55 protein-coding genes are annotated in these 49,285 nt (G+C 70.0%); 30 read left to right on the top strand and 25 right to left on the bottom strand.

Annotated elements, in window-relative coordinates; genetic code table 11:
* Positions 1–176: 176 nt before the first annotated feature.
* Entirely contained in the window at positions 177–689 is a 513-nt protein-coding gene (locus tag M0R80_14100) for a hypothetical protein (protein MCK9460767.1), read from the bottom strand.
* A gap of 287 nt (positions 690–976) precedes the next feature.
* On the opposite strand from M0R80_14100, the gene M0R80_14095 reads away from it, so the two are divergent.
* Positions 977–1,330, top strand: coding sequence for a hypothetical protein (locus M0R80_14095; GenBank protein MCK9460766.1), 354 nt, complete (start codon positions 977–979; stop codon positions 1,328–1,330).
* Between the two features lie 208 nt (positions 1,331–1,538).
* Entirely contained in the window at positions 1,539–1,901 is a 363-nt protein-coding gene (locus tag M0R80_14090; protein MCK9460765.1) for a hypothetical protein, read from the top strand.
* Positions 1,902–1,917: 16 nt separating this feature from the next.
* On the opposite strand, the gene M0R80_14085 is transcribed toward M0R80_14090, so the two are convergent.
* Positions 1,918–2,994, bottom strand: coding sequence for a type IV pilus twitching motility protein PilT (locus tag M0R80_14085; GenBank protein ID MCK9460764.1), 1,077 nt, complete (start codon positions 2,992–2,994; stop codon positions 1,918–1,920).
* 10 nt (positions 2,995–3,004) lie between these two features.
* On the bottom strand, positions 3,005–4,519 hold the full coding sequence (locus M0R80_14080; protein ID MCK9460763.1) for a PilT/PilU family type 4a pilus ATPase: 1,515 nt from the start codon (positions 4,517–4,519) through the stop codon (positions 3,005–3,007).
* A gap of 153 nt (positions 4,520–4,672) precedes the next feature.
* Here M0R80_14080 and M0R80_14075 point away from each other — a divergent pair, with 153 nt between their 5' ends.
* From M0R80_14075 to M0R80_14060, 4 genes are all read left to right on the top strand, one after another.
* Positions 4,673–4,876 carry a type II toxin-antitoxin system VapB family antitoxin gene (locus M0R80_14075; GenBank protein MCK9460762.1) on the top strand — a complete coding sequence of 68 codons (204 nt, stop codon included), beginning with the start codon at positions 4,673–4,675 and terminating at the stop codon, positions 4,874–4,876.
* Entirely contained in the window at positions 4,873–5,268 is a 396-nt protein-coding gene (locus M0R80_14070; protein ID MCK9460761.1) for a PIN domain nuclease, read from the top strand. The genes M0R80_14075 and M0R80_14070 overlap by 4 nt, the downstream gene beginning before the upstream one ends.
* 81 nt (positions 5,269–5,349) lie before the next feature.
* Positions 5,350–5,991, top strand: a complete 642-nt coding sequence (locus tag M0R80_14065) for a hypothetical protein (GenBank protein MCK9460760.1) — start codon at positions 5,350–5,352, stop codon at positions 5,989–5,991.
* The gene (locus M0R80_14060) at positions 5,988–6,791 is read left to right on the top strand and encodes a hypothetical protein (GenBank protein MCK9460759.1); all 804 of its coding nucleotides are present in this window, start codon (positions 5,988–5,990) and stop codon (positions 6,789–6,791) included. The genes M0R80_14065 and M0R80_14060 overlap by 4 nt, the downstream gene beginning before the upstream one ends.
* Position 6,792: 1 nt before the next feature.
* On the opposite strand, the gene M0R80_14055 is transcribed toward M0R80_14060, so the two are convergent.
* Genes M0R80_14055 through M0R80_14035 form a run of 5 tightly spaced genes read right to left on the bottom strand, consistent with a single transcriptional unit; the run spans position 6,793 to position 10,074 of the window.
* Positions 6,793–7,731, bottom strand: coding sequence for a site-2 protease family protein (locus M0R80_14055; protein MCK9460758.1), 939 nt, complete (start codon positions 7,729–7,731; stop codon positions 6,793–6,795).
* Positions 7,724–8,179 carry a flagellar assembly protein FliH gene (locus M0R80_14050; GenBank protein ID MCK9460757.1) on the bottom strand — a complete coding sequence of 152 codons (456 nt, stop codon included), beginning with the start codon at positions 8,177–8,179 and terminating at the stop codon, positions 7,724–7,726. Before M0R80_14050 ends, M0R80_14055 begins: the two co-directional genes overlap by 8 nt.
* Positions 8,163–8,720 carry a hypothetical protein gene (locus M0R80_14045; GenBank protein MCK9460756.1) on the bottom strand — a complete coding sequence of 186 codons (558 nt, stop codon included), beginning with the start codon at positions 8,718–8,720 and terminating at the stop codon, positions 8,163–8,165. The genes M0R80_14050 and M0R80_14045 overlap by 17 nt, the downstream gene beginning before the upstream one ends.
* Positions 8,717–8,926, bottom strand: a complete 210-nt coding sequence (locus M0R80_14040) for a DUF3343 domain-containing protein (GenBank protein ID MCK9460755.1) — start codon at positions 8,924–8,926, stop codon at positions 8,717–8,719. The genes M0R80_14045 and M0R80_14040 overlap by 4 nt, the downstream gene beginning before the upstream one ends.
* On the bottom strand, positions 8,923–10,074 hold the full coding sequence (locus tag M0R80_14035; protein ID MCK9460754.1) for an aminotransferase class V-fold PLP-dependent enzyme: 1,152 nt from the start codon (positions 10,072–10,074) through the stop codon (positions 8,923–8,925). Before M0R80_14035 ends, M0R80_14040 begins: the two co-directional genes overlap by 4 nt.
* Before the next feature lie 99 nt (positions 10,075–10,173).
* Between M0R80_14035 and cysK the strand changes: the two genes are divergently transcribed.
* On the top strand, positions 10,174–11,076 hold the full coding sequence (gene cysK / locus M0R80_14030; GenBank protein MCK9460753.1) for a cysteine synthase A: 903 nt from the start codon (positions 10,174–10,176) through the stop codon (positions 11,074–11,076).
* Positions 11,077–11,140: 64 nt separating this feature from the next.
* The gene (gene rpsT / locus M0R80_14025; GenBank protein ID MCK9460752.1) at positions 11,141–11,404 is read left to right on the top strand and encodes a 30S ribosomal protein S20; all 264 of its coding nucleotides are present in this window, start codon (positions 11,141–11,143) and stop codon (positions 11,402–11,404) included.
* 6 nt (positions 11,405–11,410) lie between these two features.
* Here rpsT and holA read toward each other — a convergent pair whose 3' ends face one another.
* Entirely contained in the window at positions 11,411–12,406 is a 996-nt protein-coding gene (gene holA, locus M0R80_14020; GenBank protein ID MCK9460751.1) for a DNA polymerase III subunit delta, read from the bottom strand.
* Positions 12,407–12,459: 53 nt separating this feature from the next.
* Positions 12,460–13,101 (bottom strand): hypothetical protein, encoded by a 642-nt coding sequence (locus tag M0R80_14015; GenBank protein MCK9460750.1) that lies wholly within the window; start codon positions 13,099–13,101, stop codon positions 12,460–12,462.
* Positions 13,102–13,351: 250 nt separating this feature from the next.
* Here M0R80_14015 and M0R80_14010 point away from each other — a divergent pair, with 250 nt between their 5' ends.
* The 3 genes from M0R80_14010 (at position 13,352) to M0R80_14000 (ending at position 19,026) form a co-directional block, all read left to right on the top strand.
* Positions 13,352–15,922: an ATP-dependent Clp protease ATP-binding subunit gene (locus tag M0R80_14010; GenBank protein ID MCK9460749.1), complete on the top strand. Its 2,571-nt coding sequence runs from the start codon at positions 13,352–13,354 to the stop codon at positions 15,920–15,922.
* A 135-nt stretch (positions 15,923–16,057) separates the two neighbouring features.
* On the top strand, positions 16,058–17,242 hold the full coding sequence (locus tag M0R80_14005; protein MCK9460748.1) for an SPFH domain-containing protein: 1,185 nt from the start codon (positions 16,058–16,060) through the stop codon (positions 17,240–17,242).
* Between the two features lie 38 nt (positions 17,243–17,280).
* Positions 17,281–19,026: a GAF domain-containing protein gene (locus M0R80_14000; protein MCK9460747.1), complete on the top strand. Its 1,746-nt coding sequence runs from the start codon at positions 17,281–17,283 to the stop codon at positions 19,024–19,026.
* Between the two features lie 6 nt (positions 19,027–19,032).
* On the opposite strand, the gene M0R80_13995 is transcribed toward M0R80_14000, so the two are convergent.
* Positions 19,033–19,401, bottom strand: coding sequence for a TraR/DksA C4-type zinc finger protein (locus M0R80_13995; GenBank protein ID MCK9460746.1), 369 nt, complete (start codon positions 19,399–19,401; stop codon positions 19,033–19,035).
* Between the two features lie 125 nt (positions 19,402–19,526).
* Between M0R80_13995 and M0R80_13990 the strand changes: the two genes are divergently transcribed.
* From M0R80_13990 to M0R80_13980, 3 genes are all read left to right on the top strand, one after another.
* Entirely contained in the window at positions 19,527–20,576 is a 1,050-nt protein-coding gene (locus M0R80_13990; GenBank protein MCK9460745.1) for a hypothetical protein, read from the top strand.
* A gap of 102 nt (positions 20,577–20,678) precedes the next feature.
* Positions 20,679–21,074, top strand: coding sequence for a PilZ domain-containing protein (locus M0R80_13985; GenBank protein ID MCK9460744.1), 396 nt, complete (start codon positions 20,679–20,681; stop codon positions 21,072–21,074).
* Entirely contained in the window at positions 21,058–21,783 is a 726-nt protein-coding gene (locus M0R80_13980) for a hypothetical protein (protein ID MCK9460743.1), read from the top strand. The genes M0R80_13985 and M0R80_13980 overlap by 17 nt, the downstream gene beginning before the upstream one ends.
* A 6-nt stretch (positions 21,784–21,789) precedes the next feature.
* Here M0R80_13980 and M0R80_13975 read toward each other — a convergent pair whose 3' ends face one another.
* Positions 21,790–22,266: a phosphoribosyltransferase domain-containing protein gene (locus tag M0R80_13975; protein MCK9460742.1), complete on the bottom strand. Its 477-nt coding sequence runs from the start codon at positions 22,264–22,266 to the stop codon at positions 21,790–21,792.
* 79 nt (positions 22,267–22,345) lie between these two features.
* Between M0R80_13975 and M0R80_13970 the strand changes: the two genes are divergently transcribed.
* The 3 genes from M0R80_13970 (at position 22,346) to M0R80_13960 (ending at position 26,143) form a co-directional block, all read left to right on the top strand.
* Positions 22,346–24,685, top strand: coding sequence for a transglycosylase domain-containing protein (locus tag M0R80_13970; protein MCK9460741.1), 2,340 nt, complete (start codon positions 22,346–22,348; stop codon positions 24,683–24,685).
* A 27-nt stretch (positions 24,686–24,712) separates the two neighbouring features.
* Positions 24,713–25,081, top strand: a complete 369-nt coding sequence (locus M0R80_13965; protein MCK9460740.1) for a hypothetical protein — start codon at positions 24,713–24,715, stop codon at positions 25,079–25,081.
* Positions 25,082–25,210: 129 nt separating this feature from the next.
* Positions 25,211–26,143, top strand: coding sequence for a transposase (locus M0R80_13960; protein ID MCK9460739.1), 933 nt, complete (start codon positions 25,211–25,213; stop codon positions 26,141–26,143).
* 778 nt (positions 26,144–26,921) lie between these two features.
* Here M0R80_13960 and M0R80_13955 read toward each other — a convergent pair.
* Positions 26,922–28,289, bottom strand: coding sequence for a cyclic nucleotide-binding domain-containing protein (locus tag M0R80_13955; GenBank protein MCK9460738.1), 1,368 nt, complete (start codon positions 28,287–28,289; stop codon positions 26,922–26,924).
* Between the two features lie 201 nt (positions 28,290–28,490).
* Between M0R80_13955 and M0R80_13950 the strand changes: the two genes are divergently transcribed.
* Complete coding sequence (locus M0R80_13950; GenBank protein MCK9460737.1) at positions 28,491–30,953, top strand: tetratricopeptide repeat protein; 2,463 nt, start codon at positions 28,491–28,493, stop codon at positions 30,951–30,953.
* 254 nt (positions 30,954–31,207) lie between these two features.
* Positions 31,208–32,224, top strand: a complete 1,017-nt coding sequence (locus M0R80_13945) for a PQQ-binding-like beta-propeller repeat protein (GenBank protein ID MCK9460736.1) — start codon at positions 31,208–31,210, stop codon at positions 32,222–32,224.
* A gap of 87 nt (positions 32,225–32,311) precedes the next feature.
* On the opposite strand, the gene M0R80_13940 is transcribed toward M0R80_13945, so the two are convergent.
* The 3 genes from M0R80_13940 to M0R80_13930 form a co-directional block, all read right to left on the bottom strand.
* Positions 32,312–32,566 (bottom strand): hypothetical protein, encoded by a 255-nt coding sequence (locus M0R80_13940; GenBank protein ID MCK9460735.1) that lies wholly within the window; start codon positions 32,564–32,566, stop codon positions 32,312–32,314.
* Positions 32,567–32,643: 77 nt separating this feature from the next.
* Positions 32,644–33,771, bottom strand: coding sequence for a FecR family protein (locus tag M0R80_13935; GenBank protein MCK9460734.1), 1,128 nt, complete (start codon positions 33,769–33,771; stop codon positions 32,644–32,646).
* Entirely contained in the window at positions 33,768–34,391 is a 624-nt protein-coding gene (locus M0R80_13930; protein MCK9460733.1) for an RNA polymerase sigma factor, read from the bottom strand. The genes M0R80_13935 and M0R80_13930 overlap by 4 nt, the downstream gene beginning before the upstream one ends.
* Before the next feature lie 91 nt (positions 34,392–34,482).
* Here M0R80_13930 and M0R80_13925 point away from each other — a divergent pair, with 91 nt between their 5' ends.
* The 10 genes from M0R80_13925 to M0R80_13880 are packed head-to-tail and all read left to right on the top strand — an operon-like array spanning position 34,483 to position 41,358.
* Positions 34,483–35,385, top strand: coding sequence for an energy-coupling factor ABC transporter permease (locus M0R80_13925; GenBank protein ID MCK9460732.1), 903 nt, complete (start codon positions 34,483–34,485; stop codon positions 35,383–35,385).
* Positions 35,386–35,404: 19 nt separating this feature from the next.
* Positions 35,405–36,217 carry a cobalt ECF transporter T component CbiQ gene (cbiQ, locus tag M0R80_13920; GenBank protein ID MCK9460731.1) on the top strand — a complete coding sequence of 271 codons (813 nt, stop codon included), beginning with the start codon at positions 35,405–35,407 and terminating at the stop codon, positions 36,215–36,217.
* A complete protein-coding gene (locus M0R80_13915; GenBank protein MCK9460730.1) occupies positions 36,214–36,978 on the top strand; it encodes an energy-coupling factor ABC transporter ATP-binding protein in 765 nt (254 codons plus the stop codon). The genes cbiQ and M0R80_13915 overlap by 4 nt, the downstream gene beginning before the upstream one ends.
* Positions 36,975–37,727 carry a hypothetical protein gene (locus M0R80_13910; protein MCK9460729.1) on the top strand — a complete coding sequence of 251 codons (753 nt, stop codon included), beginning with the start codon at positions 36,975–36,977 and terminating at the stop codon, positions 37,725–37,727. The genes M0R80_13915 and M0R80_13910 overlap by 4 nt, the downstream gene beginning before the upstream one ends.
* 29 nt (positions 37,728–37,756) lie before the next feature.
* The gene (locus M0R80_13905) at positions 37,757–38,128 is read left to right on the top strand and encodes a DUF134 domain-containing protein (GenBank protein ID MCK9460728.1); all 372 of its coding nucleotides are present in this window, start codon (positions 37,757–37,759) and stop codon (positions 38,126–38,128) included.
* Positions 38,129–38,131: 3 nt separating this feature from the next.
* On the top strand, positions 38,132–38,503 hold the full coding sequence (locus M0R80_13900) for a NifB/NifX family molybdenum-iron cluster-binding protein (protein ID MCK9460727.1): 372 nt from the start codon (positions 38,132–38,134) through the stop codon (positions 38,501–38,503).
* 21 nt (positions 38,504–38,524) lie between these two features.
* Positions 38,525–38,830 carry a hypothetical protein gene (locus M0R80_13895; GenBank protein ID MCK9460726.1) on the top strand — a complete coding sequence of 102 codons (306 nt, stop codon included), beginning with the start codon at positions 38,525–38,527 and terminating at the stop codon, positions 38,828–38,830.
* On the top strand, positions 38,827–40,224 hold the full coding sequence (locus M0R80_13890; protein ID MCK9460725.1) for a sigma 54-interacting transcriptional regulator: 1,398 nt from the start codon (positions 38,827–38,829) through the stop codon (positions 40,222–40,224). The genes M0R80_13895 and M0R80_13890 overlap by 4 nt, the downstream gene beginning before the upstream one ends.
* Entirely contained in the window at positions 40,224–40,904 is a 681-nt protein-coding gene (gene prxU / locus M0R80_13885; GenBank protein ID MCK9460724.1) for a thioredoxin-dependent peroxiredoxin, read from the top strand. Before M0R80_13890 ends, prxU begins: the two co-directional genes overlap by 1 nt.
* Before the next feature lie 37 nt (positions 40,905–40,941).
* Positions 40,942–41,358: a hypothetical protein gene (locus M0R80_13880; protein ID MCK9460723.1), complete on the top strand. Its 417-nt coding sequence runs from the start codon at positions 40,942–40,944 to the stop codon at positions 41,356–41,358.
* 63 nt (positions 41,359–41,421) lie between these two features.
* Here the strand turns inward: M0R80_13880 and M0R80_13875 are convergent, their stop codons facing one another.
* The 9 genes from M0R80_13875 to M0R80_13835 form a co-directional block, all read right to left on the bottom strand.
* A complete protein-coding gene (locus M0R80_13875) occupies positions 41,422–42,120 on the bottom strand; it encodes a hypothetical protein (protein ID MCK9460722.1) in 699 nt (232 codons plus the stop codon).
* A 34-nt stretch (positions 42,121–42,154) separates the two neighbouring features.
* Entirely contained in the window at positions 42,155–43,051 is an 897-nt protein-coding gene (locus tag M0R80_13870) for a SelB C-terminal domain-containing protein (protein MCK9460721.1), read from the bottom strand.
* Between the two features lie 271 nt (positions 43,052–43,322).
* Positions 43,323–43,532: a TOBE domain-containing protein gene (locus M0R80_13865; GenBank protein MCK9460720.1), complete on the bottom strand. Its 210-nt coding sequence runs from the start codon at positions 43,530–43,532 to the stop codon at positions 43,323–43,325.
* Between the two features lie 36 nt (positions 43,533–43,568).
* Positions 43,569–43,811 carry a DUF3343 domain-containing protein gene (locus M0R80_13860; protein MCK9460719.1) on the bottom strand — a complete coding sequence of 81 codons (243 nt, stop codon included), beginning with the start codon at positions 43,809–43,811 and terminating at the stop codon, positions 43,569–43,571.
* Entirely contained in the window at positions 43,798–44,403 is a 606-nt protein-coding gene (gene yedF, locus M0R80_13855) for a sulfurtransferase-like selenium metabolism protein YedF (GenBank protein ID MCK9460718.1), read from the bottom strand. The genes M0R80_13860 and yedF overlap by 14 nt, the downstream gene beginning before the upstream one ends.
* An 18-nt stretch (positions 44,404–44,421) precedes the next feature.
* Positions 44,422–44,796, bottom strand: a complete 375-nt coding sequence (locus M0R80_13850; GenBank protein ID MCK9460717.1) for a hypothetical protein — start codon at positions 44,794–44,796, stop codon at positions 44,422–44,424.
* A 31-nt stretch (positions 44,797–44,827) separates the two neighbouring features.
* A complete protein-coding gene (locus M0R80_13845) occupies positions 44,828–46,018 on the bottom strand; it encodes an aminotransferase class V-fold PLP-dependent enzyme (GenBank protein ID MCK9460716.1) in 1,191 nt (396 codons plus the stop codon).
* 7 nt (positions 46,019–46,025) lie between these two features.
* On the bottom strand, positions 46,026–46,781 hold the full coding sequence (locus M0R80_13840) for an acyl-CoA dehydratase activase (protein ID MCK9460715.1): 756 nt from the start codon (positions 46,779–46,781) through the stop codon (positions 46,026–46,028).
* A gap of 3 nt (positions 46,782–46,784) precedes the next feature.
* Positions 46,785–48,065 carry a 2-hydroxyacyl-CoA dehydratase family protein gene (locus M0R80_13835; GenBank protein ID MCK9460714.1) on the bottom strand — a complete coding sequence of 427 codons (1,281 nt, stop codon included), beginning with the start codon at positions 48,063–48,065 and terminating at the stop codon, positions 46,785–46,787.
* A 728-nt stretch (positions 48,066–48,793) separates the two neighbouring features.
* Here M0R80_13835 and M0R80_13830 point away from each other — a divergent pair.
* Entirely contained in the window at positions 48,794–49,204 is a 411-nt protein-coding gene (locus M0R80_13830; protein MCK9460713.1) for a hypothetical protein, read from the top strand.
* Positions 49,205–49,285 lie beyond the last annotated feature (81 nt).

The raw sequence follows: 49,285 nt of genomic DNA, 5'->3' as shown, positions 1-49,285 counted from the left end.
GGAATTCATTAACAAGGTCAATTCTTGGTATGACCAGCATATTGATGAACTCCCTAACCCCGAAGGCATAGTTCTGGATTTAGAACCCTACGCTTGTAGAATGCATGACCTCGTAGACCAGACCCCATAGAACATTTACATCGCCCAGACCGATACAATTCTCGTCTGACTTTTTATTAAGAAATTGACTCAAAATTGGGGAGGATTGGCGAATTTTGGGGCAAAGCCATGTCGACCTGCACCTTCTGGCCGCGCTTGTTGACGTAGGTCATGGAGCCCTCCTTTTCGGTGTTCTCGTTCGACCCCAGGGCAATTGCGGCTTTTGCAAGCGCGGTGCCAGATGCGTCGAGCCATGCACCTGGAAAACCTACGCCTGATCGATGCGCCCCAAGCAGCAGCCACCCTGTCGATATCTTTTCCAGAATTCCGGCTTCGCTCGGACGAGTGTTTCGCTCGGAGCTGTGGCTTCTCTGCAACACTGTATCCCAAAAACCACACCCCCGGCCGCCCCCTCCGTCTCGCGGGTCGTTTGCAGGGCTCGGCGAGACGTTTCGAGAGCTCGCCGCATCGACGATCCACCCAAGCGCCATCCGATCGAAGGATGCGCGGAACGTTCGAAACGCACGCGGCTTCGTTTGAAATGTTCCGGCGATCTTTTGAAGCGATGCGCGGATCCGTGCGCTGCGCAAAATCTTCCTGCGTGTGCGATCCGCGGATCGTTTTGAAGGAAGCGGGGATCATTTTCAGAGAAGCGCGGATCTCTTCAAACGCAGCGCGGATCGTTTTGAAGGAAGCGGGGATCATTTTCAAGGAAGCGGGGATCGTTCGCACAGCTCGGATCCGCGCCGCGAGCGTCTTGGCATCGAGATTGCAAAAAGCCGGATCAACGGCCCAACGAACTCGGGCCGGCCGATCCGTCAACCGGTGGTTCGGTATCGACGCCCGCCGCGAGACGCGGGGGCAAAAGGAGTCCGTCATGGCGCTCAAGAAGACCTACTACCCCGCAAAGACGTTCGACGACGACCTCGACGGCCTTGCCCGGCTGTTCCAGTCCAAGGGCTGGGAGTTCTCGGGCGTGGACACCACGGCGCTGATCGCCGGCGCCGAGGAGCAGCGCACCGAGCGCGCCGAGCACGACGCGCTGCGCCGTGAGTACGCGGCGATGCACGAGAAGTTCGGCCTCGCGCAGCTCGCCCGCTTCACGCTGTTCGTCACCGCGCTGCGCGCCGCCCGCGCCGTGTTCCGCAACGACAAGGCGGTGACGGCCGAGCTCGAGCGTTTCCACCGCTCGTCCGTCCGGGCCAAGAAGGTCCAGGATGAAGCGGCCTGACGCGGACGACCCCGACCTTCCCTTCCCTAAACCCCCCACAGAGAACCGCCGAGACCCACCGGGGGGACGAATCCATCTCGCGGCGGGGCCGAGCACATCCGCCCTGGAAACAGCTCGAAGCCGCGGCGTCCGACGGCGGCGTTGCGGGCGGGGAGGCCGCTGAGGTAGTGTGGGCCGGGGGGCACCGGGAGAGGAAAGGCAATCACACATGGAAGACCCCATCGTTCGACCCGCGCCGGCCGGCCTCAAGCCGATCCCGGGCAGCGCGGGCGCCAAGGCGCTCGGCATCATCGCCGTTTTCCACTGCTGGTTCAGCATCGTGCCGCTGTTCGGCTGGGTGCTGTTCGTCCCGTCCCTCGTCATGGGCGCCGTCGCCCTGAGCCGGGGGAAGCGGTTGGACGCAGAGCTGCGGCGTCACCCGGGCGAGTACGCGGAGAGCTCGGCGAAGTTCCTGAAGACCGCCCGCACCACCGGGATGATCGCCGTGATCGTCTGCGCGGTGTTCTTCGCGGTAAGCCTGCTCCTGCTCGCGAGCGGCAACATGCTGGGCGAGATCGTGAACGGCTTCTAGATCGTCCGGCGGGCGGCTACTCCAGCACGAGCCCCTGCTTCGCGGCCCACGCCTCGAAGCGCGTCTTGTCGTGGCACTTGAGGTACGCCTCGCGGACGTCGACCGCGCCGCGCTGCACGAGGTCGACGAGCGCCTCGTCCATGGTCTGCATGCCGCGGCCGTGGCCCGACTCGATGTACGAGAGGATCTTGGACGCGTTGCCCTCGCGGATGATGGCGCCGAGGGCCGGGCCGCCGAGCAGGATCTCCACCGCCGCGACGCGACCGGACTTGCCGGAGAGCTTGAGGAGCGTCTGGGCCACGATCGCCCGCAGCGACTCGGCGAGCATGCCGCGGATCTGATCCTTCTGGACCGCCGGGAAGACGTCGATGATGCGGTCGAACGTCTTGGCCGCGCTGTTCGTGTGCAGCGTGCCCAGGATCAGCACGCCCATCTCCGCGGCCGTGACCGCCAGCGAGATCGTCTCGAGGTCGCGCATCTCGCCGACGAGCACCACGTCCGGATCCTGCAGGAGCGCGTCGCGCAGCGCCGCCGAGAAGCTCCGCGAGTGCAGCCCGACCTCGCGCTGGACGATGTGCGACTTGAGGTCCCGGTGGACGAACTCGATCGGATCCTCGACGGTGACGATGTGGCGCGTCGCGGCGCGGTTGATCCTGTCGATGATCGCGGCGAGCGTCGTCGACTTGCCGGAGCCGGTGGGGCCGGTGACCAGGACCAGGCCCGAGCGCAGCCTCGGGAGGTCGAGCACGACGGGCGGCATCAGGAGCTCCTCGAGGCTCTGGATCTCCTCGGGCAGGATGCGGAACACCGCCCCCGGGCCTCGCTGCTGGCGCAGGTAGTTGCAGCGGAAGCGCCCCACCCCCGGCACGCCGTAGGCGAAGTCGAGCTCGTGGCTGCCCGAGTACGCGCGCCACTGATCCTCGCGGCAGATCTCCTGCATCAGGCCCGCGAGCTTCTCCGGGTCGAGGGGCTTCTCGGCGAAGCGCTTGAGCTCGCCGTCGACCCGCATGCGGACCGGCTCGCCCGCCGAGAGGTGCAGGTCCGAGGCCCCGATCTCCGACATCTTCTTGAGCAGGACGTCGATCTGTGCCATCGCCTCGCCCCTATTGCCCCTTGAGCAGCTTGAACGCCTGCTCGCTGATCAGCTTCTGCGCGAGGAGCTCGGCCGCGTGGTCCTCGACCGACAGGTTGCCGATCGCCCGGCTGATGCGCAGCGCGTTCTTCATCTGGTGCACCTTCTGCTCGCGGATCAGGTTGCGGATCGCGGGGGTGACGAACAGGAGCTCGACGACCGGCACCCGGCCGGGGACGTCGGCCCGCGGCACGAGCTGCTGGGAGACCACGCCGCGCAAAGTCTCGGCGAGCACGGTGCGCACCTGCCCCTGCTCCTCAGCCGGGAAGAGATCGAGCACGCGGTTGATCGAGCGGATCGCGTTCTGCGTGTGCAGCGTGGCGAACACGAGGTGCCCCGTCTCGGCGGCGGTGACCGCCAGCTGCGCGGTCTCGCGATCGTGCATCTCGCCGACGACGATCACATCGGGGTCCTCGCGCAGCGCCGCCCGCAGCGCCACGGCGAAGCCGCCGGTGTGCCGCCCGACCTGGCGCTGCGTGATCAGCGAGGCGCGGTTCGCGTGCACGAACTCGATGGGATCCTCGATGGTGATGATGTGCTGGTGCCGCTCGCTGTTGATGATGTCGACGAGCGCCGCGAGGGTGGTGGTCTTGCCCGAGCCGATCGGCCCGGTCACGAGCACGAGGCCCTGGGCGTAGGTGGTGAACTTGCCCAGGACCGGCGGCAGGTTCAAGGCGACCAGCGACGGCACGCGGTCGGGGATCAGGCGGAACACCCCGTTCGTGCCGCGCATGTGGCGGAAGATGCAGGCCCGCGCGCGGGCGCCGCCGGGCAGGTCGAGGCACTTGGTCACGCTGTGGTCGTGCTCGAGGGCGCGCCGCTCCTCGGCGGTCAGGAGCGAGGTGAGCAGGCCCTCGGCCGCGGCGGCGTCGATCGGCTTGTCCTTCGACGGGACGAGGTTGCCGTGCTGGCGCAGGATCGGCGGCTTTCCCGACATGAGGTGCAGGTCGCTCGCCTGGTGCTTGAGGGTCGAGCCGAGCCAGATCAGCATCTGGCCGACGTCGCGCATCTTCTCGGCGTTCGGCGCGGCGAGCGCGGGGGGCGCCGGCGGCGCGACGGAGGCCCTGCGGTGGACGCCCGCGTTGTAGCTGCGCTGCGCCTCGAGCACGCGGTCGAGGAGCTCGCGCGAGATGAAGCACTGCTCGATCGCGATCTCGCCGAAGGGCAGCGCGTTGCCCGGCCTGGCCTGGAGCGCGAGGCACTCGTCGCGCTGCTTCGGCGTGAGGAAGCCGTTGTCGACGAGGATCTTGCCGAGCATGCCGCCGTCGGCCTTGATGGGCGTGCCCGCCTTGCCCATCGAGCCGATCAGCCGGTCCGCCGCCTCGGCCTGCCGCCTCGCGGACGGCAGCCCGAACACCGCCTCTGCCGCGCCGTCCGCACGGCCCGGATCGGGTGGCGGCGGCGGCGGCCGGTTGCCGCGGGTGATCGCCTCGAGATCGAACTCGAGATCGTCGTCGCCCGCCGGTCGCTTCGGTTTCTCGGTCATCGGGCGCGGCTCCTCCTCGAGTCGTGTGAGTGTGACACAAATAGCGCGGCGGATTAAGAGGAACGCGCTTTCCGCGAGCGACGGGGTTCGAAGCGTCTTGCCCGTATACACCTAAACGGTTAGATTAGGTGTATGAAGAACGGAGGCCCCGCCATGGAACGCACGAACATCGTCCTCGACGAGAAGCTGGTCCGCCGCGCCATGAAGGTGACCGGGGCGCGCACGAAGCGGCAGGTGGTGGACATCGCGCTGCGCAGCCTGGTCGACCAGGCGGAGGTGTACGCCGCGCTCCTCGAGCTCAGGGGGCGGCTGCCCTGGGGCGGGGACACGGACGCTTTGCGGAGCGGTCGGGCGTGATCGTCGTCGACACCTCGGCGTGGGGCGCCTTCTTCAACGGCGACGCTTCGCCTATCACGGATCGTCTCGCCGCCGCGCTCGAGACCGCCGAGCCCATCGCGATAGCCCCCGTCATCGTCACCGAGACGCTCCAGGGCTTCAAGTCCGACGCGGGATTCAAGGGCGCGCTCGCGCTGCTCTCGCGCCTGCCCATCCTCGAGCCCTCGTTCGACACCCACGTGCGGGCCGCCCAGCTGTTTCGGTCGCTCCGGCGCAAGGGCGTGACGATCCGCGGCACGATCGACTGCCTCATCGCCGCCGCCTGCATCGACTCGAACGCCGGTTTGCTCACGCTGGACGTGGATTTCGATAGGATCGCCGAGCACTCGGCGCTCGGGCTCGTCCGATTCTAGGCTGTGTCGTCCTTGTCGCCGTTGACGCCCTTGCGCCTTTGTGCTCGGCTCGATCGTCGCCGCAGCGACAGGAGGTCACCCATGACGATGAGCGATCCGTACGCGCCGCCCGCGGTGATCGACGCGCCCAGGCCCAAGTCCCGCACGTCGGTGCTCGCGATCCTGGCGTTCGTCTTCGCGTTCGTGTTCGCGCCGCTCGGGCTCCTGCTCGGGATCGCCGCGTGCGTCGTCGTCGGCGCCTCGCGCGGCCGGCTCCGCGGGATGGGCTTCGCCATCGCCGCGATCGCGACGAGCGTCGTCTTCGCCGGGATCCTGGCCGCCATCGCGATCCCGTCCTTCATCAACTACATGAAGCGCGCAAAGGTCGTCGAGGCGGAGCTCAACGTCGGGCATTGCGCCGATCTGGTGGTCGCCTACCAGGCGTTCAACGGGGCGCTCCCCGAGGGCGGCGACTGGACGCCCGCCGACCCGCCGGGACGGGAGAAGTACCCGCCGAACCCGGCGCTGTGGAGCGCGCCGCCGTGGAACGCCATCGGCTTCTCGGTGCCCGATCCGCACTACTACCGCTACAGGGTCCTGCGCGAGGGCGACACCGTGACCTGCCAGGCGGAGGGAGATCTCGACGGCGACGGCGTGCGCTCCCTCCACGAGCGGTCGATCTCCGTCGTCGACGCCTCGCCGATCGTCGAGCCCACGGTGCGCTCCACGGAACCGCTCGAATGATCCGCGGGCTCGCGGCGCTCGCCGCGTTGCTGGTGGCGTGCGGGGCCGGGAAGGCGCCGGAGTCGGCTCCGATGGGAGGCATGGGAAGCACGGGAATGATGGGAGCGGCGCCGGAGGACGCCGGCGCGGGAGCGCCCGATCCCCTGGCCAGGCCGATCGACGCGCCGCTCGCGCTGCGGTTCGCGTACAGCCTGAGCGAGGAGATCTCGTGCTCGCAGTCGTTCGAGAGCGACGGCTGGAGCGCGAAGTACGAGCTCGTCCTCGAGCCGTCGGGCGCGGCGCAGCTCCGCGTCGACGCCGGCAGGTCCCACGCGTTCGGTCCGAGCGTGGCGCGGTTCCGGCCGGGGATGGACGACGAGACGACCCGCGAGCAGAGCGGCAGCGTCCGCACGTGGCGCGGCGCCGCCGCCTGGAAGGGCGAGGGCTTCGCGATCGCGTTCGAGCCGGACACCGCCGAGTGCAAGGCGCTCGTCGGCGGCAGGGGCTGGTACGCCGTCGAGTGCGCGCCATCGACCCCGCTCTCCTTGGCGTGCCTCCGCGGCGCGGTCGCCGCGCTGCGGCACGGCGTCGAGGAGGCGTCGGCGAAGGATCCGGACGCGACTGTGGAGATCGAGGTCTTCGAGTGCGCGCCCGCGTTCGGGCTGCCCGAGACGGGCGAGCTCGACGTCGCGCTGCCCGACCGCCTGCCGTTCGCCGAGGCGCCCGGGCTCGAGCTCGAGTACTGGCGCCACGGCATCGGCAACCTCGACACGCCCAAGCTCCGCCTCGCCGCGCCGGACGCGCAGGTCGACGTCGACTGACCTAGAGGATCGGCCGCATCACGATCGGCATGAACGTCGCGACGAACACGACGAGGCACAGGACGCCGACCGCGGCGTGGCCGGGCGACAGCGCACCGCCGTCCGTGGGCGGGTGCCGAAAACGCGTGCCGCGGTTCAAGACGAGGAGGATCGTGCCGAGGAGCAGCCAGGGCGCGCCCGGCAGCGCCGCGTAAACGAGCTCTTCGCCGCGCAGGCCGAGCGACCACGCGTCCATGCCGAGGGCGATGACCACGGCCCCGCCCAGCGCGAACAGGCCGCGCAGGAACCAGCGCGAGGCCGCAGCGTGGAGATCGCCGAACAGGGCGTAGAAGACGTGCCCGCCGTCGAGCTGGCCGATCGGCAGCAGGTTGAGCATGGTGACGAGCAACCCGATCCAGCCGGCCCACGCGAGCGGCGAGTGGTCGATGTACACGTCGTAGCCCTGCGGGATCGGCCCGAGCACGACGTGCTTGGCGAGCATGTATAGGAGCGACTGCCCCTCGATGAACCCCTCGGTCGGGATCGGGCCGACCGGGCAGTCGGCGAGCCCGACGAAGAGGAGCGGCACGGCCACGGCCATGCCCGCGAGCGGCCCGGCGGCGCCGACCTCGATGAGCGCGTCCCGCGAGCGGATGCGGCCGCGCATCAGGATGATCGCGCCGAACGTCCCGAACATCGAGAGGAACGGCGGCACCGGGATGAAGTAGGGCAGCGACGCGTCGATGCGCCGCCGCCGCGCCGCGACGTAGTGGCCGGCCTCGTGGCACACGAGGATCCCCATGAGCGCCGCGGTGAACTCGAGGCCGTTGCGGGCCATCCCAAAGAGCGTCTGCGCGGGCAGGTAGACGGCGCCGGCCATGAACACGGTGACGACGGTGATGATGAAGAGCGCGACGTTCAGCACGGGGCTCCTCGCCTCGCCGCGCGCCCGCTCAGTCACGGCTCGTCCCCTCGGCCGCCGCGCGCAGCGCCTCGAGCAGGACCTCGAGGCGGTGATCGGACGACGCGCCGCGGGCCTCGACCACGCAGCCGCCCCGGCCCACCGACGGGTCGTCGGCGACCTCCATCCCCCGCGCCGCCGCTGCCGCGTCGATCCCCGTGCGCGCCCGGTCCTCGGGGTGCACGCGGATGCGGGCCGGCCGCAGGGCGCCGATCTCGGCGAGCGCCCGCTCGAACAGGGCGTCGAGCAGCGCCGGCCGGCGCTCGAGGGCGTCGCCCACGATCCGCTCGGCCATGTGCGCCGCGACCTCGGCGACGAGCCCCCGGTCGCGGGCGATCCGCTCCCCGGCCGCCGCGTCGTCGATCACCCGTTCCGCGCGGCGCGCGGCCTCGGCGCTCAGCCGGATCGGCTCCCCGACGAGCGCGTCGCGCCTAATCACGCGGCCCATCGATCCCCCCCTCCTCGAGCGCGGCCCGGACGCAGGCGCGCATCGCGCTCGGCTCGCCCGGGCGCGCGAGCGCCCCGCACAGCCGCGCGGCGCGGACGAGGGCGACGCCGTCCTCCGCGCAGAGCTTCGCCGCGAGCGATCGCGCGGAGTCGATGCTGCGGCACAGCGCGAACGCGACGGCGGCGATCCCCCGCCCGCGATCGCCGTCGGGCATGCGGAGCGCAAAGCCCGCGGGCCAGCAGGCGGCCGCGGCGCTTCCGACGCGCGCGAACGCCCCGGGATCGGCGACGAGCGCCGCCGTCCAGGGCGGCTCGGCGGTGGCGGGCGCCTCCCCCATGGCCGCGCCGATCGCCCTGGCGAGGGCGTCGTCGGGCACCACCGCCTCGAGCTCGGCGAGGATCTGGTCCGCCGCGGCGCCGAGATCGTGGGAGACGAGGTGCCACGGCTCCCGCCCGGCCCGCCGGCCGCGGGCGTGCGCGATCGCCGCGAGCCCGAAGGCTCGGCCTCCCCGCGCGAGCAGCCGCGACGTCGGATCCCTCACGGCAGATCCTCCCCGACGACGGTCACTGCGAGCGGGCCGAGGGCGGCGCGGGCCGCGGCGAGATCCGCGGCGTCCACCTCGACGCACATCCCGCACTCCGCCGACAGCTCCTTGGGCGTCGGGAGGAGCGCGCACGGGACCCCGGCGCGCGTGAGGGACGCCTCCGCCTGGATGACCCGGTGCACGCTCTCGAACAAGAGGATCATCGGTTGCGCACCGCGTCGGCGACCGCGGTGGCGATCCGCGCGACCGCCCCGTCGTCGTGGAAGCGCCCGAACGAGACGCGCACGGCGCCGCCTCCCGCCTTCGTGCCGAGCGCGGCGTGCGCGGCGGGCGCGCAGCACAGGCCGGCGCGCACGGCGATGCGGTGCCGGGCGTACAGGAACCTCGCGATCTCGGACGGCGGGGTCCCGTCGACCGTGAACGAGAAGAGGCCGCCCTGGTGCAGGGGATCCGAGGCCGCGATCACCCGGACGCCGGGGATCCTGCGCAGCGCCTCAACGGCGAGCCGGGCGGGGCGGGCGCCGGGGCCGGGGCCGTTCGCCTCGAGGAACTCGAGCGCCGCGCCGAGCCCCGCGAGCCCCGCGACGTTGGGCGTGCCGGACTCGAGCGCGTCGGGCATCGCCTCGGGCTGCTCCAGGCTGTCCGAGCGGCTACCCGTCCCGCCGGGCATGAGCGCCGGGAGCGCGAGCCCGGGGCGCACGTAGAGCGCGCCGACGCCCGTCGGGCCGAGCAGGTGCTTGTGGCCGGACAGCGCGACGAGATCGAGCCCGCCGCGCTCGGCGTCGATCGGGAGCTCGCCCGCGGACTGGGCCGCGTCGACGAGCAGCGGCACGTCGTCGAGCCGCGATCGGATCGCCGCGAGCGGCTGGACGACGCCGTTGACGTTGGACTGGTGGCTCACGACCGCGAGGCACGTGCCGCGGGGGATCGATATTTCCTCGGGCTTCACGCGGCCGTCCTCGCCGTGGGGCATCGTCACCGTGCGCAGCCCGAGGCGCGCGCCGAGCGCGGCGAGCGGTCGCATCGCCGAGTTGTGCTCGAGCGGCGAGACGAGGACGACGCCGCCCTGCCGGGCGAGCCCCTGGATCGCGAGGTTCAGGGCGTGCGTGGCGTTGAGCGTGAACACGACGCGCGACGAGTCCGAGACCCCCAACGCCCGGGCGAGCCGCTCGCGGGCGCCGAACACGAGGCGCGAGGCGTCCTGCACCTGGCCGTACGCCGCGCGGCCGTACGTGCCGCCGCAACCGTCGATGTAGCGCGTGATCGCGGGCGCCACGCCGGCGGGCTTCGGGAAAGACGTCGCGCCGTGATCGAAGTACCTTGCGACGAGCTCCGGATCGGCCGCGTGCATGCCCCGCAAGATACGGGCCCTCCGCGCGGACGTCAAACTGCGCTTTTGCGGTTTCCCCTCGCAGTCGATAGAATGCGCGGCGGAAAAGAGAGGTTCACCATGCCCACGACATCCCTGCTCGATCTCATCGGAAACACGCCCCTCATCCGCTTCGAACGCATGGGCGGCGGCCGCGTCTTCGGCAAGGCCGAGTTCCTGAACCCCGGCGGCTCGGTCAAGGATCGGCCGGCCAGGCACATGATCGAGGTCGCCGAGCGCGACGGAAAGCTCAAGCCCGGCGGGGCGATCGTCGAGGCGACCTCCGGCAACACGGGGATCGGCCTCGCCATGGTCGGCGTGCGGCGCGGCTACCGCGTGATCCTGTGCATGCCGGAGAACATGAGCGAGGAGCGCAAGAAGGTGATCTCCGCGTTCGGCGCCGAGTGCGTGCTGACGCCCGCGGCGGAGTCGCTCGACGGCGCGCTGCGCAAGGCGTACGCGCTGCGCGACGAGATCGAGGGCGCGTGGATCCCGCAGCAGTTCGAGAACCCGGCGAACCCGGAGGTGCACTACCTCGAGACCGGCCCCGAGATCTGGGAGCAGAGCGGCGGCCGGGTCGACTCGTTCGTCGCCGGGGTCGGATCCGGCGGCACGCTCGCGGGCGTGGGCAAGTTCCTCAAGGAGAAGAACCCGGACGTGCGGATCATCGCCGTGGAGCCGAAGAACGTCTCGGCGCTGCTCGGCCACGAGCCCGGGCTGCACCAGATCCAGGGGATCGGCGACGGCTTCATCCCCACGGTGCTCGACGTCAAGATCATCAACCACGTCGTCGAGGTCACGGACGACGAGGCGGTCGCGGTGACGCGGCGGCTCGCGCGCGAGGAGGGGCTCCTCGTCGGCACCTCTTCGGGCGCCAACGTCTTCGCCGCGCTGCGCGAGGCGGCGTTCCTCGGCCCGGACGCCTCGGTCGTCACCGTGCTCCCGGATCGCGCGGAGCGCTACTTCTCCACCGCGCTGCTGTAGCGCGCCTTGACATTCCCGCCCCGCAAGGGTAAGCGTTTGCGGCTATTTGAAGGGAGAACGGCAAGTGGCTAACCATCCGCAGGCGAAGAAGAGGAACCGGCAGAGGCTCAGGATCACGGCGCGCAACCGGCACGTCCGCTCGACCGTTCGCTCGTTCGTGAAGAGCGTCGCGAACGCGATCGAGGCCGCCGACAAGGACAAGGCGAAGGCGGCGCTCGGCGAGGCCGTGCGGCAGCTCGACAAGGCCGTGACGAAGGGCGTCGTGCCGCGCAAGGCCGCGTCCCGCAAGATCTCGCGCCTCACGGTCGCCGTGGCGAAGCTCCAGTAGCGCCCGTCACGCGCCGAGCGCGAGCCCTACCACCGCCTCTTCGAGAATCAGGTTCGAAGGTCTCCGGCTCGACTTGAGGTCGAGATCCGCGCGGGCGAGCCGCGCGAGCGCCGTCTCCAGCTCCGCGCCGCTGAACCGCCCGCACTGCGCCGCGAGCTTCTTCGCGACGAACGGGTGCACGCCGAGCCTCGACGCGAGCTCCGCCTCTCCGGTCCCGCGGTGCACCTCGATGCGGGCCGCGAGCAGCTGCCTATAGTGCCGGGCGAGGAGGGCGAGCAGCCTGAGCGGCTCCTCCCTGGCGGCGAGCAGCCGCTCGAGCAGCGCCACGGCCTCCGCGCGCTTCCGTCCGCCGATCGCGTCGACGAGGTCGAAGACCGACCGCTGGCGCACCGACGTGACGACCTCGGCCACGTCCTCCTCCCGCGCCGTCCCGCCCGGGCCCGCGTACAGGCCCAGCCGGACGACCGCGTCGTCGATCGCCGCCGCATCCGCCCCGATCGCCGAGGCGATCGCCGAGTCCGCGCCCGGCCCGAGCTGGACGCCGCGCGCCTTCGCGCGGCCGCGGACGAACGCCGGCAGGCTCTTCTCGGTGAGCGGCTCCGCGGCGTGGATCTCCTTGCGCTTGTTCGCGCGGGAGAACGGGTTGCGGCGCAGATCGAACTTCTCGGCGAGGAACACGACCGTCGTCTCCGGGATCGGCGCCGCGAGGTACCCCTCGAGCGCGTCCCAGTCCTCCGCCTTGAGCTTGTCCGCGTCGTCGACGACCACGAGCCTGTGGGAGGACATCATGGGCACGGCGCGCGCCTCGGCCGAGATCTCGGCGCCCGTGGTGTCCTTGGCCCGCACCCGCCGGAAGTTGAACCCCGCCATCGGCCCCTTGACGAGCGCGTCGCGCAGCTTCGTCACGAGCTGCTCGACGAGGAACCGCTCCTTGCCGTGCACGAAGTAGACCGGCGCGAATTCACCTCTGTCGACGGCGTCGAGGAGCGCGAGGACGTCCATGCGGGACACCTTATCACGGGAGAGGGCTAACGGGAGAGGGTGCGGGGGAGGGGCTAGAAAAGGTCCTCGGCGGCCTTGGAGTCTTCCTGCTTCTTCTTGGCGGCCTCTTCCTGCTCCTTCACCTTTTGTTCGAGCTCCTTCATCGACTGTTCCATCTTCTTCACTTCGGCGTCGGCGCGCAGCTGGTCGTCGATCTGCGACTGGGAGATCCCTTTTGTCGAGAAGAACCCCTTGGCGAGCTCGTCGCCCTTGTGCTGGACGACGATCATGTACTCCTTGCCCGCGTCGAAGCTCGGCCGGATCAGGTGGCACTTGCCCGAGAGGCTGCGCGTGTTCCTGTCCTGGGTGTACTGCGTGTACGAGTCGACGAAGCGACGGCTGCTCGGGCTCGAGCCGTTCTTGACGTCGTAGAACACCATCTCGACCTCGTAGTCGCCGAGCGCGCGTCGGAAGAACGCCATCGTCTCGAACGACCACGTGGTGTCCGCGTCCGCGTAGACGACGCGCATCTGGTTCGCGTGGAGGAACTGGACGAAGCCGTCCGCGGACTTGAACGTCGCGGGCGGCCGCTTCTTCAGGATGATCACCTTGCCCGCGAAGGCGTCCTCCGCCCGGCGCGCGATCACCTCGCCGGCCACGACGACGACGAAGAGCGCGACGAAAGATGCGGCGACGATCCGAGCTCGATGCGACATGGCGAATCCTCCTCGGTTGTGGCGGAGCCGGTACCGTTCCGCCCAGGATCACTTTAACCGCTCGTCCCCGGGGCCACCATACCCTATTCGAGCGCGTGTCGAATTGGACGGGCGCGGCCGCGCTCTATTCGATTTGCGGCGCACATTCTCATCGCCTTTCGGCGCCGGTCGAGCGCCCAAAATTTGCGGCGCGAAACGGTTCTGTGGCATACTCGTGCGAGATTCGTAACACACTGTAAACATTGAACAAATGACGATTTCAAACCCCGAATCGATGCAGGAGATAGCGGCCAGGGCCGCGCAGCTCGCCGACAGCGGCAAGGGCCGCCTCGACACCGGCTACCTGCTGCTCGCCGTCTTCACGGGGACCGGCACCGCGGCCAAGACCCTGTCGCTGCGCGGCCTGACGGAGACGTCGCTGCGCGCCGCGATCCGGGAGGCCGACGCCGAGCCGACGGGCGTGCTCGCCGAGGTGGAGGCCAAGGCGAAACAGTACGCAGCCACGATCCGCGAGGGCTCGCCGCCGACCGCCCTCCACCTGCTCGCGGCGCTCGCCACCGTGCGGGAGTGCGCGGCGTACGCCGTCCTCTCCCGCGCCGGGTTGAACATCGACCTCATCCGCAACCAGGCGCTGCGCAACATGACGACCGGGCTCACCCGCGAGCGCGCCGAGCACGACGACGTGCCCGGGGCGCCGAAGCGCCCGCCGACGGGGGCGAGGACCGACGCGCTGCCGCCGGCCAAGCAGCTCAAGATCCGCACGATGGAGGGAAGGTCGCCGGTCCGCGAACGGCGGGCGAGGAGGCGCGAGGCCCCGCCGCCGGAGCCGGCGGTGAGAGGCAGGAGGCCCGCGGGCGAGATCGCCCCGACGCGCGTGCCGCGGGACGTCGGCTCGCACATCGAGCAGGCCCAGCGCAGGACGCGGAACCTCCGCGAGCGCGCACCGCAGGAGGGGGCGCCGAAGCGGGAGACGCCGCAAAGGGAAGCGCCTGTGCCGACGCCAGCGCGCACGTTGGACGCAGATCGCTTCGCCGTCGATCCCAAGGAGTACCCGCTCCTCGCGGGGCTCGGCCGCAACCTGACCGCCGCCGCCGCCGAGGGTCGCCTCGACGAGATCGTCGGGCGCGAGAACGAGATGGCGCGGATCGCCGACGTGCTCAACAAGCGGCGGGCCAACTGCCCGTGCCTCGTCGGGCCCTCCGGCGTCGGCAAGACCGCGATCGTCGAGGGGCTGGCGCTCGGGCTGGCGCGCGGCGCGGCGCCCGGCCTCGAGGACCGCGTGATCATCGAGGTGCGGCCGAGCGATCTCCTGACCGGGACGACGTTGCGCGGCGCGCTCGGCGAGCGGCTCGAGGGGATCAAGGTCGAGGTGGCGCGCGCGCAGGGCCGCATCGTGCTGTTCTTCGACGAGCTGCACGCCCTGCTCGCGACGCACGACGGCGCAGAGGCGGTGGAGGATCTCAAGGCCGCGATCGGCCGCGGCGAGCTGCCGTGCATCGCCGCCACGACCGACGAGGAGTACGCGCGGCACGTGTCGTCGGATCCGGCGCTCGCGCGCCGCTTCACGGCGGTCGACGTCGGCGAGCCGAGCGAGGGCGAGGCGGTGCGCATCGTGACCGGCGTCGCGCCGGCGTACGCGGCGCACCACAAGGTGGCGTACAGCGCGGAGGCGATCGCGGGCGCGGTGCGGATGTCGGCGCGGTACCTGCCGGAGCGCGCCCTGCCCGACAAGGCGATCGGCCTCATCGATCTCGCGGGGGCGCGGGCCAAGCGGTCGGGCGCGGCCGAGGTCGCGGCGGCGGACGTCGCCTCGGTGCTCGCCGAGCAGATCGGCGTGCCGGCCGAGCGGCTCACGAGCAGCGACCGCCAGAAGCTGCTCGACCTCGAGCGCGAGCTCGGGGCGCGCATCGTCGGGCACGGGGGCGTGCTCACGGCGATCGCGGAGACGCTCAGGCGCAACGCGGCCGGCTTTCGGACCGGACGGCCGATAGGCTCGTTCCTCCTCCTCGGGCCGACCGGCGTCGGCAAGACCGAGACCGCGAAGGCGCTCGCCGAGATCCTGTTCGCCCACGAGAGCGCCATGGTGCGGCTCGACATGACCGAGTTCTCCGAGGCGCACGCGGTGGCGCGGCTCGTCGGCGCGCCGCCGGGCTACATCGGGCACGAGGAGGGCGGCCAGCTCACCGAGGCCGTCCGTCACCGCCCGTACTGCCTCGTGCTGCTCGACGAGATCGAGAAGGCGCACCGCGACGTCGTCCAGATCCTGCTGCAGGTGCTCGACGACGGCCGGCTCACGGACGGCCGCGGCCGCACGGTCGACTTCGGGAACGCGGTGATCGCCATGACGAGCAACCTCGGCGCGGATCTGCGCGAGCTCGCGGGCCCGAAGCGGCGCATGGGGTTCGCGGCGAGCGGCGGCGGCCGTGACGAACGGGCCGCCCGGGGGGTCCGCGACGCGATCCTCGAGGCGGCGCGCGCGGCGCTCCCGCCCGAGCTGTGGAACCGCATCGACGAGCCGCTCGTGTTCGAGCCGCTCGAGCGTGAGCAGGTCTTCGAGATCGCGCGGCTCATGCTCTCCCGCGTGGCGGCGCAGCTCGCCAAGGAGCACGGCGTGGAGCTGATCGTCGAGGCCGGCGCGGTCGAGGCGCTCGCGGACGCGGGCGGGTTCGACGCGGAGCTCGGCGCGCGGCCGATGCGGCGCACGATCCAACGCCTCGTCGAGGGGCCGATCGCCCGCCTCGTCCTCTCGGGCGAGATCGCCCGCGGCGGCAAGGTGGCGCTCGCGGCCGACGGCGGCGCCCTCGTCGTCAAGCCCGCCTGACCTCGGCGAACCTTTTCCCAGCCCCCGCCCGCCCGCGTTGACCGGATTTCGCGCGGGCACTATAGTTTCCTTTCCGCCTCGGGAGAGAATGCGGCGCGCCGCTCGCGCGCCCGACGAGGTCGAGAGGAGTCGAAGATGGGTCTCATCAATTTCATCAAGAAGGGCGTCCAGGAGCTGATGATCGCGCGGCCGGACACGGCCAAGGGGTTCGCGCTCTACAAGCACCCGGACCAGACGATCCCGAAGTTCTCGCAGCTCACCGTGGACTCGGACGAGGTGGCGATCTTCTTCAAGGACGGAAAGGTCGTCGGCAAGCTGCCGCCTGGCCGCCACACGCTCGACACGTCGAACATCCCGTTCCTGTCGAACCTCGTCGACTCGTTCACGGGCGGCAACGTGCTCATCTCCGAGGTGTTCTTCGTCTCCACGCGCCTCTTCCCGAGCATCAAGTTCGGCGGCCGCATCGGCTCGGTCGAGGATCCGAAGTCCGGGGTGCCGGTCGAGACGATGGTCCACGGCGAGTTCTCGATCCAGATCGTCGATCCCGAGACGCTGATCATCGGCCTCGTCGGCATGGCGCAGACCGACAACGAGTCGTTCTTCTCGTGGTTCAAGCAGCAGGTGCTCAAGGTGATCCGGGATCAGACCGCGGAGCTGATCGTCAAGCAGAAGTGGCCGCTGCTCGACGTCGTGTCCGGCGCCTACACCGAGGAGATCGAGGCGACGGTGCTCGCCGGGGTCAAGAAGTACGTCGAGCAGTACGGCGTGCGCGTGCCCCAGCTCGGCAACTTCGTGCTCGGCATCAAGGACGAGGACGAGAAGAACCTCAAGAAGCTGTACACCGACGCGGCGTACGTCCGCATGGCGGGCGGCATGCAGGGGTTCCAGCAGTTCGCGGCCGGCAAGGCGATGCTCGGCGCGGGCGAGGGGATGGCGCAGGGCGGCGGCGAGGGCGGCGGCGGCGGCGCGCTGCTCGGCGGCGCCGGGCTCGGCGTCGGCTTCGGCATGGCCGGGATGTTCCAGCAGCAGGCGATGGGGGCGCAGCAGCAGCAGATGCCGCCGCAGGGCCAGCCCGGGTTCCCCCAGGGCGGGGGCCAACCCGGCGCGCCGGGCGGCCTGCAGGGCGCTCCCACTCCGGCCGGACAGGCGACGGCGGGCGCGGGCGTGACCTGCCCCGGCTGCGGCAAGGTCGTCGCGCCCGGCAAGTTCTGCGCCGAGTGCGGCAAGCCGATGGCGACCGGCCCGAAGTTCTGCAGCAAGTGCGGCGCCAAGCTCGCCGACGGCGCCAAGTTCTGCCCCGAGTGCGGCCAGAAGACCTGAGCCCGAAGCGGCCCGACCGATAGTCTGGGGGTGTCCGGATGACCGAGCCCGACGCGCCCGATCCCGCGCGGCGCCTGCAGCGGGCGGAGCAGCAGCTCCGCGTGCTCCGCGACGTCGCCCTCGCCCTCGAATCGACGATGAGCTTCGACGAGGTGCTCACCCTCGCGGTCGAGCGCATCACGCTGCTCATGTCCGCCGAGCGGTCGACGCTGTTCCTCCTCGAGGCCGACGGCGCGCTCGTGTCGCGCGTCATCGTGGGCGAGGGCGTCGACGAGATCCGCCTTGCCGAAGGGCAGGGGATCGCGGGCTGGGTGGCGCGCCACGGCGTCCCGGCGATCGTGCCGGACGTGAAGCGCGACGCGCGGTTCGATCCGAAGTGGGACGCGCGGACCGGCTTCGAGACGCGCAGCGTCGCCTGCCACCCGGTCACCGGGCGGCACGGGAGGCCGATCGGCGTCGCCGAGGTGCTCAACCGATCCGGCGGCGGGGCGTTCGACGAGGGCGATCTCGAGTCGCTCGGCCTCCTCTGCGGCCAGCTCGCGCTCACGATCGAGAACTCGCGGATGCTCGTCGATCTCGTCGCCAAGAACCGCGCGATCACCGCGGCCAAGCTGGAGCTCGAGCGCCGGTGCCGGGATCTGGCGCTGCTCCTCGATCTCGAGCGGCTCGCCGCGCGCGCCGAGGACGTGAACGCCCTTGCGTCCGTGGTCTTGAGCCGGGTGAACGAGCTCGTCGGCTCGCGCACCGCGGTGCTCCACCTCGTGGACGAGGCCGGCTCCACGAGCCGCGCCATGACGGTCGGGCACACGCGCTGCCGCATCCTGCGCGTCGAGCTGGGCAGCGGGTTCTCGGGCTGGGTGGCGGCCAAGGGGAGGGAGGCGCTCGTCAACTCGCCGGAGGGCGACCCCCGCTTCCAGGAGGCGATCGTGCGCCGGATCGGCGACCCGCTCGAGAGCCTCGCCGCGGTGCCGCTGCTGTTCGGCGAGGATCAGCGGAGCCACGGGTCGCTCCTCGCCGCCAACAAGCCGGGCGGCTTCGTCGAGGGCGATCTCGGCATGCTCCGGCTCGTCGCGGCGCTGCTCACCCAGGCGGTGGAGCAGCTTAGGGATCGGATCTCGCGCGAGCGGGAGCGCCGCCTGGCGACGGTCGGGCGCCTGCTCGCCGGCGTGCTCCACGACCTCAAGTCGCCGATGACGGTTGTCTCCGGCTACGCCGAGATGCTCGCGGCCAAGACGGCCGATCCGGAGAGCGCGGACTACCTCGTGCAGATCAACAAGGCGCTGGAGCGCATCGCGCACATGGCCGGCGAGATCATCGCGTTCTCCAAGGGCGAGCGCGAGGTGCTCCCGCACCCGTGCGCGGTCGGGCCGTTCATCGAGGCGTTCGTGAAGCAGATCCAGCCGCAGGTCGACGCCGCGGGCGTGCGCCTCACGTGCTGCCTGCGGACCGCCGGCGTCGTCCGCTTCGACGAGGAGAAGATGACGCGCGCGTTCCACAACGTGGTGAACAACGCGGTCGAGGCGATGTCGTCGGGCGGCGAGCTGACGGTGGAGGTCTACAGGGCCGGAGCCGACGTCGTGTTCGGCTTCACGGACACCGGCCCCGGCATCCCCGAGGAGATCCAGGGCACGGTGTTCGAGTCGTTCGTCACGAGCGGCAAGGAGAACGGCACCGGGCTCGGCCTCGCGGTGGCGCGGGAGATCGTCGAGGCGCACGCGGGGCGGATCTCCTTCACGACCGTGAAGGGGAGGGGGACGACGTTCCTGATAAACGTTCCGGTCTAGGGCGGGTCACTCGTCGCCGAACTGGGACTCCTCGCGCTCCTGCTCCTCCTTGCACTTGATGCACAAGTTGGTCTCCGGGCGGGCCTCGAGGCGTTTCGTGTGGATCTCCTCTCCACACTCCTCGCACACGCCGAACGTCCCGTCGTTGAGCTTCTTGAGCGCCTTGTCGATTTTCGACAGGAACGTGCGCTCCCGTCCGCGCAGGCGGAACTGGAACGACTGGAGGTACTCGCTCGACGCGAGATCCATCTCGTCCGCCAGATCGGCCTGATCGAGAGTCATCTCCGAATCGAGCGTCTGTCGCGCGTTGACGAGCAGCCTCATCCGCTTCTCGAGCAGTATCCTCTCGAACTTGTCCCGCTCTTTTTTCTTCATGACCACGGCGCCTCCGAACTCCACGGGGAAAGAGGAACTTATTGTCGGGAGCGGGGTTCTGTCAAGATTCCCGGCCAAGGTAGGTCGTTTTTCATGCCCTGCGCCGTCTGCTATCATCCCGTGCCATGTCCCCGGCAAGAGCAGCGTCGCGCGCCGTTTTCGCGGTCGCCCTGGTCACGCTGGCCGCGTGCCGCGGCGCCGACGAGGACGTCCCGCGGCCCTCACAGGCCGTCGCGAGGCCCGCCCCAGCGGCGGCGGCACCGGGCGCGCCGGGCGCGGGCCGGGCAGGGGACGAGGCGCGGGCGGGCGCTTCCGACGCGGGCGCCGGGGAGGACGCGGCGGCGCTCGTCGAGAGGCTCGTGGCGTCCCCCTTGAAAGGCGCCCTGCCGCTCTCGTCGCGCTCGCTCTCGGTCAAGGTGGCGCTCGAGTCGGGCGATCGCGCCGTGTGGAAGCCGCTGCGAAAGACGAACCGGACGGCGCGGTACGAGGTCGCGTTCTATAGGATCGCGCCGCTCGTCGGCGCCGAGAGGACGCCCGCGGCCGCGCTCCGCCGCCTGCCGCTCGCCCGGCTCGTCGGGTTGCTCGAGGTGAGCCACCCGGAGTCGGCGCAGGCGCTCCGGGACGAGGCGCTCGCGGGCGCGGACGGGAACGTCGGCGGCGCGATCATCGAGTGGATCTCCGCGCTCGGCCCGCAAAGGTTCCAGGGGGAGACCGGCTGGCGGCAGCTCGCCGCGTGGATCGGGCCGGACGGACCCTCGCCCGGTGAGGAGCCGACGGTCGTCGCCGCGTCGCGGATGGTCGTCGCCGACTACGTCCTCGGCAACTGGGACAGGTTCTCGGGCGGCAACCTCTTCGCCGAAGAGGGCGGCGGTGGGCTGTGGCTCGTCGACAACAACGGCTCGTTCGCGCGCTGGTCGGATCGGCAGCGGGCGCGCATGGACGGACAGCTCGCCGCGTGCGCGAGGTTCTCCGCGTCCCAACTCGAGCGGCTCAAGGCGCTCACGGCGGGTGCCGTCCGGGCCGCCCTGGCGGGCGAGGAGGCGCGGGGCGTCGTCGACAGGGTGCTGACCGACGAAGAGATCGCCTTGCTCCTCGAGCGCCGGGACGCCGTGCTCCGCCGCGTGCAGGACGAGGTCGGCAGGCGCGGGGCGCAGGCGGTTGTCGTCTTCCCATGATTTGGATTAAGTTAAAGATTACAAACAGATAATAAATCGATTTCGGGGATCACCCGAGACATTTTTTTGACGCCGCCTGTAGGCCGTGGAATAGTCGTCCACATGGCACAGCCGCGCGGCGCCCCGATCCAGGACGAGACGCTCTCCCGCAGGCGGAGGCTCGCGCGACGCTCCGAAGGGCTGGGCGATGCGGTCGTCGAGGTGGTCGACGAGCACGGACAGGCCGTTCCGTACGACTGCTTCGATCTGAGCGCCGTGGGGATGTACCTGCACTCCGATCTGCTGCTCACTGAGGGGGAACGGCTCGCGATGCGCATCACCCTCCCGGGGGGCGTGCGCCCGGTGTCGGTCCGGGGCGAGGTCGTGCGCGCGGAGATCGGGGACGGCCTGCGCCGCTCCGGGATGGGCGTCGCCTTCCGCAACCTCTCGGACGAGGCGCGCGAGGAGCTGCGCGGGTACGTGGCCCGGAGGTTCATGCGGCATGCCGCAGCGCGGTGACACGGGCCCGGATCCGAAGGAGCGCCGCGCCGCGATCGCCAAGATGTTCGCGCACGACTTCCGCAACCCGATCTCGGCGCTGTCCGCCAACGTGAGCTACCTGCAGGCCGAGCTGACGGACGTGCCTCCGAACGTCCGCGGCGCGGTGGACGACTGCGCGCTCTCGCTCGGGATGCTGCGCCACCTCGTCGACAACTTCGTCCTCATCGCGCGGCTCGAGGCCGGGGAGCACCTCGAGGCCGGCCCGCTGCCGCTGCGGCAGTTCGTGAGCTCGGTGCTCTCCGCGAGCCGGCAGCTCGTCTCGATGTCCGAGGTGGATCTGGTGCTCGAGGGCGAGGTGCCGGACGAGATCTGCGCCTTCGAGCTCCCCTACGCGACGCTCGTCCTCAAGAACCTGCTCGTCGCGGCCGCGGCGCACGCCGTCGGCGCCGGCGGCCGGGTGACGCTCCGCGTGACCTCCGGCGGCGGGCGCGCGCGGTTCTCGGTGTGCGACACCGGGCCCGTCGTGGACGCGCTGCAGCGGGACGCGCTGCTCACCCTCGACCTCCAGCTGCGGGCGAAGTCGCAGCCGGGGCTGCGCTATGCGCGCGGCTTCGGGCTGTACGCCGCCGGGCTCGGCGCCGCGTTCCTCGGCGGCGGGACCTCCGCGGGGGTCCGGGACGGGCTCTTCGAGATCGTCGCCGCCATCCCGCTGGAGCGCGGCGCCTAGCGCCCCTCACCAGAGCGCGCGATCCGTGATCCAGGCGTCGAGGAGCCGCCGCGAACGTCGGCCGCACCGGATCGCCGCGACGAACAGCGACGAGCGCCCGAGGCCGCGGCGCCCGAGCGCCTCGATCGCCGCCTCGAGCGTTCGGCCGGAGCTCGCCGAGTCGTCGACCAGGACGGCGCGCCCGATGCGCGGCAGGCGTTCTATCGACCCGTCGGAGAAGCGCGGGGCAAAGCTCCGGTAGGAGATCTCCTTGAGCGGCCAGAGGCCCAGCCGCAGCGGCGCGGGGAGGCGGGCGAGGCGGCGGCTCCACCCGTAGCGGAGGTCGAGGCCGTGCATCGGCACGCCGAGAGCCTCGGCCATGGCGCGGGCGACTGCGGCACCGCCCTCGAGGATGCCGAGCACCGCCTCCGGCGCGAACGGCTCGGCCCGCGCGGCGAGCTCGATCCCGGCGGCGCGCGCCCTGTCTTGGCCCGAGATGCGCACGACCCATCCTACGCAGCGGGGGCTGACGCGACAACCTTCGCGTTGAATTTACGGTGGAGACGTGGGACACTCCGCCCGCATGGGATTGAAGCGTTGGATTCTGGCCCTCTCCATCCCTGTCGTCGTGCTCGGGCTGCTCGTCGCCCTCTTTTTCCAGATCGGGACCGATGAGCGCATCATCGATTTCGTCATCCCGAAGGTCGAGGATCGGCTCGGCGTAAAGATTGAATATGAGGACGTTTCCGTCGGCTTGACGGCGGTCGTTTTCGATCGCGTCTCCGTGCTGGCCGTCGAAGACGGCGCCCCGTTCGCCCGCATCGGCGAGCTCTCGGTCAACGTCCGGGTCGGTCCTCTCCTGATAGGGGACGTCGACATCACCGGCTTGCGGTGCGACTCGCTCGATCTGCTGCTCGGCGAGGGCTTGGGCGCCTCGGCGCAGCAGTGGCGGCGCCTGCTCGACGAGCTGGGGGGCGCGCGCGGCGGCGGCGGCGCTGAGGAACCGGCGCACGGCAAAGTGGAGATCCACGTCGTGTCCGGCTCGGCGCGCGCGGCGCTCGAGGGGTTCACGGCGTCCGTCGGCGGCTTCTCCGGGAGGCTCTCCGACGGCGGCGAGGCGGTGCTCCAGGTCGACGGCCTCTCGGTCTCGCGCGGCGCGGCGCGGTTGCTCTCCTCCGAGAACAACGAGATCCGCTACAAACCCGACGGGCGGCGCGTCTCGATCGCGTTCGAGAAGCCGCGGGCCACGGTACCCATCGACAGGAAGCAGCTCGCGGAGATCCTCGGGGGAGCCCGGCGGAGCTTCGAGGCGCTCGGCGCGTCGCTCGGCGGTTTCGCGGCGGACGGGGAGCGGGAGGCCGAGCCCGACCCGGCGGCGGCGAGAGGGGAGGCGCTGTCGATCCGCGTCCTCGTCAACGACGGCTCGGCGGAGCTCGTGGCCGCGGGGGGCGGGGAGAACGTCGTCGTCGAGAAGATCTCGGCCGAGCTGCTCGCCGCGCACCGGGAGCTCGCGACCTGCCGCGCGACCGGCAACCTGCCCGGGACCGACGCGCGATGGGGGGTGAGCGTCGCGTGGCCGGAGGGGCGCCCCCTCGTGCTCGACGTGGAGATCCCCGATCTCCCGCTGCGCGACGTCGGGCCGCTGTTCTACCCCGCCCGCCACGTCGAGTACGAGCGGGCCTTCGCCGACGGGACGCTGCACCTCGAGATCGACGGGAGGCGGCTCGGGATCTCGGGGCAGGCGTCGCTCTCCGGGCTCGGGATGCGGCACGAGCGGCTGGACGACGAGCCGATCGCCGATCTGGACGCCAGCTTCGACTTCAAGGCGACCTACGACCGGGGCGCGCGGGAGCTCCGCCTCGAGCGCGTCCTGGTGTCGCGCGGCCAGTCGCGGGTCACGTTCCGCGGGCTCGTGCGCCTCGACCGGCTCGCGTTCGATCTCTCCGCCCACGTGCCGCCCACGCCGTGCCGCCAGCTGCTCGCCGCGATCCCGCCCGAGCTGCGGCGCGAGGTGGACGGCGTGCAGCTCGACGGGACGATCGCGCTCGACGCGCGGCTCGCGGTCGACGAGGGCAAGCCGGCGGACACGGTGCTCGACGTCGCGCTCGACAACCTCTGCCGGATCGCCGACTTCGGGCCGCTGCCGTACCCCGACGACTTCCGCAGGCCGTTCGCCTACACCGGGTACGCGCCGGACGGCGCGCCGCTCAGGCTGGTCAGCGGCCCCGGAACGGAGAGGTGGGCCAACTTCGCCATGATCTCGCCGTACGTCGTCGAGGCCGCGCTGACCACCGAGGACGGCAAGTTCATGGGCCACAAGGGCGTCACGCTGCCGGAGATCCAGCGCGCCATCGAGCTGAACCTCGAGAAGGGGAGGCTGTCCCACGGCGCCAGCACGATCACGATGCAGCTCGCCAAGAACCTCTTCCTCGCCCGCGATCGCACGGTGAGCCGCAAGCTCGAGGAGCTGTTCTTCACGTGGTACCTCGAGTCTTACTTCCGCAAGGAGGAGATACTCGAGCTGTACCTCAACGTCATCGAGTTCGGACCGTCGATCTACGGAATCGCGGACGCGGCGCGCCACTACTTCGGGCGCGAGCCACACGAGCTCAACCTCGCCGAGTCGGTGTTCCTCGTGAAGCTGCTCCCGAGCCCGGTCGCGCGCCATGACGCGTACGAGCACGGCGTGGTCTCGGAGCGGCGGATGAACGCGCTGCGCAAGGTGATGCGGACCATGTTCGAGCGCAACCGCATCTCGGGGGCCGAGCTCGAGCTGGGCTTCTCCGAGACGATCGACTTCCACCTGGACGGGGAGCCGCTGCCCGAGCCGCGGATGCAGGTGCCGCGGGGCGCGCCGGAGCTGACCCCGGACGACGGGCAGACCGCCGAGGACGAGTCGTCCGAGACCGACTGGGGCTTCTGAGGGCCGCGGGCCGCGCGCGGGACAGGCATGCCGATCCTACGAGCACGATCCCATCGCGCCCTCGCCGTGCAGGAGCGATCGCGCGCCGCAGACGCGGCAGACCGGGAGGCGGCCGCCCTGGCGTCGATCGAAGCCGAGATCGCCGTCGCGCAGCAGGATCTGTCCGCGCTCTCGGCGCCAGCCCGCGCGCCCCGCGCCGCGTCGGGCCGTGCCGCGCTCCTCGAGGCAGGCGCGCTCGATCGCGAGGCGCGGCTGGCGAGATCTCGCGAGCTCGCGGATCGGCTGGCCCGGTTGGAATTGGATCGAGGGGCCGCCCGCCGCGACCTGGACGCGGCGAAGGAGGCGCTCGCGCTGGCGATCCGGAAGGTGGAGAGGCTTTCGACGCAAGGGAGCTGATGCGCTGCCCCGAAGCTCGTTCCGTATCGGCTGAGCGCGGCGGTCTCCACGGCACGCCTGCGAATCTTAGTCAAAGGGGTCAATCCATTACATTTGACAATTTGGCCCCGGCCCCGTAAAGGATGGTACATGCCGAGAACAGCCCGCGACGACTTCCCCGGAGCCTGGCACCACGTGATGCACCGAGCGGCGAGGCGCAAGGTGATCTTCCGCGCCGACCCCGACTTCGTCCTGTTCCTTGATCTGCTGGGCGAGACGGTGCGGCGCTTCCGAGTCGAGGTTCACGCATACGCGCTCATGTCGAATCACTACCATCTGCTCGTGCGCTCGCTCGAGGGCAATCTGTCGCGTGCGATGCGGCACCTGAACGGCGTTTTCACCCAGAAGCTGAACGCTGCGAATGGCTGGGATGGTCCGGTTTTTCGCGGGCGTTTCACCAGCAGGCCGATCCACGACGAGACGTATCTGCGCTACGTGCTCGCTTACATCCACTTGAATCCGCTCAAAGCCAACTTGGTGACGCGGCTCGACTCGGACGGCGCCTGGACGAGCCACCGAGCGTACCTCCGGAAGGAGACGACCCCATGGTGGCTCACCACGGGAGATCTGCTCGATCGCTTCGGCGGGGCCGGGGCGCTGCACGAGGCGGCTCTCGCCCTGCATCGGGGCAAGGAGGGCTGGCCCGACGAGGGGTTCGACGCGGAGACCGGATTCCCGACGGCGGGAACGTTCACGCGCGCCGAGCGTCCGCACGCCGCGCGACGGAAGCGAATTGGGCGCGACGACAAGGCGGCGCTCGTCTCGGCGATCTGTGAGGTCACCGGCGTGTCGCCGGCGCGGTTGCGGAAGGGCATTCGCGGAGTTCATGGGAACCCCGAGCGCCGGTTCGCGGTCTGGGCGCTCGCGCGGACGACGTCGCTGACGCAAGGCGAGATAGGCGCGCTGCTCGGGATGTCGGCCTCGCATGTCGCGAGAGATCTCGCTCGGTCGCGAGCGGCGATCGCCGGGTTCGACGCCTGGGTCGAAGCGTGGCAGGAAAAATTGTCAATTGTAATGGATTGACCCCACGGCGACGACCCCACGGCGACCCCACGGCGGCTCTCGGCCGCGCCGACCGGACGAGCGTGTAGAACGCGCTCTTCGCCCCCGCGTACCCCTCGAGCCGCGCCCGGCGGAAGAGCTCCACCGAAAGCAGCCCCGGCTCCTCGCCGACGAGGCGCGTCACGAAGTCCCGGTACGCCTCCGCCTTCGACGGCCGCCCGATGCTTCGCCGCTCCCGCTCCAGCGCGTCATCGACGTGATCGACGGGAGGCTCCTTCTCCACCCGCCGCACCTCGCGATCCGACACCCCGCTGAGCCGCGCCACCTCTTCCTGCGCGTGCCCCGCCCTTCGCAGTACCTGAATCTCGTGCCTCTTGAGCATGCCGATCATCCGTTCCCTCGCTGCTGGTCGACCCAGCAACGAGTCTGTCAGCCCGAGCCTCAACCCGGGACCGGACAGAATTTCCGGAACGGAACCGGCCAGAATTTCCGGAACTCACACCTGCTCCATCGACGTGAGCGAGAAGGGACTCGTTCTCTCGAAGAGCTGCGGTTGCAGTGCTGACTAGTACACTTGGTCTCAAGTTCGTTCCGGAATAGCGCAGCAGCCGTTCCGCCGTCCTGAGAAACGAGCGAAGCGAGTGTCTCGAAGGGCGGCGTGTCGGTTACCCAGGCAGGCCGCACCCCCTTCGACTGGCTCAGGACGACGCTTCGAGTCGCCTCGATCGGACGTCGGCTGCCTCAGGAACGCGGCCTTTCCTCTCCGGCGAAATACAGAACCAACTTCGGGACGGCAGCACTAGATGAACACGATGTCGTCTTCGTCGAGCTCGCCGTCTTCGACCGACTCGATGAAGTCGTCGTCGATGACGCGGTTCTGCATGAGCTTGAAGTCCGTGTCCTCGATCCGCGCCTGCGAGAGCCGCGCGAAGTGCACGAGCAGCTCGGGCACCGCCTCGACGAGCGGGTAGAACAGCTCCCGCGCCATGAACAGGAGCGTCGCCGGCGTCGTGGTCTGCACCGTCGCCGTGGCCGGCGTCTCCTGCACGAGGGAGATCTCGCCCGCCACGTCGCCCGGGCCGAGCGTCGCCACGCTGACGTAGCGCTCGCCGTCCCACTTCCGCACCTCGGCCTTGCCCTGGAGGATGACGTAGAGGCCGTTTCCCGGCTTGCCCTGCTCGATGAACTGCGTGCCGCGCGGCACCTCGTGCCCGGTGAAGCGCGCGAGGAGCTGCTTGCGCGACGTCTCGTCGAACGGCTGGAACAAGGGGTTCGTGGCGAGGAGGTTCGAGATCAGCCGCTCCCGCGTGAACCGGCCCATGGCGCCCGCGACGTTCGGCATCCGCGCCGCGACCTGCTCGACGCGCTCGCGCTTCAGCTCGAGGACATCGACCGGACCGTCGCAGATCACCGACGCGCCGCGCGGATCCGAGCTCAGGAGCGCCATCTCGCCGAACAGGGAGCCCGGGCCGAGCCGCGCGAGGTTGTGCTCCTCCTCTTCGCCGGACGCGCCCGCCCCGCGGCGCACGACCCGCACCTCGCCGCGCGCCACGAAGTAGACGGCGTCGCCGGGGGTGCCCTGGCGGCAGATCGCGTGGCCGTCGCCGCAGCGCACGAGATCGAGCAGGCCGACCAGCTCGACGAAGGCGCCGCGCTCGAGCGTCGAGAAGATCGCGATGGGCGGCACGAGCGGCGGGTAGTTGCGGATGTTCTCGGTGTACGCCGCCATGTTGGCGAGCCCGGCCGCCACCTCGGCCTCGGGCATCGCGTAGTCGAGATCGATGTCGTCGCGCACCGCGGCGCTCAGGTCCGCCGGCGCCGGCTTGACGCTGCGGCCGAGCGACTGCGAGCCGACGCAGTACTTCTCGGCGACGGCCGCCACGAGGGGCCCCACGTCGACCCCGAGGCTGGCGAGCTGCTTGACGGCGACCAGCGCCCGCAGCGGGTTGCCCGACCGCGTGTCGTGCTGGGCCGCCGCGAGGTAGACGGCCCGCGCCTGCGAGGTCATCTTCTTCGCCGCGAAGGCGTCCGCGACCTCGAGGCGGAGGTCGAAGTCCAGCGGCGCGCCCTCGAGGACCAGCCTGTAGACCTTGAGCGCTTCCACGAAGCGCCCGGCGGCGATCCTGTCCTGGGCCTCGGTCTTCAGATCGAGCAGCGTTCGCGGCATGGCGACCTCCATTCGTCGTCGAAGAGGACCCATGATACGCCATCGGCCGGGCGAGCTGAAGCCCCTCCTCCCCGCGGGTGCCCGTCGCGGCCCTCGCGGCGCTTCCCCCGGCGTCGGTTGCGAGTGGACGTCCTTGACGTCTCCTATATCGACTCGTAAAGTAAACCGCCTCGATTCCTGAGGGGTCGAGGCGGTGGACGGGTGTGTTGTACGGGGGGGGAGGACTCCGCCGCGGTGGATCCGTGGCGGTTGAGGGTTGCGACGACCGTGGTAGCGGATAAGAGCAAGATAACTGCGGCCGCGCAGAAGTACACGGCCAAGGGCCAGTTCGAGAAGGCGATCGTCGAGTATCGCAAGCTCGTCAAGGAAGATCCCGGCGACATCCGCACGTGGCTGAAGATGGGCGACCTCTACACGCGGATGGGCGCCCGCAAGGAGGCCACCGACACCTACATCCGCGTGGCCGAGCACTACAAGAAGAGCGGCTTCCACCTGAAGGCGGTCGCGGTCTACAAGCAGGTCATCAAGCTCGATCCGACGCTCGGCGAGGTGTACGAGATGCTCGCCGACGCGTACCTGTCGCTCGGGCTCACCTCGGAGGCGCTCATCCAGCTCGAGCAGCTCGCCGACATGTACCAGCGGGCGGGCAACTCGGAGCGCATGCTCACCGCCCTCCAGCGCATGGCGGATCTCGACGTCCAGAACATCTCCACGCGGCTGCGCATCGCCGAGCAGCTCTCCAAGGACGGACGCGCGCCCGAGGCGGTCCAGTCCTTCTCGACCGCGTGCGACCTCCTGCGGGCGCAGGGCAGGGTCGACGACTTCATCAAGGTCGCCGAGCGGCTCCTGTACCACGACGCCGGACAGATCGGCGTGGCCCGCGAGGCGGCGTCGATCTACCTGGAGAGGAACCAGCCGAAGCGGGCGCTCGCGAAGCTCCAGCTCTGCTTCGCCAAGGAGCCGCGCAACGTCGACACGCTCGAGCTCCTCGCCCAGGCGTTCTGCGCGCTCAGCCAGCCGGACAAGGCGGTCTCCGTGTACCTCGAGGTCGCCGCGATCCTCGGCGAGCAGCATCGCGACGCCGATCGCCGCCGCATGTTCGAGCGGATCCTCGAGCTGGATCCGAAAAACGCGAACGCGATCGCTGCGATGGGTCACGCCGCGCCCGCCCCCACGGCCGACACGGAGGACGCGGCCGGCGCCTTGCCATCGCCCGCCGCCGCGGCGCCGCCGCGCGCGTCGAGGGCCTCACCCGAGATCGCCGAGGAGCTGACCGATGAGAGCCTGGCGGCCAAGGCGGGGAAGCTCCTGTCCGAGGCCGAGGTGCTCATCAAGTACGGCCTCGTCGACCGTGCGCGCGATCATTTCCGGAAGGTCTTCGAGTTCGACTTCTACAACCTCGACGCGCGCGAACGGCTCAAGGATCTCCTGCTGGAGGCGGGGGATCGCGACGGCGCCGTGGAGCAGCTCTTCGTCCTCGCCGACGGCTTCATCCGGGAGCAGCCCGAGGGCGCCGTGTACTACCTGCACCAGATCCTCGGCATCGATCCCTTCGACCGCAAGGCGAGGGAGCTCCTGCAGAAGATCGGCGGCGTCATGCCGGAGGGCCTGCCGGAGATGCCCGAGGAGCGAGAAGAGGCGATCCAGCTCGATCCGGAGGCGCTCGACGAGCTCGACGCGCCGGCCTCGAGGCCCGCGCCGGCGGACGTCGCGCCGACCGCCCTGGACGATGATCTCGACGCTGTCACCATCGTGGAGGAGGACGACGATCTCGATCTCTCGGATCTGCCCGCGCTGGACGGCGATCTGTTCGAGCCGGAGCCCGAGCCGGAGCCCGAACCGCCGAGGCCCGCACCCGCGGCGCCGAAGCCGGAGCCCGCGGCCGCCGTCACGGTGCCAGCGCCGGCGCCGACGGTCGAGCCCGCCCAGCCGAAGCGGCCGGAGGTCGAGGAGACCGTGCCGACCCTCCCCCCGCCGGGCGGCGACGTGGACATCTCGGAGGAGCTCGAGGAGGTCGACTTCTTCATCAGCCAGGGGCTCACCGACGAGGCGCTGCCCATCCTCGAGGCGCTCTCCGTGCGCTGCCCCGGCGACCGGCGGGTGGCGGAGCGGCTCGGGCAGGTCCGCCCCGAAGTCACGGCGGTCAAGGCGATCCCCACGCCGCCCGCAGCGAAGGAGTTCGACTTCGACGCGCTCGCCGGGGATCTCGATCTCAGCGACGTCACGCAGGACGACATCAGCAACGAGATCGACGCGGTGTTCTCGCAGTTCAAGGCCGGCGTCGAGAAGCAGGTGTCGAAGTCCGACTACGCGACGCACTACGATCTCGGCGTCGCGTACCGCGAGATGGGCCTCCTCGAGGACGCGATCGCCGAGTTCCGGATCGCCGCCGGGGATCACCGGCGCGCGGTGGCCGTCGACACCGCGGTCGGCGCGTGCCAGGCGGGGCTCGGCCGGTTCGACGAGGCGCTCGAGACGCTCGGGCGCGCCCTCGACAAGCCCGGTCTCGAGGAGCGGGAGCAGCTCGCGCTGCGGTACGAGATTGCGCGGATCTACGAGTCGCAGGGCCGCAACAAGGAAGCGCTCGGCGTGTACAACGACATCCTGCGACAGGACCCCGGCTTCGCGGACGTCGTCGATCGCATCGACGCCATCGAATCCTGATCACGAAGGCGCACGCCGCCGCCCTGTGCTCTGCGGCGCTCGCGATCGCCGCGGGGTGCACGCCCACGAACGGGACGAAGAGCGCACGACCCGAGCCCGGGCCGCCCGCCGCGGCCGAGGCGGCGCCTCCGCCCGTCGCGGAAGAGGCGCGCCGGACTCCGGGCTTCGCGGCGGGGAAGAGCGGGTGGCTCACGCTCCGCGGGACCCCGCAGCGCACCGGCCGCGCCGACGTGCGGGGGCCGCGCCGGGCCGTCGTGAAGTGGGCCTTCGCCACCGCCGGGAGGATCTCCGCCGACGCGGCCGTGACCGCCGACGGGCGGACGATCTACGCCGCGTCCCACGACGGGAAGCTGTACGCGATAGGCGACGACGGCGGGCGGCGGTGGGCGTTCGACGCCGGGGGCAAGATCTGGAGTTCGCCCGCGATAGGGGCGGACGGGACCGTGTACTTCGGCAGCGACGCGGATCGCCTCTGCGCCGTGGGGCCGAGCGGGGAGGAGAAGTGGCGGCTGTCCACGGCCAAGGGAGAAAAGGTCGAGGGCGGGCGTTACGACGTCGACACCTCCCCCGCGCTCCTCGCGGACGGCACCGTCGTCGTCGCGTGCCACGCCGATATCCTCGCGGCGCGGCCGGACACGGGCGCGCTCGCCTGGTCGTTCGACGCGGGCATGGGCGCCAAGGCGTTCGCGAGCCCGGCGCTCGGGGTCGACGGCACGATCTACGTCGGCACGCAGGGGGACCGCTTCTTCGCGCTCGACGCGCACGGCAAGCCGCGCTGGTCCCTCGACACGGGCGGCGACAACGACGGCACCCCCGCGGTGGCCGACGACGGCACGGTGTTCTTCGGCTCGGACGACGGGTTCGTGCGCGCCGTGGCGCCCGGCGGCGCCCTGCGTTGGCAGCGCGCCCTCGGCGGCGCGATCCGCGCGCCCATCGCGGTGGGCCACGACGGCACGGTGTTCGCGTCGACGTACGGCGAGGTGCCGTTCCTCGCCGCGCTCGACGGATCGACAGGTGCCGAGAGGTGGCGGTTCCACACGGCGCCGGGGGAGGGCGCGTTCTACGGCGTGCAGTCCGGCGCGCTCGTGGACGCCGAGGGGTACGTCTACTTCGGCGGGCGCGATCACTTCGTGTACTGCCTGTCGCCCGATGGGGAGCTCGTCTGGAAGCTCGAGACCGGCGATCAGGTGGACGCGGGCCCCGCGATCGGCCCGGACGGCACGCTGTACGTCGGGAGCGACGACGGGAAGCTGTACGCCTTCGGGCGGTAGGGTGGCTGCCGTCGGCCTGCGACGCGGGCAGCCTCGCTCCAGGCCTTCGCGAGGCAAACCCGCTGCGCGGCCGGCGGCCTCGAGATATCAGATGTCCTCGACCGACTTCAGCAGGGAGGGCACGAAGTGAGTCCGCACCTTGATCAGGCTGCGCTGTTTCGGCGGATTCCGGATGATGATGTGCTCGCCCTCCGTCCCCACGATCCCGCCGACGACCGCCTCGTCCGGGAAGGTGTACTCCGTCACGTCGTTGATCTCCTCGTTGTCCTGACCCTGCGCGCTCGCGCGGAGCCCTGCGCACGCGAGAACCGCGAACGCGATGATGGAGATGGTCTTCTTCATGATCGTTTCCTTTCGTTCGGCCTTCCGATCACTGAGTCGATTGGGCGCGAGTCGGGGTTTCAAGGGCGCAAAAAATACTACGGGGACTCGCCGAGGATGTCGGCCACGCGCTGCCAGTAGCGGCCCTCGGGGTACGAGGCGAGGTACCGCTCGAGCAGCGCGCGGGCGTCCTCGGGCGCGCCGGCGACCGCCTTCTCGTAGGCGTCGAGGAACAGCTTCTCGTCCGCGGGAGGCGCGATCTCGATCTCCGCGAGCGCGGGATCGGCGAACGGCGCGGGCTCGACGGCGCCTACCGAGGGCGCTCCGGCCTCGGGGGCCTTCGCGGCGGCGGCCGCCCTGCGGATCGGGCGCTTCGCTTCTGCCGGGATCGCGCACTCCTCCGCTCCGGGCGGGGCCGGCGGCGCGCGGCGCTCGATCACCGGGTTCGCCGAGTCGGCCTCGGCCGGCGGCGAGAGCCTCGGCACGGGCGCGCCCGGGAGCCCGGCCGTCTTCTCGGTGATCAGGAGATCCGCGAGCACCGCCGCGCGATCGATGGGAACGCGCGCGTCGATCGAGCCGCCCTTTCCGACGCGGAGGCTCTCACCGGGGCGCAGGTCGACGGATCTCGCGCCGCTCGAGAAGCGGATCGACCCTTCATAGAGATCGATGGTCAGCCCGGCGGCGGCGACGCGCGCCGCGAAGACCGTGCCGCGCACCTCGATGTCGCCGAACTCGGTCTCGATCACGAACCGCGCCGGGCCCGATCGCGGCGCCACGCGCGCGAGCGCGCGCCCGGTCTCGAGCCGGATGCGGCGCTTGCCGCCGTCCGGGGACGACACCGCCGTCTCCGCGGCGAGCCACAGGGCGGTGCCGTCCGCGAGCGTGAGCTTGGCGCCGTCCGAGGCAGGGACGCGCGCGACCCCGCCGTTCGACAGGGCGCCGGCGCCGACGAGGCCGGAGATCCGCTCGGGAGGCCCGTCGCCCGCGGGCGGCGCGGTGACCGCGAGGACGAAGAGCACGGCGGCCGCCGCGGCGAGCGAGACGACCGCCCCGACGGCGACGCCGCTCCGGAAACGCCTCACCGGCCGGGGGCCGGAGGCGATCGTCGCGACGAGCTTCCTGCGCTCGAGCTCGAGGCGCGCCGGTCCCGGATCGACATCCGCGTGGAGCGACTCCCTGAGCCTGCCCAGGATCGGCCCGGTCGCGCGATGCGATGTGTTCGTCACGATTCGATCTCCTCCTTCAACGCGGCGAGGAGAGGATCCGCCGCGGCCCGCGCGAGCAGCTCCCGCCGGGCGAAGAAAACGCGCGACTTGGCCGCCTGGATCGAGACGCCGAGCACGTCGGCGAGGCGCTCCAGGGAGAGACCCTCGAGCTCGAACAGCGTGAACGCCACCCGGCGCTTGATCGGCATCTCCTCCAGGATCGCGTAGAGGCGCCGCAGCATCTCCCGCGCCGAGGCGCGCTCGTCCGGCGCCGGTCCGGGGCTCGCCGGGGTCGCGGCGGGCGGCGCGGCCTCGAGTCGCGAGCGGCGCCGCGCGCGCGACCGCAGGTGGCTCACCGCCGTGTTCACGGTCAGGCGGTGCAGCCAGGTCGAGAAGCCGCTGTCGCCCCGGAACCCGCGGATCGAACGGTGCACCTGCAAGAAGACCTCCTGCACGAGGTCGTCGAGTTCGTCGTCCGGGCCGAGCACGCTCCGCAGGAGCCGCCGGGTCGCCGTGGCGTGCGTCACGAACAGCGTGCCCAGGGCCTCCGGTTCGCCGGAGCGCGCGCGCGCGACGAGAGACTCTTCCCCGTTTCTGGTCGGGCCGCTCGTCGGCGCGATCTCTGGAAGACGATCGTTCACATTCGATTGGTCGAACGGGCGAGGCGGTTTGTTTCACGACCCGCGCGTTATTTCAGTATTACGAATTGACGAGAAATGTTACCAGTGTCCCATGCACATGGCAGACGCCCTCATCTCTCCCTTCGTCGGCGGCGCCGGCTGGGCCGCGTCCCTGGGGCTCGTAGGGTACAGCGCCCGGAAGATCAAGATCGCGGCCGACGACGCGAGCGTGCCTCTGATGGGAGTCGGCGCGGCTTTCGTCTTCGCGGCGCAGATGCTCAACTTCGCGATCCCCGGCACCGGATCGAGCGGGCACCTCGGCGGCGGGCTCATGCTCGCCGCGCTGCTCGGGCCGCACGCCGCGTTCCTCGCCATGGCGTCGATCCTGACCGTGCAGGCGCTGCTCTTCGCGGACGGGGGGCTGCTCGCCCTCGGCTGCAACGTCGTGAACCTCGGGTTCTTCCCCTGCTTCATCGCGTACCCGCTCCTTTTCCGGCCGATCGCCGGGTCGAGCCCCAACCGGGCGCGGCTGTCGGCGGCGTCGATGATCGCCGCGATCGTCGGGCTGCAGCTCGGCGCCCTCGCCGTGGTGCTCGAGACGAAGCTCTCCGGAGTCACGGCGCTCCCGTTCGGGGCCTTCGCGCTGCTCATGCAGCCGATCCACCTCGCGATCGGGGCGGTCGAGGGGCTTGCCACCGCGGCGGTGCTCCTGTTCGTGTGGCAGGCGCGGCCGGGTATCCTGCACGCGGGTGACACCGGGGCCTTTTCCAAGAAGCTCGTCGCGGCGCTTCTCGTCGCGGCGCTCGTCGTGAGCGCCTCGGCCGGATGGATCGCGTCGAGCCGTCCCGACGGGCTCGAGTGGGCGATCGCGAAAGTCACGGGCGAGGCGGATCTCGTCGCGCAGGCGCCCGACGCGGGCTCGAGCCTCGCGGGCGTCGTCGGCGCCGCGTTGACGCTTCTGCTCGCCGGGTTGGTCGGGCTGGCCTTGCGGCGGCGCCTGGCCGCCAAGGGCTGATCGCGGATTCGGCCTCCCCATGGCGAGCCTCGACACTGGTGCGCTGGAGCTCGGGGCGCTCGACGCGATCTCCCGGCTGGACTCGCCGATGCAGAGGCTCGATCCCCGCGCCAAGCTGCTGGCGACGACCGCCTTCCTCGTCACCGTCGTGTCGTGGGGCCGGTACGAGATCGTCGGTCTCCTGCCGCTCGCGGCGTTCCCGCTCTTTCTGTGCGCGGCGGGCCGCGTGCCGCTCGGCTTCGTCGCGCGCAAGCTCCTGATCGCCGCGCCGTTCGTCCTCGTCCTCGGCGCGTTCAACCCGATCTTCGACACCGCGCCGCGTGAGATCGCCGCCGGGATCGCGATCCCGGGCGGCTGGATCTCGTACCTCTCGATCGTTCTCAGGTTCGCGCTCACCGTGGCGGCCGCGATCGCCCTCGTCGCCGTGACCGGGATGAACCCGGTGTGCTCGGCCGCCGAGCGGCTCGGCGCCCCGCGGATCTTCGTCGCGCAGCTCGCGCTCCTGTACCGCTACCTGTTCGTGCTCGCGGCGCAGACCCAGCGCATGCAGCGGGCGGCTGCTCTGCGGGCGCCCGGGCGGAGGCGCCCGTCGATCGCGCTGTTCGGCTCCCTGGTCGGGCACCTCCTGCTGCGCACCCTGGACCGGGCGCAGCGGATCCACCTCGCGATGCGCTGCCGCGGCTTCCAAGGACAGATGCCGCTCCTGCGCCCGATGCGGTTCGGCCTCGCCGATGCGGCGTTCGTCGCCTGCTGGGTCGCGTTCGTCGCCGCGGTCCGGTTCTTCGATCTGCCCGCGCTCCTCGGGCGGCTCGCCCTGGGGAGCTGGGGATGAGCCACCACATCGTCGAGGCGGTAGGCCTCTCCTTCGCGTACCCGGACGGGACGCGCGCCCTCGAAGGCGTGTCGTTCCGCATCGAGCACGGCGAGTCGGTGGCGATCGTCGGCGCGAACGGCGCGGGCAAGTCCACGCTGCTCCAGCACCTCGACGGGTGCCTCACCCCGGCGACGGGAACGGTGCGCATCGGAGACTACCCGATCTCGAAGGCCACGCTCGCGGCCGTGCGCCGCTCGGTCGGCATGGTCTTCCAGGATCCCGACGATCAGCTGTTCATGCCGACGGTGTTCGACGACGTGGCGTTCGGCCCGCTGAACCTCGGCCTTCCGGCGGACGAGGTGGAGGCGCGCGTGCAGCGGGCGCTCGAGACGGTGGGCGCCGCGCACCTGAAGGACCGGCCGCCGTACCGGCTCTCGGGCGGCGAGAAGAGGGCCGTCGCGATCGCGACCGTGCTCTCCATGTCGCCGGACGTGCTCGTGCTCGACGAGCCCACGGCGAGCCTCGATCCGCGCAGCCGCCGACAGCTCATCGCGCTGCTCTCTGGGTTCGCGCACACGAAGATCATCGCGACCCACGATCTCGATCTCGTGCTCGATCTGTGCGGGCGGACGATCGTGCTGCAGGGCGGGCGCGTCGCGGCGGACGGGCCGACGTCGGAGCTGCTGCGGGATCGCGCCCGGCTCGAGGCGTGGGGGCTCGAGCTGCCGCTCCGGCTCCAGGGCCGTCCGGCGTGCGGCCAAGGAGGAGAATCGAGATGAAGAAGCGCTTTCTCCTGACGGTGGCGATCGTCGCCGCGTCGTTCGCGGAGGAGGCGACGGCCGCGGACACGAACGAGACGTACGGAATCGGCGCCTCGGACTTCGAGATGTACCTGGGGCTCGACGGCGCGGGGCTCGGGAAGTACGAGAAGACCGTCTGGGCCGAGGCGCTCGCGGGCTTCGGGATCACGGAGCGGTTCTCGGGGTACCTCACCGCGCTCGCCGAGGGGAACGAGCGGTTCTCGGCCGGGACCGGCGGCGCCGGTTTCGGCGTCTTCGGCACGCCCGTCGACACGGATCACTTCGACATGGACCTCTTCCTCGGCGCCGGGTTCGGGGACGGCGCCATGTTCCTCGCGCCCGCGCTCGAGCTGAACCTGGACGCGCGGCCCGACCTCGCGCTGTGCGGGCTGTACGTCCGCGCCGAGGAGCTGCTCGAGGGGCGCGACGACTCGATCGCCGACGAGACGAAGGCGGGGCACAGCCTGGCGCCGACGACCGCGCTCACCTTCGGCGGCTACTTCACGTTCGCCGAGATCCACCAGCTGCTCCTCGAGTTCGACACCGCGTTCCACCACAACGGCGAGGACGGCTCCGAGGCCGTCGAGGCCGGCGGCGTGGCGCTCGGCTACAACGTGCAGGTCGTGGACGCCGTGGAGCTCGTCACGCAGGTCGCCGTCGACGTCCCGCAGGACGGCGAGGATCTCGCCGCGGGGTTCATGTTGGGGTTCGTCGCGAGCCTGCCGTAGCCCTTGACAGTTGTGAGCATATGCTCATAATGGCGTCGGGAGGTCGCAGCGTGCCGAGACCGTATTGCCGGAGGCGTGTCGCGGGAAGCCCGAAGGCGTCCGCCTTCAAGCCCGTCGGGACGCGGATGTGCGAGCTCGACGAGGTCGTGCTCGCGCTCGACGAGTTCGAGGCGATCCGGCTCGCGGATCTCGACGGGCTGTACCAAGAGAAGGCGGCGGCCGAGATGCAGGTCTCGCGCCCGACCTTCAGCCGGATCATCGAATCCGCGCACCGGAAGGTGGCGGACGCGCTCGTGCACGGCAAGGCGCTGCGCATCGAGGGCGGCTCGGTGACCGAGAGCGACAGGCCGCGCTGCTGCCGCTTCCACGACGAGGACGATTCGTCCAACAAAGGAGAGTGAATCATGTTCGTTTGCATCCCGATCGAAGAGAACCAGGGCCTTCAAAGCCGCGTCTGCGCACACTTCGGTGCGACGCCGGAGTTCCTGATCGTCGACACGGACACTTCGAGCTGCCGCTCGATCGTGAACAAGAACCAGCACCACAGCCACGGCATGTGCGCGCCGATCGCCTCGATCGAGGGGGAAAAGATCGACGCCATCGTCGTCGGCGGGATCGGCATGGGCGCGCTCAACAAGCTCCTGATAGCGGGCATGCAGGTGTACATGGCCGAGCACGAGACGGTCGGCGAGACGATCACGGCATTCAAGACGGGTACGCTCAAGCCGGTGCAGCCGGGCCAGGCGTGCGCGGGCCACGGGCACGAGCACCCGTAGCGCGCGAGCCGTCTGGATCGCATGGCGTTCGACCGCTCCTTCGAGATCCTCTCTGACGGCAGCCCGGTGCTGACGCTCGGCGACGCGTGCATCCAGACCGCCGCGAAGCGCGCCCACCGAAGGCTCTCGGCCGCGCTGCTCGAGGACCGGGCCGGGGGCGAGCCGGTGGGGGCCGCCCTCGAGACTCTGGCGCGTTTCCTCTCGACGACCGACTTCGCTTCGCTGCGCGCGGAGCACGCCGAGCTCGCGGGCGGGACCCCGGGTCGGGTCAGGCTCTGGCGGGATCGGGGGGGCGCCGTGCGCTGGGAGGTGGAGCGGTCGCCATGAAGACGCGCAAAGGCACGCCGCCGCCGGCTTCGCAGCTCCACGGGATCTCCACCGAGGCGATCCTGGAGAGCATCTCGGACGGCGTGTTCACGGTCGACGCCGAGTGGCGGATCACGTCCTTCAACCGGGCAGCCGAAGAGATCACCAGCGTCCCGCGAGCGGACGCCATCGGCCGCCGTTGCGCGGACGTCTTCCGGGCGAGCATGTGCGAGAGCGAGTGCGCCCTGCGCCGTACGATGGAGACCGGCGAGCCGGTCGTGAACAGGACGGCGTTCATCGTCGACGCGGGCGGGAAGCGCGTCCCGATCAGCGTTTCCACGGCGATCCTTCACGACGAGCGTGGAGCGATCGCGGGCGGCGCGGAGACGTTCCGCGATCTGAGCCTCATCGAGGAGCTGCGCAAGGAGATCCGAGGGCGTTACCAGGTGGGGGAGATCTTCAGCCGCAGCCCGGCCATGCGGCGCGTGCTCGAGATGATACCCAGGGTCGCGGAGAGCGACAGCGCGATCCTGCTCCAGGGAGAGACCGGCACCGGCAAGGAGCTCGTGGCGCGCGCCATCCACGGCCTCTCCCAGCGGCGGGACGGGCCGTTCGTCGCGGTCAACTGCGGGGCGCTCCCGGACACGCTGCTCGAGTCCGAGCTGTTCGGCTACAAGGCGGGCGCCTTCACCGGTGCGACCAAGGACAAGCCGGGGCGGTTCGCGCTCGCGAACGGCGGGACCCTCTTCCTCGACGAGATCGGGGAGGTGAGCCCCGCCATGCAGGTGCGGCTCCTCCGGGTGCTGCAGGAGAAGAAGTACGATCCCCTCGGCGCGACGCGCTTCGAGGAGACGGACGCGCGGGTCGTCGCCGCCACGAACCGCGACCTCGCGGCGCTCGTGGAGAGCGGGGCGTTCCGGCGGGACCTCTACTACCGCATCAAGATCGTCGGGATCGACCTGCCCCCGCTCCGGGAAAGGCGCGAGGACATACCGCTCCTCGTCGAGCACTTCGTGCGGGTGTTCGACGCGACGCAGGGCAAGCGGGTGGAGGGCGTGACCCCGGACGTGATGGCGGTGCTCATGGCGCACGACTTTCCGGGCAACGTCCGGGAGCTCCAGAACGTCATCGAGCACGCGTTCGTCCTGTGCCGGGAGGGCCGGATCGAGCTCGAGCACCTGCCCGCCGATCTCGTGCCGGTCTCCCGTGTGGCCGCGCGCGGCTCGAAGATGCACGACGCGGTGCGGACCGCCGAGGCGCAGGCGATCGTCGAGGCGCTCGAGCGCCACGGGGGCAACAGGCTCGCGGCGGCGCGGGCGCTCGGGATGCACAAGAGCACGTTGTTCCGCAAGGTGAAGAAGCTGGGGGTCGCGTTGCCCGGGGGCGACGGCCGGTCACAGCGAAGCGGCAGCTGATGCGCTCGCCCTTGCGGCGGGCGGATGACGCGAGACCACAGCAACAGAGCGCGGCGAGCGCCGGGGAGGCGAAGATGCAGGTGATGGTCGGCAAGCCGGCGCCGGACTTGGAGGCGGGCGCGTTCCACGAGGGCGGGTTCAAGAACGTCAAGCTGTCGGACTTCAAGGGCAAGTGGGTGTTCATCTGCTTCTACCCGGGCGACTTCACCTTCGTCTGACCGACCGAGCTTTCGGCGGTCGCTGACAAGGCCGAGCAGTTCAAGAAGCTGGGCGTGCAGGTGCTGTCGTGCAGCACGGACAGCCGGTTCGTGCACAAGATCTGGCAGGAGCAGGAGCTCACGAAGATGGTCGACGGCGGCTTCCCGTTCCCGATGCTGTCGGACGGGGGCGGGCGGATCGGCTCCGTGTACGGCGTGTACGACGAGGCCGCGGGCGTCGACGTGCGCGGCCGGTTCATCATCGATCCGGACGGCGTGATCCAGGCGATGGAGGTGCTGACGCCGCCGGTCGGCCGCAAGGTCGCCGAGTCGATCCGCCAGCTGCAGGCGTTCCAGCACGTGCGCGAGACCAAGGGCGCCGAGGTCTGCCCCGCCGGGTGGGAGCCGGGCAAGAAGACGCTCAAGGTCGGCCCGGATCTCGCGGGCAACGTCTGGAAGGTCTGGAAGCCGAGCGACGAGTAGAAACGTGCTGGACGAGCCCGCACGGCGTTGAGGCGGAATGGAACTGCTGGTCCGACCTGGGCTCGCGAACGCTTGGATCCTCGTCCTCCCGATTTGGATCCTCGGGTTCCTGATCTCGGCGATGGCGCTCTCGGTCTTCGTGCCGATGGAGCCGGGATCGGTCTGGTTCTTCGCCGGGCTGCCCTTGGTCGCCGCCGGCGCCGGCGCGCACCTCGCGGCGCGGCTCACCTACATACGGACGGATCCCGATCGTCCGGCCACGCGGGGCGTCTACCGGCTCTCGCGCAACCCCATGTACGCCTCCTGGTCGCTCGTCCTGGGCGCGGCCTGGGCGTTCATGGCGGGGTGCACGCACCTCCTGATCCTGGGAGAGGAGCGCTATTGCAAGGAGCGGTACGGCGCGGCCTATCTCGACTACATGGCGCGCGTGCCGCGGTACTTCCTCCTCTTCTGAGAACCGGGTGGCAAGCCGGAGATTGAGACCGGCTTTTCGCCCGGGTTGTACGAACCGACGCCGTCACTCCTCGTTGGCGGCCTCGACGAACGCGAGGATCTCTTCGGGCATGAGGTAGTCGGTGTCCGAGATGTCCTTGCCCATGAGCTCGCCGGTGTTCAGGTCGATCACGGCCATGAACGGGAAGTACGGGAAGGTGAACTGGGTCGGCGGGCCGTTCACGTAGTAGCCCGGCTCGAAGCCGTAGTCGGCCGAGAAGTACTCGTAGCACTGCTCGGCGGTCTTGGCCGTGGCGCCGAGACCGCTGCTGTAGAACATCAGCATCGTGCCGTTCGCGGCGAGCATATCCTCATAGAAGGACGTCGCGCCGATCTGGCCGTACCAGTCGCCGCAGGGGCCGCAGTCCTGATCGCTCACCGCGATCACGATCGATTTCTTGCCGTGACAGTAGACGTCCTCGAGCGTGAAGTCTGCCGTCGTCTCGTCGACGACCCCGTCGAGATCGCCGTCGAACATGCCGTTCAGCGACCAGTTGGCCACGGCCGACCCGACGTTGAAGCCGGAGCCCCATTCGGCGGTCGGTACGCACTCGTCCGAGTCCGAATCCGAGTCCGTGTCGGCGTCCGTGTCGGAGTCGGTGTCCGAATCGCTGTCGGCATCGCCGTCCGCGCTCCCGCCGCGATCGTCGTCGTCCCCGCAGGAGACGACACCGAGAGCGCCGATGGACAGCGACACGCCGAAAACCAAGAGTTCCTTCATCATCTTCTGCCTCCCTTTTGAACGTTGTCGGTTTGTTTCACAGCGTTCTCATCAATTCGCCGTGGCCCTGGTGGTCGACACCGGCGGAAACAAGCCCGCGGAGGTCGCCGTCCCGCCGCGTGAATCCGATCCGGTCCAGGTAGTCCAGCACCGGCCGGATCGAGGTCCTCGACTGCCCCAACCGCTCCGCGATCTCGGTCAGGCGCAACCTCGCGCCGCCGCGGAGCATGTTCTGCACCGCCCGCTGCACCCGCTCGAGCTCCTGCGGCTCGACGAAACGGCCGTCCTCGACCTCGATCAGCCTCCGCGCCCTGAGCATCCCGGTGATGACGGCCTTCGTCTTCCTCATCTCGACCCCTAAAAATCGGGACAGGTGCTCGACACTGACCTTCTGGAAAGGTCGCTCCGCAACGCAGGTGGCGACTGCGGCCTCCAGCTTCATGATCTCCTCGTCGTCGCGAGACTGGGGCTTGAAGTCGGGCATCCGGACCCCGGCCTCCCCGGAGACCACGAGCCCCTCTCGCGCGCACGCCGAAAACACGAGATCGAATACCCGCGCGTCGACGTTCCGCTTGGCGCTCATGGTCTGGGTCTCCGAGAAGCCCTTCTTGATCTCGCTGACCTTCATCCCCGCTTCATACGGGTACTTCACATGGTAGGCGCGCACGACCGTGCACAGCCTCGTCTTCAAGGTGTCGAGGTTCTCCACCAGGAAGTACTCGGGTTCGCGGACGTCGTCGAAGACGAGCACCACCCCGGTCTTCGCGAGCGCTTCCAGGGCCGCACCGATCGTCGCGGTCTTCTGGGAGTCGATCTCCCGCGCGACCTCGACATACAGCTTCTTGAACGGGACGGGATGTCTCCGCGATTTCCGCAGAACGTGAACGATCGCGCCCTCGAGCGGGTTGGGGCGATCCGACCTTTCCGTGCTCATTGGCAGCTCCTTTCCGGGCGTCTGGGTTTTCCTCCGAAAAACCTCGAACCCGAACCGGAGCCCGCGAGCACTTGCCTCGGCAACCCTGCGGAAGGAGGCGAACGCGATCACGAAAACCGGCCCGGGTCTTCGCTCCGCGCATTCACCCGTAGTCGAGGATGAAGATCCTGCGCCCCTCTCCTTTGTTCCCCGAAGTGACCACGCTTGCTCCATCCCCTCCACACCCAGCTCCTGCGCCGACAGGAGCCCTTCGACCTCGGCCTTCTCGTCCCTACTCCTTCACCGGAAGGACGTGGATCGCCTTCACGATCAGGCGAACCTCCTCGCCGGGCTTCAGGTCCAGCTCCTCCAGCGACTCCGTGGTCAGCACAGAGGCCATCGCCGCCGGCGCGGTGACCTCGAACTTCACGAGCGACATGATGTCCCCCTTCTTGACCGACTTGACCTTGGCAGTGATCGCGTTGCGCGCTCCGTACTTCATGTTGACCTCCTTGCCGGCCGGATGGCGCGGCGGTTTCTACAAAGCCACGATACCATCGACGCCGAGGCCAGTCCCGGACAGTAGGTGTTCGACCGCCTCTCTGCTCGCCCACTCGAACCTCACGCAGAAGCCGCAGTTCGAGCTGATATGGCGCGGCACCGAGATCAGCTTGTGCGCCACGCCCGCGGCGAGGAGAAGCCGCTCCGCGCCGAGCGCACCCTGGACCGAGCGGAACAGCACCACGCCGTAACACGACGCCTCTGGCTCAGAGCTCGACAACCTTGCCCGCCTCCAGAAGCGCCGTGGCGATGTCGTACATGTTCGACACGCGCCCCACCGCCAGCTTGTCCGTGAGCTCGAAGAAGCTCAGGCACGTGCCGCACGCCAAGATGTCGATGCCCTGCGCCGCGAGGGCGCGCAGATCGTCCAACGCGCGGGAGCCCTCCACCGCGACCTTCACGCCGGTGTTCATGAAGATGATCGTCTTCGGCTTGGGCCCGACCTCGAGGAGCGTGTGGAAGAACGCGCCCATCAGCCGCTCGCCCAGCTCGGCGGGCCCCCGCCCGAGGCAGTCCGCCGGGACGAAGACCACGATGGGGCTGGCCGTTCCTTGCGAGGGCGTGCACGAGATCAAGGGCTCCTCGGCCGACACGACGGGTTGTCCCTCCCTGTGGAGGGCGAGGTAGATGCCGTCCGGCTTCTCGGACTTCTCGACGGCGAAGCCCTTGGACCGCGCGAGCCGTGTGACGTTCTCCACGGCGACGGCGTTGTCGACGATGACCGTCACCAGATCGGCGGCGGCGATGGCCTTGCTGGTCAGCACGACCGGCTGCGGGCAGGAGAGCCCTCGGGCGTCAATGGTCTGTGACATGATGTGCCTCCCTTTCGCCTATTTGCCCAGCTTGTTGCGGAAGGCCTGTCTGAGGTTCTCGAGCAGCACGCTGGCCTTGTCGGTCGGCGTGCCGGGCATCAACCCCACCCCGCAGAAGTAGGTGTCGTCCACCGGGTAGATCATCATGGTCATCTGCGACGACTCGACCAGCAGCTTGTTCGGAGTCCCTCCCTTCAGGTTCTCCAGAGACTTCTTCAGCGTCTGAATGATCGCCGTGCATTGCTGGGGAAAGAAGTTGGCCTGATCGTTGGGATCCGAGTTCTCCTTCAGCGCCGATACGCCCTTGTTGTAGTTCACCAGGCCGTGGCAGATGTAGCCTTGCAGCTTGGACAGGGCTTCAACCGCGTTCTGCATTTCCTTGCTCGCTTCCATTTGTTCCTCCTGTGGTCATGGTTATGGCGAATCACGAACCCTCGTGATTCGCGGGTTCAACTCGCATCGTCCCGCTCGAGTCCTCGGCCAGCTCACGCAGAGCCTCGAGCGCGGCGGCGATTTCCGTTTCGGTGTTGAAGATCCCAAGGCTGAGACGCACCGCTCCCTCGGGGAAGGTCCCGAGCTGCCGGTGCGCCAGCGGGGCGCAGTGGAGCCCGGCGCGGCAGCAGATCCCGGCGCGCTCCTCGAGCGCGGTGGCGACCTCGGAGCAGCTCCACCCGTCGAGGTTGAACGAAACGACTGCGGTCTGCCGCTTCGCATCGCCGGTTCCGAGGACTCGGACGCGCGGGATCCCCCGCAGCCCGTCGATGAGGCGGGCGATGAGCGCGGTCTCGTGCTCTCGGATGGCCGCCAGGCCGCGCCCCTCGACGAATTCGAGCCCCGCTGCAAGCCCGGCCAGCCCGACCGCGTTCAGCGTGCCCGCCTCGAAGCAGTCGGGCAGGAAGTCGGGATGAACGTCCGAGTCCGAGGCGCTGCCGGTGCCGCCGAACATGAGCGGGCGCAGCCGACCCTTCGCCCGCTCGCCGATGCACAGCCCGCCGGTTCCTTGCGGCCCGTACAGCGACTTGTGGCCGGTGAAGGCTAGCAGGTCGATGCACATCGCGGCCATGTCGATCGGGACGGCGCCCGCCGTCTGCGCCGCGTCCACGCAGAAGAGGATCTCGCGGTCCGCGGTCAGTCGGCCGATCTCCGCAATTGGGCACAGGGTGCCGACGACGTTCGAGGCGTGGCTCAGGACGATGAGCCTCGTCTTCGCCGAGATCGACCTCTCCACCTCCGCGGGGTCGAGCGTCCCGTCGGCGGTGCAGGGAACGCGCGACACCGCGACGCCGCGTCCCTCGAGGAACCGCAGCGGGCGCAGCACGGAGTTGTGCTCCATGGTGCTGGTGATCACGTGATCGCCCGGCTGGAGGAGCCCCTGGAGCGCGAGGTTGAGCGCCTCGGTGGCGTTCTTGGTGAACACCACCGACAGGGGGTCGCCGAGGCCGAACAGGCGCGACACACGATCCCTCGCATCGAAGACGACGCGCCCTGCCTCGATCGACAGCGCATGCCCGGAGCGGCCCGGGTTCGCTCCGTGCTCGCGCAGGAACCGCTCCATCGCGGCCGGCACGGTGTCCGGCTTGGGCCACGAGGTCGCGGCGTTGTCGAAGTAGATCATCACCCGACTACCTCCCCTCCGCCGCTCCGTGGAGGGCGCATCCCAGCGCGGCCACGGTCTGCGGCGACTCGGGCACCCGCATGGGGTGCTTGACCGCCGCGGAGATCAGCGACACGAGGCACGAGTTGTGGGCGCAGCCGCCGGTGAAGACCACCGGCCCCTCGACCTGTACCCCGCCCGCGAGCGCGGCGGTGCGGCTGGCGATCGACTGGTGAACCCCCAGGGCCATCTCCTCCTTGGAGGCACCTCGGGCGATGAGCGACACGACCTCGGACTGGGCGAAGACGGAGCAGAGGCTGGAGAGCTTCTGCGGCCGCTCGGCCCGGCCGGCCGCGATCACGAACTCCTCGCGCGTGTACGCGAGCGCCGTGGCCATCATCTCCAGGAACTGGCCGGTGCCGGCCGCGCAGCGATCGTTCATCGCGAACTTCCGCACCTTGCCGGCCGCGTCGAGAGCGATCGCCTTCGAGTCCTGGCCGCCGATGTCGATGATGGTCCGGCAGCCCGGGATCAAGACGGTCGCGCCGACGGCGACCGCCTTGATCTCGGAGATGACCTCGGCGGACGGCCAGTGCTCCTTGAAGAGGTGCCGGCCGTAACCCGTGCCCGTGATGGCGTCGTAGGCGAGCCCGTCGAGGAGCCGGCGACAGACCGCGAGCGGGTCGGAGCCGGTGTCCTCGACCGCCCGGTGCACCACGTGGCCGTCCTCTGCCAGGACGAGCTTCACCGCCCGCGAGCCGATGTCGATCCCCGCACTGCGCATGGGCTACCCGCGCAGCCGCTCGACGAACGCCTCCACGCGCGTCCGGATCTGCCCAACGTCCTCCTGGCCGTAGTCGGTGTCGATGCGCAGGGTCGGCACGCCCTCCTGCTCCAGCCTCTTCTCAACGGGTCCCGCCTCGATCTGGTAGGGCGAGCAGAACTGCAGCCCGTAGTGGATCACGCCCTGGGCGCCCAGCTCCTTGGCCATCGACAGGACGTGATTTACGCGCGACTCGTTGGGCGTGAAGATCGCGCAGTCGATCTTCAGGTAGCGGTCGACGACGGCGTCCAACAGCTCGTTTGCCGTTCGCCCGGTGTCCGCGGTGAGCGCCTGCGTGCCGCGCTCGCCCACGCACGACTCCTCGCCGACGATGACCGCTCCCGTCTTCTCGATGATGGTGGGCAGCTTCCAGTTCGGCACCGCCATCGGGCAGCCGGAGACGAGGATCCGAGGCGTTCCCTTGGGCGCCACGCCCTCGTGCTTCTTGACGCGCTGTTCGAGCTCGTCGCAGATTGCGTTCACCGAGCTCGTGAACCGGTCCGGGTCGTCGTAGAAGTAGACCTGGTTCATGAGCAGCCCGTCGAGGCCGGAGATCGGCGCCGGGTCCGCGGCGCGCAGCTTGGCCAACCGGTGCATGGCCGCGCGCTTGGCGTTGACCTTCGCGATCCCCTTCTGGAGAGCCTCCGCGGTGAGCTTCTTCCCGGTGAGGCCCTCGAGGTAGGTCCCGAACTTCTTGAACTCGGCTCTCATCAACGCCCGGCCCTCGGCGCTCTTGGTCTGCGGGAGATCCATGACGTGGAGTTGGGGAACGAGGTCCTTGAAGATCTCGTAGCCCTTCTTCTTGCCGTCGCAGGTGTTCTCCCCGACGACGACGTCGCTAGCCGCGAGGTAGGGGCAGACGCGGGCGAGCGCGAAGCCAAAGGCCCCCTTGATGAGGGCGCAGGTGTTCCGGGGCAGGTACTTCTCGGCCTCGGCGGTGGCGAACTCGGCGCCGGCGCACAGCCCGACCATCACTCCGTCGAGCGCGAGCACGATCTCCTCGGGGACAAACGTGCAGAAGGAGCCGACCACCTTGCGGCCGGCCTTCTTGGCGTCGATCAGCTCCTGGATCCGCAGGCCGTGCACCTCGCTCATCACGAAGTCGAAGTACTTCATGCCGTCGGGGCGGTGGGGCTGCTTCGTGAAGGTCTGCTCGTAGAGCGGTCCCAGGACGCCGAGCAGGGCATCGTGAGCCTCGAGGTCGAGGCCCAGGTCTTTCCACATCGGACGGTAATCAGTAGACATCGCGCACCTCCCTTGGCTGCGAGCGGATCGATTCCGCCCGCGGCCCAGGTTGTGCGCTCAGACGGGCGGCAGATCCGGGTTGTGGTGCGCCTTCTGCGGGGGCAGACCTGCCCCCGGGAAAGCGCCTCAGTTGTATCTCTTCAAGAGCTCCGACATCTCTTCCTCTTGCTCGCCCGGAGCTGCCCGAGTCGAGGTCGAACGAACGCGACAAAATACCACGTCTTGGCGGGCAAGGGAACTCAGCGTTTCTCAACCAGAGCGCACGGCGCCGGCCTTCGCCGCGCGCTACCTCGCGGGAGGCATGGTGGAGATCGCAGGCGGTCGCGAGGATGCGACTGTGTCTGCCGACTGAGTCGCCGATAGACTACCGAGGACAGCCGACCGCTCGCGCTCGTGATGGGGGCAACCAGCGGAACTGCTGCGACAATCCGTGCTCGGGAGGAGGCCGCCGCGCGTTGGCTCGATTCCTGCTCACATGTCCTTGCGAGAACGCGAAGGCGCTCTCGAAGGAGGCACGAAATGCCAGGAAGAGACGGGACGGGCCCTTTGGGCCAGGGACCGATGACGGGGGGGCGCAGAGGAAGGTGCGGGGGAGCGGACACGCAGGGCGGCAGAGCGCAAACGAGCGCGTCGGGTGAAGGGGGTGGCGGCTGCGGACGACGTCGTCGCTGTCGCGGAGGTTGGGGAGCGCAAGCCGAGACGAAAAGAATCGAAGAGAAAGGAAGAAAGTGAGGATCGCGCTGACGATCTGGGAGGGGCGGATCTCGCCGGTGTTCGACGTGTGCCGGGAGGCTCTCGTCCTCACCGTCGAGCGCGGCGCTGTCGCCGCGCGGTCTTGCGAGGACGTCGACGCGCTCGACGCCGCCGCCAGGATCCGTCGCCTCGAGACGCTCGGCGTCCGCACGCTGATCTGCGGCGCGATCTCGGAGCCGCTGCGCCGCGAGTTGTGCTCGCGGGGCATCGAGGTCATCGGTTTCGTCGCGGGCGACGTCGAGGAGGTCGTTTGCGCGTTCCTCTCTGGCTCCCTGCCGAATTCTGCGTTATCGATGCCCGGGACCTGTTGCGGGCGGCGGAGCCGCGCCCGCGGAAGAGGCGAGGGCGGCAGGCGGCGCCGCGGCGGATTCGGCCGCGACAACTGAAGTGCTGCAGAAAGAGGACAATCACATGAAACACGAGAAGATGGGGTTCACGTCGAAGCTGGTGCACGCAGATCGGAAGAG

This window comes from Pseudomonadota bacterium (assembly GCA_023229365.1).
GTDB lineage: Bacteria > Myxococcota_A > Polyangia > JAAYKL01 > JAAYKL01 > JALNZK01.
This window is presented reverse-complemented; position numbering and strand designations above follow the sequence as displayed.

Excerpts from the sequence above, each read along its gene's own strand:
- M0R80_14035 (MCK9460754.1), bottom strand. The coding sequence starts at position 10,074 with ATGCACGCGGCCGATCCGGAGCTCGTCGCAAGGTACTTCGATCACGGC.
- M0R80_13970 (MCK9460741.1), top strand. The coding sequence starts at position 22,346 with ATGGGATTGAAGCGTTGGATTCTGGCCCTCTCCATCCCTGTCGTCGTG.
- M0R80_13910 (MCK9460729.1), top strand. The coding sequence starts at position 36,975 with ATGAAGAAGCGCTTTCTCCTGACGGTGGCGATCGTCGCCGCGTCGTTC.
- M0R80_13995 (MCK9460746.1), bottom strand. The coding sequence starts at position 19,401 with ATGAAGAAAAAAGAGCGGGACAAGTTCGAGAGGATACTGCTCGAGAAG.
- M0R80_13940 (MCK9460735.1), bottom strand. The coding sequence starts at position 32,566 with ATGAAGAAGACCATCTCCATCATCGCGTTCGCGGTTCTCGCGTGCGCA.
- M0R80_13875 (MCK9460722.1), bottom strand. The coding sequence starts at position 42,120 with ATGATGAAGGAACTCTTGGTTTTCGGCGTGTCGCTGTCCATCGGCGCT.
- M0R80_13985 (MCK9460744.1), top strand. The coding sequence starts at position 20,679 with ATGGCACAGCCGCGCGGCGCCCCGATCCAGGACGAGACGCTCTCCCGC.
- cysK (MCK9460753.1), top strand. The coding sequence starts at position 10,174 with ATGCCCACGACATCCCTGCTCGATCTCATCGGAAACACGCCCCTCATC.
- M0R80_13895 (MCK9460726.1), top strand. The coding sequence starts at position 38,525 with ATGGCGTTCGACCGCTCCTTCGAGATCCTCTCTGACGGCAGCCCGGTG.
- cbiQ (MCK9460731.1), top strand. The coding sequence starts at position 35,405 with ATGGCGAGCCTCGACACTGGTGCGCTGGAGCTCGGGGCGCTCGACGCG.
- M0R80_13850 (MCK9460717.1), bottom strand. The coding sequence starts at position 44,796 with ATGGAAGCGAGCAAGGAAATGCAGAACGCGGTTGAAGCCCTGTCCAAG.
- M0R80_13835 (MCK9460714.1), bottom strand. The coding sequence starts at position 48,065 with ATGTCTACTGATTACCGTCCGATGTGGAAAGACCTGGGCCTCGACCTC.
- M0R80_13915 (MCK9460730.1), top strand. The coding sequence starts at position 36,214 with ATGAGCCACCACATCGTCGAGGCGGTAGGCCTCTCCTTCGCGTACCCG.
- M0R80_14090 (MCK9460765.1), top strand. The coding sequence starts at position 1,539 with ATGGAAGACCCCATCGTTCGACCCGCGCCGGCCGGCCTCAAGCCGATC.
- M0R80_13865 (MCK9460720.1), bottom strand. The coding sequence starts at position 43,532 with ATGAAGTACGGAGCGCGCAACGCGATCACTGCCAAGGTCAAGTCGGTC.
- M0R80_14010 (MCK9460749.1), top strand. The coding sequence starts at position 13,352 with ATGACGATTTCAAACCCCGAATCGATGCAGGAGATAGCGGCCAGGGCC.
- M0R80_13955 (MCK9460738.1), bottom strand. The coding sequence starts at position 28,289 with ATGCCGCGAACGCTGCTCGATCTGAAGACCGAGGCCCAGGACAGGATC.
- M0R80_14040 (MCK9460755.1), bottom strand. The coding sequence starts at position 8,926 with ATGATCCTCTTGTTCGAGAGCGTGCACCGGGTCATCCAGGCGGAGGCG.
- M0R80_14095 (MCK9460766.1), top strand. The coding sequence starts at position 977 with ATGGCGCTCAAGAAGACCTACTACCCCGCAAAGACGTTCGACGACGAC.
- M0R80_14075 (MCK9460762.1), top strand. The coding sequence starts at position 4,673 with ATGGAACGCACGAACATCGTCCTCGACGAGAAGCTGGTCCGCCGCGCC.
- M0R80_14050 (MCK9460757.1), bottom strand. The coding sequence starts at position 8,179 with ATGGGCCGCGTGATTAGGCGCGACGCGCTCGTCGGGGAGCCGATCCGG.
- M0R80_13870 (MCK9460721.1), bottom strand. The coding sequence starts at position 43,051 with ATGAGCACGGAAAGGTCGGATCGCCCCAACCCGCTCGAGGGCGCGATC.
- M0R80_13880 (MCK9460723.1), top strand. The coding sequence starts at position 40,942 with ATGGAACTGCTGGTCCGACCTGGGCTCGCGAACGCTTGGATCCTCGTC.
- M0R80_14085 (MCK9460764.1), bottom strand. The coding sequence starts at position 2,994 with ATGGCACAGATCGACGTCCTGCTCAAGAAGATGTCGGAGATCGGGGCC.
- M0R80_13965 (MCK9460740.1), top strand. The coding sequence starts at position 24,713 with ATGCCGATCCTACGAGCACGATCCCATCGCGCCCTCGCCGTGCAGGAG.
- M0R80_13960 (MCK9460739.1), top strand. The coding sequence starts at position 25,211 with ATGCCGAGAACAGCCCGCGACGACTTCCCCGGAGCCTGGCACCACGTG.
- M0R80_13990 (MCK9460745.1), top strand. The coding sequence starts at position 19,527 with ATGTCCCCGGCAAGAGCAGCGTCGCGCGCCGTTTTCGCGGTCGCCCTG.
- M0R80_14060 (MCK9460759.1), top strand. The coding sequence starts at position 5,988 with ATGATCCGCGGGCTCGCGGCGCTCGCCGCGTTGCTGGTGGCGTGCGGG.
- M0R80_14005 (MCK9460748.1), top strand. The coding sequence starts at position 16,058 with ATGGGTCTCATCAATTTCATCAAGAAGGGCGTCCAGGAGCTGATGATC.
- holA (MCK9460751.1), bottom strand. The coding sequence starts at position 12,406 with ATGGACGTCCTCGCGCTCCTCGACGCCGTCGACAGAGGTGAATTCGCG.
- M0R80_13925 (MCK9460732.1), top strand. The coding sequence starts at position 34,483 with ATGCACATGGCAGACGCCCTCATCTCTCCCTTCGTCGGCGGCGCCGGC.
- yedF (MCK9460718.1), bottom strand. The coding sequence starts at position 44,403 with ATGTCACAGACCATTGACGCCCGAGGGCTCTCCTGCCCGCAGCCGGTC.
- M0R80_13840 (MCK9460715.1), bottom strand. The coding sequence starts at position 46,781 with ATGCGCAGTGCGGGGATCGACATCGGCTCGCGGGCGGTGAAGCTCGTC.
- M0R80_13900 (MCK9460727.1), top strand. The coding sequence starts at position 38,132 with ATGTTCGTTTGCATCCCGATCGAAGAGAACCAGGGCCTTCAAAGCCGC.
- M0R80_14000 (MCK9460747.1), top strand. The coding sequence starts at position 17,281 with ATGACCGAGCCCGACGCGCCCGATCCCGCGCGGCGCCTGCAGCGGGCG.
- M0R80_14065 (MCK9460760.1), top strand. The coding sequence starts at position 5,350 with ATGACGATGAGCGATCCGTACGCGCCGCCCGCGGTGATCGACGCGCCC.
- M0R80_14015 (MCK9460750.1), bottom strand. The coding sequence starts at position 13,101 with ATGTCGCATCGAGCTCGGATCGTCGCCGCATCTTTCGTCGCGCTCTTC.
- M0R80_13890 (MCK9460725.1), top strand. The coding sequence starts at position 38,827 with ATGAAGACGCGCAAAGGCACGCCGCCGCCGGCTTCGCAGCTCCACGGG.
- M0R80_13845 (MCK9460716.1), bottom strand. The coding sequence starts at position 46,018 with ATGATCTACTTCGACAACGCCGCGACCTCGTGGCCCAAGCCGGACACC.
- M0R80_13905 (MCK9460728.1), top strand. The coding sequence starts at position 37,757 with ATGGCGTCGGGAGGTCGCAGCGTGCCGAGACCGTATTGCCGGAGGCGT.
- M0R80_14080 (MCK9460763.1), bottom strand. The coding sequence starts at position 4,519 with ATGACCGAGAAACCGAAGCGACCGGCGGGCGACGACGATCTCGAGTTC.
- M0R80_13980 (MCK9460743.1), top strand. The coding sequence starts at position 21,058 with ATGCCGCAGCGCGGTGACACGGGCCCGGATCCGAAGGAGCGCCGCGCC.